52 protein-coding genes (1 of these 52 cut by a window edge) are annotated in these 55,689 nt (G+C 73.3%); 25 read left to right on the top strand and 27 right to left on the bottom strand.

The features are described 5' to 3' along the window. A protein-coding gene (gene lnt, locus P3T41_RS27275) for an apolipoprotein N-acyltransferase (protein WP_280693167.1) crosses the window boundary here: on the bottom strand, positions 1 to 642 show its 5' portion. It extends 912 nt beyond the left edge of the window; 642 of the gene's 1,554 nt are visible here — the first part of the coding sequence; its start codon is at positions 640 to 642; its stop codon lies beyond the left edge, outside the window. A gap of 193 nt (positions 643 to 835) precedes the next feature. Between lnt and P3T41_RS27280 the strand changes: the two genes are divergently transcribed. Both P3T41_RS27280 and P3T41_RS27285 read left to right on the top strand, forming a co-directional pair. After that, the gene (locus P3T41_RS27280; protein WP_280693168.1) at positions 836 to 1,363 is read left to right on the top strand and encodes a histidine kinase; all 528 of its coding nucleotides are present in this window, start codon (positions 836 to 838) and stop codon (positions 1,361 to 1,363) included. Beyond that, entirely contained in the window at positions 1,360 to 2,853 is a 1,494-nt protein-coding gene (locus tag P3T41_RS27285; protein ID WP_280693169.1) for a N,N-dimethylformamidase beta subunit family domain-containing protein, read from the top strand. The genes P3T41_RS27280 and P3T41_RS27285 overlap by 4 nt, the downstream gene beginning before the upstream one ends. Positions 2,854 to 2,860: 7 nt before the next feature. Here the strand turns inward: P3T41_RS27285 and P3T41_RS27290 are convergent, their stop codons facing one another. Both P3T41_RS27290 and P3T41_RS27295 read right to left on the bottom strand, forming a co-directional pair. After that, the gene (locus tag P3T41_RS27290; protein ID WP_280693170.1) at positions 2,861 to 3,754 is read right to left on the bottom strand and encodes a PfkB family carbohydrate kinase; all 894 of its coding nucleotides are present in this window, start codon (positions 3,752 to 3,754) and stop codon (positions 2,861 to 2,863) included. Further along, entirely contained in the window at positions 3,751 to 4,680 is a 930-nt protein-coding gene (locus P3T41_RS27295) for a pseudouridine-5'-phosphate glycosidase (RefSeq protein ID WP_280693171.1), read from the bottom strand. Before P3T41_RS27295 ends, P3T41_RS27290 begins: the two co-directional genes overlap by 4 nt. A 335-nt stretch (positions 4,681 to 5,015) precedes the next feature. On the opposite strand from P3T41_RS27295, the gene P3T41_RS27300 reads away from it, so the two are divergent. Continuing rightward, positions 5,016 to 5,246, top strand: coding sequence for a hypothetical protein (locus P3T41_RS27300; RefSeq protein ID WP_280693172.1), 231 nt, complete (start codon positions 5,016 to 5,018; stop codon positions 5,244 to 5,246). Positions 5,247 to 5,251: 5 nt separating this feature from the next. Here the strand turns inward: P3T41_RS27300 and P3T41_RS27305 are convergent, their stop codons facing one another. Together P3T41_RS27305 and P3T41_RS27310 are read right to left on the bottom strand one after the other, a co-directional pair. Beyond that, positions 5,252 to 7,045 (bottom strand): SpoIIE family protein phosphatase, encoded by a 1,794-nt coding sequence (locus P3T41_RS27305; protein WP_280693173.1) that lies wholly within the window; start codon positions 7,043 to 7,045, stop codon positions 5,252 to 5,254. Between the two features lie 115 nt (positions 7,046 to 7,160). Further along, complete coding sequence (locus tag P3T41_RS27310; protein WP_280693174.1) at positions 7,161 to 9,827, bottom strand: TIM-barrel domain-containing protein; 2,667 nt, start codon at positions 9,825 to 9,827, stop codon at positions 7,161 to 7,163. Between the two features lie 294 nt (positions 9,828 to 10,121). Here P3T41_RS27310 and P3T41_RS27315 point away from each other — a divergent pair, with 294 nt between their 5' ends. Further along, positions 10,122 to 10,493 (top strand): SHOCT domain-containing protein, encoded by a 372-nt coding sequence (locus P3T41_RS27315; protein ID WP_280693175.1) that lies wholly within the window; start codon positions 10,122 to 10,124, stop codon positions 10,491 to 10,493. 8 nt (positions 10,494 to 10,501) lie between these two features. On the opposite strand, the gene P3T41_RS27320 is transcribed toward P3T41_RS27315, so the two are convergent. The 11 genes from P3T41_RS27320 to P3T41_RS27370 form a co-directional block, all read right to left on the bottom strand. After that, entirely contained in the window at positions 10,502 to 11,854 is a 1,353-nt protein-coding gene (locus P3T41_RS27320; protein ID WP_280693176.1) for a recombinase family protein, read from the bottom strand. A gap of 367 nt (positions 11,855 to 12,221) precedes the next feature. Then, complete coding sequence (locus tag P3T41_RS27325) at positions 12,222 to 12,734, bottom strand: hypothetical protein (protein ID WP_280693177.1); 513 nt, start codon at positions 12,732 to 12,734, stop codon at positions 12,222 to 12,224. 287 nt (positions 12,735 to 13,021) lie between these two features. Further along, positions 13,022 to 14,197: an alanine racemase gene (locus P3T41_RS27330; protein WP_280693247.1), complete on the bottom strand. Its 1,176-nt coding sequence runs from the start codon at positions 14,195 to 14,197 to the stop codon at positions 13,022 to 13,024. A 5-nt stretch (positions 14,198 to 14,202) separates the two neighbouring features. Further along, entirely contained in the window at positions 14,203 to 15,990 is a 1,788-nt protein-coding gene (locus tag P3T41_RS27335) for an IucA/IucC family protein (protein ID WP_280693178.1), read from the bottom strand. After that, the gene (locus P3T41_RS27340; RefSeq protein WP_280693179.1) at positions 15,990 to 17,198 is read right to left on the bottom strand and encodes an MFS transporter; all 1,209 of its coding nucleotides are present in this window, start codon (positions 17,196 to 17,198) and stop codon (positions 15,990 to 15,992) included. The genes P3T41_RS27335 and P3T41_RS27340 overlap by 1 nt, the downstream gene beginning before the upstream one ends. Beyond that, positions 17,195 to 18,898, bottom strand: a complete 1,704-nt coding sequence (locus P3T41_RS27345; RefSeq protein ID WP_280693180.1) for an IucA/IucC family protein — start codon at positions 18,896 to 18,898, stop codon at positions 17,195 to 17,197. The genes P3T41_RS27340 and P3T41_RS27345 overlap by 4 nt, the downstream gene beginning before the upstream one ends. After that, the gene (locus tag P3T41_RS27350; RefSeq protein ID WP_280693181.1) at positions 18,895 to 20,103 is read right to left on the bottom strand and encodes an ATP-grasp domain-containing protein; all 1,209 of its coding nucleotides are present in this window, start codon (positions 20,101 to 20,103) and stop codon (positions 18,895 to 18,897) included. The genes P3T41_RS27345 and P3T41_RS27350 overlap by 4 nt, the downstream gene beginning before the upstream one ends. Positions 20,104 to 20,162: 59 nt before the next feature. Continuing rightward, complete coding sequence (locus P3T41_RS27355; RefSeq protein WP_280693182.1) at positions 20,163 to 21,170, bottom strand: iron-siderophore ABC transporter substrate-binding protein; 1,008 nt, start codon at positions 21,168 to 21,170, stop codon at positions 20,163 to 20,165. Between the two features lie 39 nt (positions 21,171 to 21,209). Further along, the gene (locus tag P3T41_RS27360; protein WP_280693183.1) at positions 21,210 to 22,031 is read right to left on the bottom strand and encodes an ABC transporter ATP-binding protein; all 822 of its coding nucleotides are present in this window, start codon (positions 22,029 to 22,031) and stop codon (positions 21,210 to 21,212) included. Then, entirely contained in the window at positions 22,028 to 23,053 is a 1,026-nt protein-coding gene (locus P3T41_RS27365; RefSeq protein WP_280693184.1) for an iron ABC transporter permease, read from the bottom strand. Before P3T41_RS27365 ends, P3T41_RS27360 begins: the two co-directional genes overlap by 4 nt. Then, entirely contained in the window at positions 23,050 to 24,039 is a 990-nt protein-coding gene (locus tag P3T41_RS27370) for an iron chelate uptake ABC transporter family permease subunit (protein WP_280693248.1), read from the bottom strand. Before P3T41_RS27370 ends, P3T41_RS27365 begins: the two co-directional genes overlap by 4 nt. Before the next feature lie 194 nt (positions 24,040 to 24,233). On the opposite strand from P3T41_RS27370, the gene P3T41_RS27375 reads away from it, so the two are divergent. Further along, the gene (locus tag P3T41_RS27375; protein WP_280693185.1) at positions 24,234 to 24,986 is read left to right on the top strand and encodes a (2Fe-2S)-binding protein; all 753 of its coding nucleotides are present in this window, start codon (positions 24,234 to 24,236) and stop codon (positions 24,984 to 24,986) included. On the opposite strand, the gene P3T41_RS27380 is transcribed toward P3T41_RS27375, so the two are convergent. Continuing rightward, entirely contained in the window at positions 24,983 to 25,771 is a 789-nt protein-coding gene (locus tag P3T41_RS27380; protein ID WP_280693186.1) for a helical backbone metal receptor, read from the bottom strand. The genes P3T41_RS27375 and P3T41_RS27380 overlap by 4 nt on opposite strands. Before the next feature lie 216 nt (positions 25,772 to 25,987). On the opposite strand from P3T41_RS27380, the gene P3T41_RS27385 reads away from it, so the two are divergent. Further along, on the top strand, positions 25,988 to 27,088 hold the full coding sequence (locus P3T41_RS27385) for a Ku protein (protein WP_280693187.1): 1,101 nt from the start codon (positions 25,988 to 25,990) through the stop codon (positions 27,086 to 27,088). A gap of 33 nt (positions 27,089 to 27,121) precedes the next feature. Here P3T41_RS27385 and ligD read toward each other — a convergent pair whose 3' ends face one another. After that, a complete protein-coding gene (gene ligD / locus P3T41_RS27390; RefSeq protein WP_280693188.1) occupies positions 27,122 to 28,018 on the bottom strand; it encodes a non-homologous end-joining DNA ligase in 897 nt (298 codons plus the stop codon). Between the two features lie 73 nt (positions 28,019 to 28,091). Between ligD and P3T41_RS27395 the strand changes: the two genes are divergently transcribed. Further along, on the top strand, positions 28,092 to 29,150 hold the full coding sequence (locus P3T41_RS27395) for a PHP domain-containing protein (RefSeq protein ID WP_280693189.1): 1,059 nt from the start codon (positions 28,092 to 28,094) through the stop codon (positions 29,148 to 29,150). 84 nt (positions 29,151 to 29,234) lie between these two features. Here the strand turns inward: P3T41_RS27395 and P3T41_RS27400 are convergent, their stop codons facing one another. Beyond that, a complete protein-coding gene (locus P3T41_RS27400; RefSeq protein ID WP_280693190.1) occupies positions 29,235 to 30,203 on the bottom strand; it encodes a hypothetical protein in 969 nt (322 codons plus the stop codon). A 455-nt stretch (positions 30,204 to 30,658) separates the two neighbouring features. Here P3T41_RS27400 and P3T41_RS27405 point away from each other — a divergent pair, with 455 nt between their 5' ends. Then, positions 30,659 to 31,912 carry a saccharopine dehydrogenase NADP-binding domain-containing protein gene (locus P3T41_RS27405; protein WP_280693191.1) on the top strand — a complete coding sequence of 418 codons (1,254 nt, stop codon included), beginning with the start codon at positions 30,659 to 30,661 and terminating at the stop codon, positions 31,910 to 31,912. A 137-nt stretch (positions 31,913 to 32,049) separates the two neighbouring features. After that, entirely contained in the window at positions 32,050 to 32,460 is a 411-nt protein-coding gene (locus P3T41_RS27410; RefSeq protein ID WP_280693192.1) for a DUF4259 domain-containing protein, read from the top strand. A gap of 9 nt (positions 32,461 to 32,469) precedes the next feature. Here P3T41_RS27410 and P3T41_RS27415 read toward each other — a convergent pair whose 3' ends face one another. Then, positions 32,470 to 33,063, bottom strand: a complete 594-nt coding sequence (locus P3T41_RS27415) for a maleylpyruvate isomerase N-terminal domain-containing protein (protein WP_280693193.1) — start codon at positions 33,061 to 33,063, stop codon at positions 32,470 to 32,472. A 94-nt stretch (positions 33,064 to 33,157) separates the two neighbouring features. Beyond that, a complete protein-coding gene (locus P3T41_RS27420) occupies positions 33,158 to 33,802 on the bottom strand; it encodes a TetR/AcrR family transcriptional regulator (protein ID WP_280693194.1) in 645 nt (214 codons plus the stop codon). 105 nt (positions 33,803 to 33,907) lie between these two features. Between P3T41_RS27420 and P3T41_RS27425 the strand changes: the two genes are divergently transcribed. After that, the gene (locus P3T41_RS27425) at positions 33,908 to 35,029 is read left to right on the top strand and encodes a Gfo/Idh/MocA family oxidoreductase (RefSeq protein ID WP_280693195.1); all 1,122 of its coding nucleotides are present in this window, start codon (positions 33,908 to 33,910) and stop codon (positions 35,027 to 35,029) included. A gap of 182 nt (positions 35,030 to 35,211) precedes the next feature. Then, entirely contained in the window at positions 35,212 to 35,469 is a 258-nt protein-coding gene (locus P3T41_RS27430; protein ID WP_280693196.1) for a hypothetical protein, read from the top strand. 7 nt (positions 35,470 to 35,476) lie between these two features. Here P3T41_RS27430 and P3T41_RS27435 read toward each other — a convergent pair whose 3' ends face one another. Next, complete coding sequence (locus P3T41_RS27435) at positions 35,477 to 35,917, bottom strand: metalloregulator ArsR/SmtB family transcription factor (protein WP_280693197.1); 441 nt, start codon at positions 35,915 to 35,917, stop codon at positions 35,477 to 35,479. Between the two features lie 189 nt (positions 35,918 to 36,106). On the opposite strand from P3T41_RS27435, the gene P3T41_RS27440 reads away from it, so the two are divergent. Next, entirely contained in the window at positions 36,107 to 36,460 is a 354-nt protein-coding gene (locus tag P3T41_RS27440) for a (2Fe-2S) ferredoxin domain-containing protein (protein ID WP_280693249.1), read from the top strand. Between the two features lie 154 nt (positions 36,461 to 36,614). Next, the gene (locus tag P3T41_RS27445) at positions 36,615 to 37,421 is read left to right on the top strand and encodes a DUF4389 domain-containing protein (RefSeq protein WP_280693198.1); all 807 of its coding nucleotides are present in this window, start codon (positions 36,615 to 36,617) and stop codon (positions 37,419 to 37,421) included. Positions 37,422 to 37,433: 12 nt separating this feature from the next. On the opposite strand, the gene P3T41_RS27450 is transcribed toward P3T41_RS27445, so the two are convergent. Beyond that, positions 37,434 to 38,189, bottom strand: coding sequence for an FCD domain-containing protein (locus P3T41_RS27450; RefSeq protein ID WP_280693199.1), 756 nt, complete (start codon positions 38,187 to 38,189; stop codon positions 37,434 to 37,436). Positions 38,190 to 38,362: 173 nt separating this feature from the next. On the opposite strand from P3T41_RS27450, the gene P3T41_RS27455 reads away from it, so the two are divergent. From P3T41_RS27455 to P3T41_RS27490, 8 genes are all read left to right on the top strand, one after another. Beyond that, positions 38,363 to 39,955, top strand: coding sequence for an amino acid permease (locus P3T41_RS27455; RefSeq protein WP_280693200.1), 1,593 nt, complete (start codon positions 38,363 to 38,365; stop codon positions 39,953 to 39,955). Further along, positions 39,952 to 41,310, top strand: coding sequence for a glutamine synthetase family protein (locus P3T41_RS27460; RefSeq protein ID WP_280693201.1), 1,359 nt, complete (start codon positions 39,952 to 39,954; stop codon positions 41,308 to 41,310). The genes P3T41_RS27455 and P3T41_RS27460 overlap by 4 nt, the downstream gene beginning before the upstream one ends. Beyond that, entirely contained in the window at positions 41,307 to 42,023 is a 717-nt protein-coding gene (locus tag P3T41_RS27465) for a gamma-glutamyl-gamma-aminobutyrate hydrolase family protein (protein ID WP_280693202.1), read from the top strand. Before P3T41_RS27460 ends, P3T41_RS27465 begins: the two co-directional genes overlap by 4 nt. After that, positions 42,020 to 43,396 (top strand): aldehyde dehydrogenase family protein, encoded by a 1,377-nt coding sequence (locus P3T41_RS27470; protein WP_280693203.1) that lies wholly within the window; start codon positions 42,020 to 42,022, stop codon positions 43,394 to 43,396. Before P3T41_RS27465 ends, P3T41_RS27470 begins: the two co-directional genes overlap by 4 nt. 5 nt (positions 43,397 to 43,401) lie before the next feature. Continuing rightward, positions 43,402 to 44,169, top strand: a complete 768-nt coding sequence (locus P3T41_RS27475; protein ID WP_280693204.1) for a 3-oxoacyl-ACP reductase — start codon at positions 43,402 to 43,404, stop codon at positions 44,167 to 44,169. Between the two features lie 136 nt (positions 44,170 to 44,305). After that, on the top strand, positions 44,306 to 45,724 hold the full coding sequence (locus tag P3T41_RS27480; RefSeq protein WP_280693205.1) for an aldehyde dehydrogenase family protein: 1,419 nt from the start codon (positions 44,306 to 44,308) through the stop codon (positions 45,722 to 45,724). Between the two features lie 48 nt (positions 45,725 to 45,772). Beyond that, the gene (locus P3T41_RS27485) at positions 45,773 to 46,852 is read left to right on the top strand and encodes a Zn-dependent alcohol dehydrogenase (RefSeq protein ID WP_280693206.1); all 1,080 of its coding nucleotides are present in this window, start codon (positions 45,773 to 45,775) and stop codon (positions 46,850 to 46,852) included. Positions 46,853 to 46,958: 106 nt separating this feature from the next. Further along, entirely contained in the window at positions 46,959 to 48,905 is a 1,947-nt protein-coding gene (locus P3T41_RS27490) for a serine/threonine-protein kinase (protein WP_280693207.1), read from the top strand. A gap of 40 nt (positions 48,906 to 48,945) precedes the next feature. Here P3T41_RS27490 and P3T41_RS27495 read toward each other — a convergent pair whose 3' ends face one another. After that, positions 48,946 to 49,536 carry a flavodoxin family protein gene (locus P3T41_RS27495; protein WP_280693208.1) on the bottom strand — a complete coding sequence of 197 codons (591 nt, stop codon included), beginning with the start codon at positions 49,534 to 49,536 and terminating at the stop codon, positions 48,946 to 48,948. Between the two features lie 114 nt (positions 49,537 to 49,650). On the opposite strand from P3T41_RS27495, the gene P3T41_RS27500 reads away from it, so the two are divergent. The 4 genes from P3T41_RS27500 to P3T41_RS27515 all read left to right on the top strand — a co-directional run bounded on the left by P3T41_RS27500 (position 49,651) and on the right by P3T41_RS27515 (position 54,131). Then, positions 49,651 to 50,061, top strand: a complete 411-nt coding sequence (locus P3T41_RS27500) for a helix-turn-helix domain-containing protein (protein WP_280693209.1) — start codon at positions 49,651 to 49,653, stop codon at positions 50,059 to 50,061. A 92-nt stretch (positions 50,062 to 50,153) separates the two neighbouring features. Beyond that, positions 50,154 to 52,175 carry an NADPH-dependent 2,4-dienoyl-CoA reductase gene (locus tag P3T41_RS27505; protein ID WP_280693210.1) on the top strand — a complete coding sequence of 674 codons (2,022 nt, stop codon included), beginning with the start codon at positions 50,154 to 50,156 and terminating at the stop codon, positions 52,173 to 52,175. 260 nt (positions 52,176 to 52,435) lie between these two features. Continuing rightward, on the top strand, positions 52,436 to 52,975 hold the full coding sequence (locus P3T41_RS27510) for a helix-turn-helix transcriptional regulator (protein WP_280693211.1): 540 nt from the start codon (positions 52,436 to 52,438) through the stop codon (positions 52,973 to 52,975). 118 nt (positions 52,976 to 53,093) lie between these two features. Continuing rightward, positions 53,094 to 54,131 carry a LacI family DNA-binding transcriptional regulator gene (locus P3T41_RS27515; protein ID WP_280693212.1) on the top strand — a complete coding sequence of 346 codons (1,038 nt, stop codon included), beginning with the start codon at positions 53,094 to 53,096 and terminating at the stop codon, positions 54,129 to 54,131. 31 nt (positions 54,132 to 54,162) lie between these two features. On the opposite strand, the gene P3T41_RS27520 is transcribed toward P3T41_RS27515, so the two are convergent. From P3T41_RS27520 to P3T41_RS27530, 3 genes are all read right to left on the bottom strand, one after another. After that, on the bottom strand, positions 54,163 to 54,729 hold the full coding sequence (locus P3T41_RS27520) for a DUF3515 family protein (RefSeq protein WP_280693213.1): 567 nt from the start codon (positions 54,727 to 54,729) through the stop codon (positions 54,163 to 54,165). 83 nt (positions 54,730 to 54,812) lie between these two features. Then, on the bottom strand, positions 54,813 to 55,367 hold the full coding sequence (locus tag P3T41_RS27525) for a YceI family protein (RefSeq protein ID WP_280693214.1): 555 nt from the start codon (positions 55,365 to 55,367) through the stop codon (positions 54,813 to 54,815). A 112-nt stretch (positions 55,368 to 55,479) separates the two neighbouring features. Further along, complete coding sequence (locus P3T41_RS27530) at positions 55,480 to 55,668, bottom strand: hypothetical protein (protein ID WP_280693215.1); 189 nt, start codon at positions 55,666 to 55,668, stop codon at positions 55,480 to 55,482. Positions 55,669 to 55,689 lie beyond the last annotated feature (21 nt).

Raw genomic sequence — 55,689 nt, forward strand, 5'->3', positions numbered from 1 at the left:
CGGACGCGGGGCGGCGGTGAGCGCGAAGGCGGCGGGGCCGGCGAGCAGCAGGGCGACGGCGGTCAGCGCGCCGAGTGCCCGGACGGCGCCGCGCGCGGCGAGCAGCGCGATCAGCACGGCGGTGTTGACCGCGACCAGTACGGCGCTGAGCAGCCAGACGCCGCCGATCGAGGCCAGCGCCAGCACCGCGGGGTGCTGCCACTGGGTGGCGCCGAGCAGCGCCCACGGGCCGCCGAGGGCTTGCCAGGAGCGGGCGAACTCGGCGACCACCCAGACCGACGGCAGCACGACCAGCGCCGCCAGCGCCCGACGCGCCGTCAGCGGGGGCCGCAGCAGCGCCCAGGCCGCCAGGCCGAGGCCGGTCTGCAGCGCGCCGAAGACGATCGCGATCAGCGGCAGCGCCGGACCCACCGAGGGCAGCAGCCAGTACATCGCGGCCAGCACGTACCCGGTGCCGAACCACCAGCCGCGCACGGCGGCTTCACGCGCCCGCGGGGCGGCGCGGAACAGCAGCAGCGCCGGGATCAGGCCGACCCAGGCCAGCGGCGCCAGGTTGAGCGCGGGGAAGGCGAGCACCGGCAGCATGCCGGCCACCAGCGAGCCGTAGCGGGCGGGAACGGTGAGCGCGGCGCGTAGCGACATGGGCCGATTGTCCGCTTCCGCACTGGTCAGCACCATGACACCGGCCCCTTCGGTCGCGCGTGTCGCAGCGTCGGCGGGGTGTGCCGAGCCACCCGGACGGACGTGGTTGCTGACGCCGGGTCAGCTACCGTGCCCGATAGCCTGCACCGTACCGCCCTGGAGCTGTCCCGGAGTGGCCCTGGAGAGGAAAACGATGTCGGACGACACTCACACGATGCTCTTCGTCACCTTCGACGATCCGGCCGCCGCGCACGCCGCCTTCACGGAGGCGAAGGAACTGCCGGGGGCGCGGCAGGCGGCGGTGCTGCGGCGCTCGGCCCAGGGGGTGCTGGACACGCCCGAGAGCTGGGTGCGCGGCGCCGGGGCGCCGACCGTGGCCAGCGGGATCGTCGGCGGCCTGCTCGGGCTGTTCGGCGGCCCGATCGGTGTGCTGCTCGGCTGGACGGCCGGCACGGTGGTGGGCGGGGCCGCCGAGTGGCGACACTTCGAGGAGGGGGCCGAGGGCCTGCTGGTGTACAGCAAGGACCTGGCCGAGGGGTGCGCGATGCTGATCGTGGAACTGCACGAGCGCCATCACGAGCCGGCCGACGAGCTGGCCGCCCGGCACGGCGGCAGCCTGTTGCGCCGCCCCGCCGAGGAGGTGGCCGCCGAGGTCAGGGCCGCCGAGCGGGCGGCCGACGAGGCCACCCGCGCGCAGCGGGGTGAGCGCGGCGAGGAGTGAGCGGCGCCGGTCGATCCGGGCTGCCGCGCGGTGTCCGCCTGCTGGCGGTCCCGGCGGTCCTGGTGGTCTGCGCCGGGCCCGCGCTCGGTGGCTGCTCGGGCGGGACGGGACACGGGTCGCCCGACGCCGGCAGCACGGGCTCCTGGAGCGTGCGCGGCGAGAACGCGCTGCCCGGCACGGCGGACTGGGCCATCACCCGGCCGGGAGCCCCCGACGAGATCCAGGGCTATGCCGACCACGTGGGCGTCCGCCCCGGGACGGCGGTGCGGCTGCTGGTCTCCACGCGGGCGAGCTCGTTCACCGTGCGCGCGTACCGCTTCGGCTGGTACGGCGGCGCGCGGGCGCGGCTGGTGTGGACCTCGGCGCCGGCGGTGGGCGAGCGCCAGGCGGCCGCCGTGGTGGACGGGCGCGGCACCGCCGTCGCGCCCTGGCGGCCGAGCCTGACCGTGCCCACCGACGGCTGGCCGCCGGGGTCCTACCTGCTGCGCCTGGACGCGGCCTCCGACGGGCAGCGCTGGGTGCCGCTGACCGTCGAGTCCCCCGCGACGGCCGGCCGGGTGGTGCTGCTCCAGCCGGTGACCTCCTACCAGGCCTACAACACCTGGGGCGGCGCCAACCTCTACACCGGCCCGGACGGCACCGCGGCGACCAGGGCCCGAGCGGTCGCCTACGACCGGCCGTACCAGGACGAGGACGGCGCGGCGGACTTCTTCACGCTGGAGCAGCCGCTGGTGGTGTACGCGGAGCAGCTCGGGCTGCCGCTGGCCTACCGCACCGGACTCGACCTGGAGCAGGACCCGGGCGCGCTGGCCGGCGCCGCCGCGGTGGTGAGCGAGGGACATGACGAGTACTGGTCGCCCGCCATGCGCGCCACCCTCACCGCGGCCCGCGATCACGGGGCCAACCTGGCCTTCCTCGGCGCCAACGCGATCTATCGCCGGATCCGCTTCGAGTCCTCCGCGCTGGGCGCCGACCGGGTCGAGGTCAACTACAAGGTGCCGCAGGAGGATCCGCTCTACGGCAAGGACGACGCCCAGGTCACCGGGAACTGGCCGGATCCGCCGGACGCCGACCCGCAGAACGCGCTGACCGGGCAGGGCTACGCCTGCTACTCGAGCACCAACGGGCCGCTGGTGGTGGCGGATCCGGGGCACTGGATCTGGGCCGGCAGCGGGGTGCTCGCCGGGCAGCGGCTGGCCGGGCTGGTGGGCCCCGAGTCGGACCACGTCGACCCGGTGAACCCGGCGCCCGCGCCGCTGACGGTACTGGCGCACTCGCCGGTGGCCTGCGCCTTCGGGCCGGCGACCACGGCCGACGCCACCTACTACACCGCGCCGAGCCGGGCTGGGGTCTTCGACGCGGGGACGGAGAACTGGGTCTGCGCGCTGCGCGATGACAGCTGCCCCGGGGTGCCGGACCAGGTGCGGCAGGTGGTCCGTACGGCCACCGCCACGCTGCTGGCGAAGTTCGCCCAAGGAGCTGCTGGTTGACGGTACGTCAGATCGGCCGCCCGCCTATCACGCTGACCGCGTCGGCCCCCGCGCGGCAGCCGGCGGCGGTGGCCGCGGCGAGGTCGGCGCCGCGCAGTCGGGCGGCCAGGAAGGCGCCGGTGAAGGCGTCGCCCGCACCCGTGCTGTCCACTGCCGAGGTCGGCACGCCGGGGACGTGGGCCAGCACCGCGCCGGCCTCGGCGGCGAGCGCCCCGGCCGGGCCCAGGGTCACGACGACCTGCCCGAAGGCGGCGCTGAGCCGCTCGGCGGCCTCGGCCGGGTCGGTGGCGCCGCTCAGCAGGCGGGCCTCGGCCAGGTTGGGCAGCAGCAGGTCGGCGCCCTCGATCGCGGCCAGGAAGGCGTCGACGCCGAGCTGTTCGATGAAGCCGGTGGAGGACGGATCGACGCTCACCGGCACCTGCGCGGCCCGGGCGGCGGCGATCGCGAGCCCGGCCAGCGCCCGGCCCGGCGCGCAGAAGAGCAGATAGCCGGAGAGGTGCAGCCGGCCCGCGCCCACGAGCAGCGCCGGGTCCCAGTCCGCGGGGCCCAGGTGGTGGGCGGCGCCGCTGTCGGTCACGAAGCTGCGCTCGGCCGCCGCGTCCACCAGCGCGATCACCGTCGCGGTGGCGGCCTGTCGATCGACCGTCAGGGCGGGTCGCACGCCGGCGGCGAGCAGCTCGGCCCGGTGCCAGTCGGCGAAGTCGGCCCCGACCCTGGCGAGCAGCCGCGTCTCGGCTCCCGAACGGGCGGCCCAGGCAGCGGTGTTGGCGGCCGAGCCGCCGGGGCGCAGGGTGATCCGCGCGGCGGTGTCGGTGTGCGGGGCGAGCGGGGCGCCGAGCAGGGCCACGATGTCGGTGGCGATGTCGCCGATCACCAGCAGCGCGCCGGGCGCGCCGGTCACTGCTGCGTCCCCGCCCAGTGCGCGGCGATCTCGGCGGCGAGGCGGACGTTGCCGCGCACCGCGGCCAGGTTGGCCTCCAGCGAGGCGCCCTTGGTGTGCTCGGCCAGGTGGGCCAGCAGGAACGGCGTCGCCGCCTGTCCGGTGGCGCCCGCCAGTTCGGCCGCCGCCAGCCCCTCGGCGAGCACCCGGTCGTGCAGCAGTGGATCCAGCTGCTCCTCGGCGGGTACCGGATTGGCCACCACCAGGGCGGCCTCCAGGGCGCCGAGTTGATCCTGACGGAGCATCAACTGCGCGACCTCGCCTGCCTGCTGGACCGTCCAGTCGACCGGGCGGCCGGAACTGCTCAGGTAGAAGCCGGGGAACTCGGCGGTGCGGTAGCCGAGTACGGTGATGCCCAGGGTCTCCAGCCGCTCCAGGGTGGCGGGTACGTCCAGGATCGACTTCACCCCGGCGCAGACCACGGTGATCCGGGTCCGGGAGAGCAGGGTGAGGTCGGCCGACTCGTCCAGGGTGCTGGCCCAGCCGCGGTGCACGCCGCCGAGGCCGCCGGTGGCGAAGACCCGGATCCCGGCCCGGGCGGCCAGGAAGGCCGTGCCGGAGACGGTGGTCGCCCCGCTCGCGCCGGTCGCCAGCGCCGGGGCCAGGTCGCGGAAACCGAGCTTGCGCAGCGCCGGGTCCTCGGCGACCCGGGCCAGCTGCGCCTCGTCGAGGCCGACCCGGGCCGTGCCGTCCAGCACCGCGACGGTCGCCGGGACGGCGCCGCCGGCCCGGACCAGCTCCTCCAACTCCCGTGCCACGGCCAGGTTGCGCGGTCGGGGCAGGCCGTGGGCGATGATCGTGGACTCCAGGGCGACCACGGGACGGCGGTGGGCGATGGCGTCGCGCACCTCGTCGGACAGGCGCAGGGCAAGCGTCGGCTCGGTCATCCCGTAATCCTGGCTCGCGCGGGGGCCTTCAAACCTGGTGGCGGTGAACGCGCGGCGGTGGGCAGACGGCGGCCCCGGCGGGCCCCGGCTCGGCTCGTGGGTGTCAGTCGTCGCTGAAACACTCCGAGCCCGAGCGGGCCCGGCCGGGGGCCTGGCCAGAGCCTGGATCAGGGTCACTCGGACGGCCGGCGTGACGTCCGCGTCGGCGGTGTGGCTCTCTCCGGTATTCCGGTGTACAGCCAGTGTGCGCCTAATTTCCCGCTGGTCAAGAGCCTGCCGTGGGCAATCGGTCCGCTCGCTGGGCGTGCGCCTGGGGGGAGGAGCAGCCTGGTGGTATGAACGCGAACGAGAGCCATGAACCGCTGATCGAGATCGCCGCGATGAGCAGCGACAGCCGGTACCGCCTGGTGCGCTTCAAGGGGCACCTGTGGGAGCCGGTCGATCAGCAGGAGTTCCGTGCGGAGGCGACCCGCCTCTTCCCGCAGATCGACCTGGCGGACCCCGAACAGGTCGAGTGGCAGGACCACCCCTGGGAGTGGCCGACCTGGCACCCCGGTGAGGCCTGAGGCACTCAGACCGACCGGCCTCGGTCCGGGTCGGCCAGCCGGGTGGCGAGGATGGCGACGTCGTCCTCGCCGTGCCCGGCGGTCAGGCCGGTCAGGGCGGTGTCGATCAGGTGCTCCAGCGGGGCGTCCGGATCGAAGCGCAGCGCCGTCAGCGCGTCGAGGGACTGCTCGATATCGCGATCGCGGCGCTCGATCAGCCCGTCGGTGTAGAGCAGCAGGGTCGAGCCCGGGTCGAACGGCAGGGTGATCGCCGTGTGGCCGCCGGTGCCGGCGCCCAGCGGTGGGCCGACCGGCAGGCGCAGCAGCCGGCCGTGCTGGTGCGGCCGGTCGAGCTGGAGCGGTGGCAGGTGCCCGGCGGTCGCGAAGGTGCAGCTGCGCGAGGCCGGGTCGAGCAGGGCCAGCGCGCAGGTCGCCACCCGCTCCTGCTCCAGCGCCTCGACGATCCGCTCGGCCTCCCGCAGGATCCCGGCCGGTGACCGCCGCTGCAGCGCCAACGCCCGCACCAGCGAGCGGTACTCGCTCATGGTGGCGGCCGCGTCCAGCCCGTGCCCCATGACGTCGCCCACCACCAGCAGGGTCCGCCCGCCGGGCAGCGCCACCGTGTCGTACCAGTCGCCGCCCACCTCGGCGCTGGTACCGGCCGGCAGGTAGCGGCCCGCGCACTCGACGTCCGGGTGCGGGGTCATCGGCTCGGCCAGCAGGGCCCGTTGCAGCGCCAGCGCGGACTCGTGCTCGTGCGAGTAGCGCTGCGCGTTGCTGATGCCCGAGCCGGCCCGACTGGCCAGTTCGACCATCAGCGCGACCTCGTCCGGGCTGAACGCGGGCGACTGCCCGCCCCGGGCCAGGATCACCACGCCGATCACCGTGCCACCCGCGGTCAGCGGCACGAAAGCACCCGAGTGCAGGCCCAGGCGCCGGTAGCGGATGACCCGTTCGGCGTTGGTCGCGCTGGCCCGCAGCTCCTCGTCGGTCGCGAAGTTGAGCACCACCGGCACCTGCTCGGCCACGCAGCGGGCGGCCGCCGAGCCGGGCTGCGGGTGGATCAGCGCGCCGGTGCCGCCGACCGCAGCGCTGGTGGCGACCAGCTCGGCGGAGGTGCTCAGCGCGACCCGACGCATCGTCAGACCGCCGCCGGGGTGGTCGTTTCCGTGCCGGTCCGGCTCCACGATGTCGACCAGGGCGGCGTCGGCCAGGCGCGGCACCAGCAGCCGGGTCAGCTCCTTGGAGGCCTGCGCCACGTCCAGCGTGGTGCCGATCCGGGTGGCCGCCTCGTCCAGCAGCGCGAGCCGGGTGCGGGCCCGGTCCAGGGCCTGGCGGATCCGGCGGTCCTCGGTGATCTCCAGCACCATCGCCAGCGCACCCACCGGTTCGCCGGTCGGTGACTCCAGGCGGTGGTAGGCGTTGTGCCACCAGCGCGGCTCGGTCGGCGGACCGGAGGCCGTGGTGCCCTCGACGGTGTGCACCCGCGCCTTGCCGTCGGCCAGCACGGCGACCAGCTCGGCCTCGGCGGCGCTCACGTCGATCCCCGGCACCACCTCGCCGATCGCCCGGCCGAGGTGGCCGGCCACCGGGATCCCGTTGATCTCGGCGAGGGCCTGGTTGACGTACCGGTAGCGCAGGTCCAGGTCGAGGACGGCGATGCCCACCGTGGCGCGGTCGAGGATCTGGCGCACCAGGTGGTAGTCGGCGAGCAGCGCGTCGAGCGCGGGTTGCTCGCCGAGCGCGGCGTCCAGCGCGGCCAGCAGCTCGCGGGCCTGGGTGTCGTCCAGGAAGGAGAACGCGCCAACGGGGTCGGCCATGAAAGCCTCCTGCCTGGCCGGGGGCAGCCCTCGATCTGATCATCGCATCGATGCCGAGCTGCCGCCGGGTGCCACGAGGACCGTGGCACCCGGCGGCCTGCGACTCAGCGGGGGCTCAGCGGGACAGACCGCCCGCGCCGGCCAGCAGCAGCGAGAAGCCGCTGCCGGTGGACTCCTGCGGCGTGCTGACGTGCACCACGCCGGCCGCCGCGTCGTACCACCAGCTGCCGCCGGGCCCCGCCGGCGCGCTCGCCGAGGTGGCGCGGGGCAGTGGGCGGCCGCCGATCAGCACCGCTCCGGGCTCGGCGCCCACGTGCACGGTGAAGTCGTACGCGCGGGCCGCCGGCTTGCCGGTGTAGTCGCCGACGCTCGGGCCGACCGTCACCTCGGTCAGGCCGTGGCCCTGGCCGAGCGCCCGGACGCTGACCTGCTGGGTGGCGTGGGCGCCCTGCTGGTAGGCGCGAGTGGTGCCGTCGTCCTCGTAGAGGGTGAAGTCCGACTGGCCCTGGGCGTAGATGTCGTAGTCCAGGCGGGTGGTGTCCCGGGTCTGCCAGGAGAGCGTGCCCTGCGGCCACATCGGCACGACGGCGCCGGCCTTGACGAAGAGCGGCAGGGTGTCCAGCGGTGCCTGGTAGCCGTTGACGGTGGTCGGGCCCTGGTAGGTCTTGCCGGTCCAGTAGTCGACCCAGGTGCCCTTGGGCAGGTAGATGCCGTTGCGGGTCTGCGAGCCGTCGTAGACCGGTGCGATCAGGAAGTCGTCGCCGGAGAGGAACTCGTACTTCGCGGCGTCCCCCCAGGTGTTGGGGTCGTTCGGGTAGTCCAGGACCAGCGGGCGGACCGGGCCGACGCCGCTGCTGTGGGCCTGGGCGGCGAGCGTGTAGAGGTAGGGCAGCAGGCGCTCCTTGAGCTGCAGGTAGCGGTTGTTGATCGAGGTGTACGGCTGGCCGAACCGCCAGGGCTGCTTGTCGGTGGCCGCCCAGCCGTCCATGGTCATGATGGTCGGGATGAAGGTCTTCCACTCCAGGTCGCGGGTCTCGACCTGCGGATCGCTGCCGAAGATGCCGCCGACGTCGCCGGTGTCGTAGGCGATGCCGGACATGGTGGCGCCCGCGTAGGTCGGGATCTGCCAGCGCAGGTAGTCGGTGGTGCCGGTCTGGTCGCCGCTCCACACCACGCCGCAGCGCTGCACGCCGGCCCAGGAGACCGGCAGCCAGACGAAGCCGCGCGCGTCGCTGTTCTGTTCGATGCCGTCCTTGGCCTGCTGGCAGCCGTCCAGCGCGAACTGGTAGCCGGGGCCGACCCAGCCGACGTCCAGCTTGCGCACCCGCACGCCCGCCTTGACCTCCTCACCCTGGTTGGGTAGGCCGGTGGAGGTCCACAGGCCGAGTTGCATCTGGTGGGCGCGCAGGCCGTCGCCGGTCTGCTGGAGGTTCTCGTAGCCGCAGCCGTAGCCGTCGTTGACCAGCATCCAGCCGAGCGGGGTCTGGTTCTGGGTGTAGCCGTCGGCGACCTTGAGCGCGTCCAGGGTGTGCCGCTCACCGCGATTGGCGTTGTGCAGGTAGCAGTCCGAGTCGCCCGGCTCCAGGCCGTAGACCGGGGGCATGAAGGGCTTGCCGACCAGGTCGGTGTACTGCCCGATGATCTTCTTCAGGTCGGGGCCGTAGAAGTAGTAGCCGTCGAACCGGCGCTCCTGGGCCGAGGTGGTGACCGGGTCGCCGAAGTCGTAGACGCCGGGGGCGAAGGTGTCGCGGAAGACGCCGTAGCCGCTGCTGGAGAGGTAGAACGGCTGGGAGTTGTTGTAACCGCCGTCGTTCCAGTTGTAGTTGTTGGCCACGTTCACCCGCTGACCGCGGTGCGAGAAGCTGCCGTTCTGCTCGCCGCCGCCGTAGAACTGCTCCTGGGGGCCGCGTGCCAGGGTCTGCTGCATGGCGTCCCCGGTCCAGGTCAGGCCGCGGGTCTCCTGCCAGACGACGGTGCGGTTGTCGGACTGGTAGAGCGCGAAGCGCAGCGGGTTCTTGTAGGCGCGCAGCACCACGTCCTTGGAGGCCAACGCCCAGTAGTCGCCGGCGTCCCAGCTGCGGGTGCCGGCGATGGCCGACGGCGGGTCGGGGACCATCTCCTTGCCCGGCGGGTCGGTGAAGGTGCCGTCCGGGGCCAGCTGGAGGCGGAACACGTCGTCGGCGGTGAAGTCGACCCGGGCCTTGGCGGTGCCGGCCTGGATCAGGTAGCCGTTGCCGTCGTGGCTGAGCGCGGTGGCGGCGCCGACCGTGGTGGGCTGCGGGATGTTCGCGGTCCCGGTGTAGCCGGACGCGGCCACCGAGTACGGCACCACCAGCACGTGGTAGAGGCCCGAGGCGTTCGGGATGATGGCCGCGTTGGGCGCGGTGGAGTTGGTGCTCTCGGCGACCTCGTGGCCCGCGCTGTCGTAGATGTAGAGGTCGAACTCGTCGTTCGCGCCTGGCCAGTTGATCGAGACCGGGACGCCGCCGTCGGGGTTGCCCTGCCAGTAGCTCGCCGGGACGTCGACGGTGATGTCGAAGTGGTCGCAGGTTCGGTTCTGCGGATCCTGGGCCTGGGGCGGGCAGTGTGACGGGTCGGGGACCGAGGCGTTGGTGTAGCTCTGGCCCTGCCAACTGAGGGTGCGGCTGCCGGTCAGGGCGAGGGTGCCGCCCGGTGGCGCGGCCGCGTGGGCGGCGACCTGGCCGCCGAGCAAGGCGCAGAGCACGGCGAGTACGGCGGTCAGAACGAAGGTGCGGGGCTGGGAGGTTCGGCGCGTTCGCATGCGGCCGTCCAGGGGTGGGGAGTGGCGGGTGGAGTGGCAGGCTGGGACTCTGTGGCGCGGCCATGACAGGAGAGGGGCTCGCGGTCCTGGGTGGGCCGGTGACCGGGGCCGACAGTAGCAGTGCGTTTCTGCGCGCTCAATGGAGTAGTGCGCACGAATGCGCACGAGCTTTATAGGGCGCACTCATAATCGCGGCGCACACTGGAGGAAACCCGACAAGTCGGGCTGTGGGGCTGACGGTTTCGACAGCGAGGCATCGAGGTCTCGTGGTCGAGGTCGGAGAGGTGGTGTGGGATGTTCTTCCACCGCTATCACCACGGAGGTGGCGTCGGCGGCTGGCACGCCGGGTTCTGGCTCTTCTCGATCGGCGGGTTCCTGCTGCTCGCGCTGCTGGTGGTGCTGATCGTGATGCTGATCCGGTATGCGGGGAGTCGCCACCACGCGTCCGCGCCCGGGGGAGCGATGAGCGGTCCGGTGAGCGGCGGCTGGCACGCCCGGCCGGGCGGCGAGGCCGAGCGCATCCTCGGGGAGCGGTATGCGCGCGGCGAGATCGACGAGGAGGAGTACCAGCGGCGGTTGTGGATGCTGCGTGATCCCGGCGGCGGGCCGGGCGACGGGTCCGGTGGCGGGCCGGGTGGCCCGGGGGGTGCGCCGCCAGCGGGCTGACCTGGTGGTCAGCGCGGCAGGATCTCGATCCGGGACGGGTCGAAGACGCTGCGGCTGGTGGAGGAGGCGGCGATCCGGATGCCGGCGAAGAAGTGCCGGAAGACCGCCGCCTTGCGGGCCGGCGAGAGCCGGGGCCAGCCGAACCTGGCCGCCGGGCCGGTCGGCACACCGTGCAGCGCGGGGTGGTGGACGGCGGGTTGGTGCGGGGTGGGTTGGTGCGCGGCGGGTTGGGGCCTGTCGTCGCCGGGAGGCTCCGGCCGGCTCGGGAGCAGCGCTTCGAGCAGCGCGATCGCCCGCTCGGCGACGTGGGCCTCCAGCGACTCGGCGCCGATGTGCCGGGTGCAGTGCTCCGCCTCCAGGCTGCTGTTCGAGGTGCAGGCGTAGGTCGGGTAGCTGCCCACCATCGAGCCGACCATGTGGCGCTCGCACCGGGTGCAGCGCACCAGCGAGGTCAACGGGTACTCGCGCCGCGGCTTGCGGGTCGCGGCCTGCTCGCGGACCCGGTCGGTGCGCAGCCGCTGCGCCGCCTCCCAGTCGGCGACGCTCACGCACGGGGGCCAGCCGGCGGTCAGGTAGTCGCCGTCCGCCGCCCGCACCACCGTGCCGGCCAGCAGCCGCAGCGCCGCGTACCGCGGGGCCTCGATCAGCCGGCCGACCCCGCTGACGGTCCACCTGTTCCCGTACGCGGTCGGGATCCGGCGCTGGTTCAGGTCGAGCGCGAGGGCGCGTAGTGACTCGCCGCCGAGGAACCGGGCGAACAACTCGCGGACCACCTGCGCCTCGTCCTCGACGAGTCCGGTCATGCCGGGGGTGTAGCCGAACCGGCGCAGCCCGCCGCCATGGCTCCGCCCCGCCTCGGCGGCGGCGCGGTGCGCGTCGCGGGCGCGCTCGGAGGTCCGGCGGGCGGCGCGGCAGGCGCGTTCGGCGGGGCGCAGCAGCGCGTCCCGGACTGCGGGGTCGTCGAGGTCGTGCGGGTGCCCGTGCAGCCGGACCCCGTGGCGGGGCGCGAGGGTGAGCAACTCGGCGAGTGCGCACGGATGTTCCTCCAGGCGCTCGGCCCGGTCCAGGAAGAGGTGGTGGAACTCCTCGGCCCGGATCGCGTCGAGCAGCGCGGCCCACCCGGGCAGCGTGCGGGCGGGCATCGGAGCGGCGGGCGGGCGGGAGTCGGCGAAGACGTGTCGGGCGGCCACGATGAGGCCGAGCGCGGCGGCCCGCTCGCGGGCCAGTGCCTCCTGGAGGTCGAGGTCCAGCCGGGCGTCGGCGTCCTTGCCGACGTCCTTGCTCGTGTCCTTGCCGGGTGAGGGCCAGCAGTAGACCGCGGCACGGCGATCGGGCTCGCCGGTGGGGGAGGCAACGGGCACGGTCGGTCCTCGGGTCTGGGCATGGCGGCATCCGCGAACGGTGTCCGGCCGGACCGGCCGTCGCGGCGCGCGCAGAGGAGCCCGAGGCGGTCAGGCAAGGACGACCTAAGGAAGGCTAGCCTAGCCTAATTCTCGCGGGAAAGGGGAGCCCTGACGAGTGATCTGGTACTCGTCGGATTGACGGTGGGGTGACGGCGAGTGAGGTGTCGGGACGTCAGGTCTGCGGGTGGGCGCGGCGGTGCGCGGCGACGCGCCTGCGGGTCTGGTCGCCGTGGTCAGCGGCGCGGCGCTCGCTCGCGGAGCCCGGGGCACGCGTTGACCCTCCCGTCGGGGGGCGACGGGAGGGTCGGATCGGTGCGGTGGGTGCTCAGACGGGCATCGGGGTCCGGGCGGGGCGCAGGCGCAGGGCGCGGATGCGGATGGTCAGCAGGCGGGAGACGGCCTCGCCCAGGGCCATCAGGACGAAGGCGGCGACCCAGGCCTGCTGGCTGGTGATGTGCTGGTTGCGGCTGAAGCCGGCCACCTGCTGACCGAAGCCGGTGTGTTCGCTGGCCAGCACGAAGGCGATCCGGGCGCCGATACCGCCCACCCAGAGTGCGGCCGCGAGCAGGCCGGCCTTCGCGAAGGCGCCCTCGCGGGTGCTCCACACCCGGGTGGTCAGGCCGGCCAGGGTGCCGAGCAGCACGCCGAGGGCGGCCAGGCCGATCTCCAGGGCGAGGTCGCCGCCGGCGGTGGGGACCGACTTCAGGTAGATCACGGCGGTGGCGCCGATCAGCACGACCGGCAGGACCAGGCTCACGAGGTCGAGCTTGCCGCCGCGCATCTGCCGCAGGACGAGGAGGACCAGGGCGATCTGCACGCAGTACTCGGTGGTGTTCATGGTGGTAAGCCTCGCGCGGAGCGGGCGGGTGCGCCTCGGCCCCCGGGTGGGTCAGGGGTTGGAGCCCGCTCTCCACCCCCGGGTGGAGAGCGGGCTCCAACCCCTGACCCACCCGGGCCGGCACTAGGGCCTGTACGGCGGATCTTTCCGGGCCCGCGACGCCGGGCATCCCGGCTGGACGCACGCCCGAATCGCCCAAGTACGTCCAGTACGAGGACGACTCGGGCGCACGCCCAGCCGGGCGCCCAACGCCGCGGGCTCATCCGAAAAGATCCGCCGTACAGGCCCTAGCGCAGCAGGTGGAAGTCCGGCTGGGGGTGCATCAGGAAGCCGTGGTGCGAGATGTTCCAGGCGTACGCCCCGGCCAGGCCGAACACCACCCGGTCGCCGGCCCGCAGCACCGGCACGGCGGCCCGGTGCGCTAGCACGTCCTTGGGGGTGCAGAGCTGCCCGGCGAGCGTGACCCGGCCGCTCTCGGCCGCCGGGCGCGGCCACGGGTGCGGCCAGTGCTCGACGGGCAGCACCGCGAACGGCTGGTCGTGCCCGCGGGCGGCGGGTGTGCGCAGGTGGTGGGTGCCGCCGCGGAGCACCGCGAACTCCTCGCCGTGGCTGCGCTTGACCTCCAGCACCTCACTCGCGTACCAGCCGCAGTACGCGGTCAGCGCGCGGCCCGGTTCGATCCGCAGCCGCAGTCCGGGGTGGCGTCGCAGCAGCCGGGCCAGCCCCGCGCCGTAGCCGGGCCAGTCGAAGCGGGCGGTGGGGTCGGCGTAGTCCACGGCCATGCCGCCGCCCAGGTTGACCTCCTCGATCGGCACCGGCAGCCCGGCCGCCCACTCCACCAGCTGCTCGGCGACCGCGAGTTGGTCGGCCGCGTGCAGGCCGCTGGCCAGGTGCGCGTGGATGCCGCGCAGTCGCAGCCGTCGGGCGAGGCGGGGATCGGCCAACAGCCGCAGCGCGTGGTCCAGTTGCTCGGGGTCCAGGCCGAACGGGGTGGGCCGGCCGCCCATCGCCAGCGGCACGCCGTCCAGCGCGCCCGCGCGAACCGGCAGGTTGACCCGCAGCAGCAGGTCGACCGGTTCGGTGGCCAGCGCGGCGAGCCGGTGGAGTTCGGCCACGCTCTCCACGTGCCAGCGGTGCACGCCGGCGGCCAGTGCGGCGGCCAGCTCGGCGGGGGCCTTGCCCGGTCCGCCGAAGGCCAGCCGGGCGCCCGGCACGGCGGCTCGCAGATGGGTCAACTCGCCGCCGGAGGACACCTCGTAGCCGTCCACGGTGTCACGCAGTGCGGTCAGCACGGCGGGGTCGGGGTTGGCCTTGGCGGCGTAGTACAGCTCCACCCGCTCGGGCAGTGCGGCCCGGATCGCCGCCGCGTGGGCGCGCAGCGCGGGCAGGTCGTAGAGGTAGGCGGGCAGCGCCTCGGCGGGCCGGGCGGCCACCTCGGCGCGGACGGCGGACGGCAGCTCCATGGTGGTCAACGCAGGCCTCCCGCCGACTCGATGGGCGCCTGCGCGGCCTGGGCGAGCACGTCGGCGGCCAGTGGCGAGGGCAGCCGGACGTACCCGGCCTCGCGGTCCGCCTTGCGCTCCCAGCGGGTCAGCAGGTTCGCCTTGGCCGGCAGTGGCACCCCGGCCAGCAGCGCCCGCAGCCGGGGCGGACAGCCGTGCCGCTCGGCGTAGTCCGTCAGCACGCCGCGCACCCGGTCCCACAACCTCGGTTCCAGCGAGGGATCCTGGTCGGCGATCACCGCCAGCAGCTCCGCGACGTGGTTGACCAGCAGGCAGTACACCACCCGGTCCCAGCCGCGCCGCTCGTCGTAGCTCATCGGGCCGGCGACCTGCGGCGGCAGCTCGGCCAGCAGGGCGGCGTTGCGCTCGGGCAGCAGCTTGGTGCCCTCCAGGTCGCGGAAGAGCACCTGGGCCGGGTAGCCCACCTCGTCCACCGCGATCAGCACGTTCTGCAGGTGCGGTTCCAGGACGACACCGTGGTCGAAGTAGGCGGCCAGCACCGGCGGCAGCAGCAGCCGCAGATAGCGGGTCCACCAGTCCAGCAGCTCCGCCGCGCCCGGCTCCGTCCCGCCGAGCAGCAGGCCGAGTTGGGCCGAGCTGGTCGGGTACTCGTCGGCCACGGCACCCGCCAGCAGCGGCGTCAGGCCCGGGTGCAGCCGGGTGGCGAGGTCCTCGCGGACGATCAGGCCGAAGCCTTCGAAGAGTTCGGTGTCGGGGGTGCCGTCGGGACCGGGCAGTGCGAGGGTGCGGAAGGCCGGTTCGCGCAGCATCGCGGCGTCCGGGAAGCGTTCGGCGAGGTCGTCGAACGTGCCGTCGAGCAGCCGGGTCAGCTCGACCGCGCCGGTCAGCTCATAGGCGGCGTTCTTGCGCAGGCAGTTGGTGATCCGCACGTTCAGGCTGAACTTGAGGAAGGCGCCGGCGCCGTGCAGCGTGCGGACCGAGGCGGTCGCGGCGAACTCGGGCCCGCCGACGCCGAGATCGAGCACGTCGCCGCTGGCCAGCGCGGCCCGCAGCAGCGGGTGTCCGCTCAGCAACTGGTACTGCCAGGGGTGCGCGGGCAGCAGCCGGTAGCCGGCCGGGACCACACCGTGCTGCGCGCTGGGTTGTCCGTCCTGCCGCCCGTCGTGGCGCTGGTCGAGGAGGCCGTCGAGCAGCGCGGTCGCGGCCGGATCGACGCTCTGCTCGGCGAGCAGGTGATCCCGGACGGCGAGGTAGCGCAGCGGGAAGCTCGCGCGGGCCTCAGGCGCGTAGGCCGCCCAGGTCGCGCGGTCGGCGCCGCGGGCCGAGCGGGACTTCGGCGCGGGGTGGAAGCGGTGGCCGAAGAGCAGCGCCTGCTCGGACTCCAGGTACCGGTCGCCGCCCGGCGCCGGGCGGTCGCTCAGGGCCGCCGCCACACCCTGGTGGCTGGAGGCGAGTTGGGCGAGGAACTCGTCGTTGCGCACCCCGGTGCGGAGCGTCAGTTCGGCTTGCACCAGCTCGGCCAGTTCCCGCCAGTCCAGTGCTGACCATCCGTCAGCTTCCTTGCGCTGCACGGGCCCGGTGAAGCGGTGCGCCCCGAGCAGCGAGGTGCGGCGCAGCGCGACCTGCAGCAGCGCACCGCACCGGGGCAGCCGCAAGAGCAGTCGCCCCTCGGTGACCGCGGTCTGGCGCTCGGGGCCGGAGACCTCGCGCAGCAGGCAGTTGACCAGGGTGTGCGCCACCACGTGGTCGGCGGTGGGGAGCGCGGTGCGGACGGGGGAGAGGGTGACGGACATCAGCGGCTCCGAACTGAGTGGTGGAGGAGGGGAAAAGCGGCGGCGACGAGCGCGGCGGCGGTGCCGACCAGCACCGGCGAGCCCACGCCGAAGGCCGAGTTGACCAGCATGGCGACCACGCCCGCGGCCACCGCACCACCCTTGGAGACCAGCTCCAGGATACCGAACATCCGGCCGGGCGCCCGGCCCCGGGCGGCGTCGGCGGCCAGCACCGACAGGCAGACCAGGCCGAGGGTGAGCCCGCCGCCGAGCACCACCCGGGCCAGCGCGAAGGCCGGCAGCGAGTGCGCGGGACCGTGTCCGGCCAGACCCGCCGCGACCAGCGCGAAACCGAGCGCGAGGCCGGTCCTGGGCCGGTGCAGGAAGGCGGTGTGCACCCGGGAGGCGAGCAGCAGGTAGCACAGGTGCGGCAGGGCGAACAGCAGGCCGGCCACGGTCGCGTCGATCCCCGGTATCCGCTGGTCGACCAGTGCGATCAGATAGGGGAAGGAGACGATGGTGGCGAAGACGAACGCGAACTCGTAGGCGTAGAGCGCCCGCAGGCCGCGGTCCGGCCCCGGGCTCGGCCTGGCCGGTGCGGCCGAGGACCGGGGCTCGGGCTCGGCCGCCCGGGTGGGCTCGGGCAGCCGGGCCAGTAGCGCGGCCGCCGCCAGTGGCAGCAGCGCCATCACCAGGTACTGCCGGTGCGGGGAGAGCCACGGCGAGAGCGCTCCCACCAGGATCGGCGCGGCCACCAGCGCCGCCCGCGCGCTGCCCTGCATCAGAGTCAGGGCTCGGGACAGCCCGGGCCCCTCCAGGGCGGCGGCGAGGTAGCCGTTGGTGGCGGCGAAGGTGCCGCCGAGGAAGCCCTGCAGCACCAGGGCGAGCGTGAAGGCGGGCAGGCTGTCGGCCAGTCCGGCCAGCAGGAACGAGACGCTGAGCCCCAGTTGGGCCCGCAGCAGCAGGCGCTTGCGGCCGAACCGGTCGGCCAGGCGCCCCCAGAGCGGGGCGCCCAGCGCACTGAACACGGTCGGCACGATGTAGAGCAGGCCGGCCCAGTGACCGTGGGGATCGCCCAGGCCCGGCAGGATCGAGGTCAGGTACGGCGGCAGGCCGAGGGCGGCGAAGGAGGCCACGAAGTAGCACCCGGCCACCGCGTGCACCTGGCGCCGGGCCAGGCCGCCGGCCGCCTCCGGGTGCCGGGTGGGCGGAGCCGACGCGGTCTTCACGCGCCCGCCAGGTAGTTCGGCCCGGTGGTGTAGTGCTTGTTGACGTCCGCCGCGCCCGAGCGCTCCTTGCTGAGCAGGGTGCCGGCGCTGACCATCGCCTTGACGGGCAGCCGGTCGGCGTCCAGCAGCGCCGCCCGCAGCGGGTCGCCCGGTGCACCGAGTCGGTCCAGCGCCTCGGTGAGCCGCTTGCGCAGCAGCCCCAGGGTGTCGGCGAGCGGCGCCCGGCCGTGCTCGGCCAGCGCGAACGCCAGTGAGGCGGTGCAGAGGTGGCCGGTGATGGTGCTGAACAGGTCGGTGAGCGCGCGGTCGTCGGGGGTCGACACCCGGGGGTCGTCGAAGGCGTCCAGGGTCGTCTGACTGATCGTCAGTTCGGCGCGGGAGCGGTTGATCCGGGGGCCGTCGTTGTCCTTGAGGAGCAGCCGCAGGCGGGTCGCTCCGGTGGTGCGGTCGAACACCAGCGAGAGGTTCTGCTGGTGCGACTCCAGGGCGACGCCGTGGCCGAACAGTGTGACCTGCCAGTCGAGCAGCAGGGTGAGCAGGGCGTCGTACAGGGCGAACGGGTCGCCGCCGTAGAAGTGCTCCGCCAGCGCGTCCAGCACCAGGCGCCCGTCCGGCGCGGTGGCCGGCAGCGCGGCCAGCGGTACGGTGACCGTCCCCGGGCCGGCCAGGGCGTCGGGCAGTCGCCGGAGCAGTACGGCGAGCAACTCGTGCCCGGCGTGTGCGTAGCACTGCTCGTCGGCGAGCAGCACGGTGCCGGTGAACCGGGGCTCCTGGGCGCGGACTTCGGCGAGCAGCCGCTGCCCGGCCGCGCCGTCCACCAGGGTGCCCGGCTTGATCGTGCGCCGGTTGCGCAGGCCCAGGGTCGCGGTGGCGAGCGGAAGTTTGAGGTGCCGGCACGGGTCCGCCGCGACCGCGACGGTGCGCATCGAGAGGGTCGGGACCACCTCCAGGTACGGGCGCGCGGCGAGCACCGCGCGGTCCGTCAGGCCGGTGGCGCGCAGCGCGTCGGCGAGCGGCTCGCCGACGGAGAGCGGGTGGACGGGCAGCGTGAGGTGACCGGTCGTCAATTCCGGATGGCCGAGCGCGGCCGGCGTCGGCCACCAGGCGGGCAGCGGGGCCTCACCGCGGACGGTCAGCGCGTCGGCGGGCACGATCAACCAGCGCAGCAGGAAGGCCGGGTGGCACTCGGGTGCGTACCGGTGCAGGTCCGCCGGTTCGAGGCCGGCCCGGCCGCGCGCGGTCGGGTAGACCGGGTGGTCCAGGTAGGCCGCCAGGGTGTCGAAGGCCAGGCTCGCCCGCGGGCCGGTCCAGCCGGCGGGGTCGGCGCCGAAGGCCTGGGCCAGCGCGGCCAGCACGGTCGGCTGCTCGGCCTCGTGCAGGCGCATGGTGGCCAGGGTCTGGCGGCACTCCTCGGCGAAGGCCGTGAAACCGTCGCGGTCCGCCGCCGCGGCGTGCTCGCGCAGCACGGCGAGGATCGCGGCGAGGTCGCCGGCAGGCCGCCCGTCCACCTCCAGCAGGGGTTCGCGCGCGGCGAGTTCGCACTGGAAGCCGTCCGGCCGGACCGGCAGCGCGAGCCGGTCGCGGACCAACCAGTCGCCGTCCGGGCGCCGTTCGCACCGAGATCGGGTCCGCAGCCCGAGCACGTCCTCGCGCAGCAGGGCGCTGAGCACCCGCAAGGTCAGCTGATCGGCGGCGCTCACGCGGTGACCTCCCAGCGGTTGGCGGCGATGAAGTCGGCGACCGCCCGGTCCACGGCCCGCTGGTCGGGGCCGATCGCCCAGACCACCCCCAGGTAGTCGCGGTTGGTCCGGTAGTGCTCGTGCCGCTCGCCGACGGCGCGCAGCGGGCGGTAGCTGAGCCGGACGCCGTCCGCCTCGGCGTCGTACGGCCCCGGCGCGGCGGTCAGGGTCCCAGCCCGGTCGGCGCAGACCGCCTCGTTGCGCGCCCGCAGGTCCGCGCGGGCGCCGAGGTCGGCGGGCAGCGGTTCGCCGAGGTGGGCCCGCAGCACGTGTTCGAAGTACGGGATCCGCAGGATCTGGGCCAGCATCAGGTCGCACTGGTCGCCGATCGCCCGGTAGTTGACCTCGATGATCCGGGCCCGGCCGTCCGGCTGGACCACGAACTCGGTGTGGCAGGCGCCCAGGCCCACCCCCAGCGCGTCGAGTTGCGCGAGGACCTGGTCCAGCACCGGGCGCGGGTGGGCGGGGACGAACTCCAGCACCTCCTCGATGAAGTGCGGCGGCGGGGAGAGCCGGGTCCGGAACCCGCCGAGCACCGCGCGCCGCCGCCCGTCACCCAGGGTCTCCAGGGTGTGCAGCTCGCCGGTCAGGAACTCCTCGACCAGCAGGGTGGCGTCGGGCCGACGGCGCCGGATCTCCCCGCAGCGGGCGGCGAGTTCGGCGGCGTCGGCGACCAGCACCACGTCCTCGCTGGCCACGCCCTCGCGGGGCTTGAGCACGCAGGGGAAGGGCGGCAGCTCCAGGTCCGCCGGCTGCTGACTCGGCGTCAACTCGATGCCGTGGACCAGGTCGAGGCCGGCGCCGGCCAGGTGGCGGCGCAGCTCCGCCTTGTTCTTGGCACGCAGGGTGGCCTGCCAGTCCTTGGCCGGCAGACCGAAGTAGGCGGCGGCGAGGGCGGCCTGGGTCTGCAGGTGGTCGCTGTTGCTGAACACGGCGACGGGCGGCTGCCGTCCGGAGATCAGGCCGATGACCTCGCGGAAGTCGGCCACCTCGCAGGCCAGCACCAGCAGATCCGGCGGCAGGTCGGTGCGGTGCCGGTAGGCCCGCTGGTGGGCCTCGGCCTGGTCGGTCAGCACGGTGACGGGCAGGCCGAGGCGGGCGGCGGCCGGCAGGAAGCCCTGGGTGACCGAGTCGGTGGGGTTGTGGGCGAGCAGGTAGAGCCGCAAGACGGGGGCCTCTGTTTCGTGGTGATGGGGTGTACCGGTCCGATGAGCGGGCCCAGGCCCTACTTGACCGGCGTGACCCCGGTGGCCTTGGCGATGTCGTTCAGCATCTGGTCGGCCGCCTGCACCCCGATGCCCGACATCCAGGTCTCGTCCGGCACGGTGAAGACCTTGTTCGCCTTCACCGCCTTGAGGTTCTGCCAGAGCGGGGTGGACTGCACCTGGCTCTGCTGGGTCTTGTTCGGGTCGTCGGCGGTGGTCACGAAGACCAGGTCGGCGTCGGCCTTGTCGAGCTGCTCGGGGCTGACATCCATCATCGAGGCGTCGACGTCCTGCGAGGCGGGGCGGTTCAGGCCGACGTCCGTCAGTACCGTGCCGCTGAACGAGGCCTTCTGGTAGAGCCGGGTCGGGCCGGCGATGAAGCGGACCACCGAGGCCGTCGGCATGGTGCCGCCGTTCGTCTCCTTGATCTCGCCGCCCAACTTCGCCGCCCTCGCCTGGTAGTCGGCCAGCGCCTGCTGCGCCTGGGCCTCCTTGCCGAGCGCCTTGGCGTAGAGCGCGATGTTCTCCTTCCAGGTCACGCCGGTGGTCTCGGCGAAGACGGTGGGGGCGATCGCGCTGAGCTTGTCGTAGATCTTCTCGTGGCGGACCTTGGAGGAGAGGATCAGGTCCGGCTTGAGCGAGGCGATCAACTCCAGGTTGGGCTCGGCCATCGGGCCGACGTCCTTGGCGCCCTGGATCTCGCCCTTGAGGTAGGTCGGGAACCCGCCCTCGGTCTTCAGGTGCGGGGAGACCGCGCCCACGGGGGTGATGCCGAGCAGCGTGACGTCGTCCAACTCCCCGCTGTCCAGCACCACCACGCGCTTGGGCGCGCTCTTGATCTCCGTGCTGCCCATCGCGTGCTTGACGGTGATCGGGAAGCTCGCGGTCGCGTCGCCGGCGCCGCTCGCGGCGGGTGCGGCGGCCGACTTGTCACCGTCGGCGGTCGCGCTGCCGCCGCAGCCGGCCAGCAGGGTGGTGCCGAGTGCGACGGCGAGGACGGCGACGGGGAGGCGGTGGCGGGTTCGCATGAGCAGAACTTCTTTCTCAGGAGGTGGTATGACGATCAATCAGGAGTGGACCCGGGCACGCGGGATGACCAGCGGCGTCCCGGTCTCGGGGTCGGGGATCACCCGGCAGGGCACTTCGAAGACCCGCTCGACCAGGGCCGCGTCCAGCACCTCGGCCGGTGGGCCCGCGGCCGCCAGCTGGCCCGCGTGCAGCACCACCAGATGGTCGGCGTAGCGGGCGGCCTGGCCCAGGTCGTGCAGCACCATGACCACGGTGCGGCCGAGTTCGCGGTGCAGCCGGGCGACCAGGTCGAGCACGTCGAGCTGGTGGCGCAGGTCCAGGAAGGTGGTCGGCTCGTCGAGCAGCAGCAGCTCGGTGTCCTGCGCCAGGGTGAGGGCGATCCAGGCGCGTTGGCGCTGCCCGCCGGAGAGCTGGTCGACCGGCTGGTCGCGCAGCTCGGCGGTGCCGGTGCGGTCCAGCGCCGCCTCCACCGCGGCCTGGTCGGCGGCCGACCAGGGGCTGAGCAGCCGCTGGTGCGGATAGCGGCCGAGCCGGACCAGCGCCTCGACGGTGATCGCCTCCGGGGTGACCGGCTGCTGCGGCAGCAGGCCGAGCCGCCTGGCCAGTGCCCGGGCGGGCATCCGGTTCAGGTCGGCGCCGTCCAGGGTGACGGTGCCGGCCGCCGGGTCGAGCAGCCGGGCCAGGCCGCGCAGCAGGGTGGACTTGCCGCAGGCGTTCGGGCCGACCAGCGCGGTCACCGCGCCGCCGGGCAGCGCCAGGTCCAGGCCGTCGACGATCAGCCGGTCGCCGTAGCGCAGCCGCAGGCCGTGTGCGGCCAGCTGGTTGGCGTGTTCCGTCGCCTTCGGGGCGAGCAGGTTCATCGGGTGCTCCGGTTCATCACGCGGTCCTGACGGATCATCAGAACCAGTAGCCAGGGGGCGCCGAGGGTCGCGGTCATCACGCCGACCGGCAGGCCCGGCACGGGCAGTAGGTGCAGCACGGTCAGGTCGGCGGCCAGTAGCAGGACGGCGCCGAGCAGCGCGCAGAGCGCCAGCGTCGCGGGGGTGGGCGGCCCGGCCAGGAACCGCACCAGGTGCGGCACGGCCAGCGCCACGAACCCGACCGGCCCGGTCAGCGCGGCCGCCAGCGAGGCCAGCGTGATGGCGAGCAGCAGCAGTCTCAGCCGGTCCCGGTCGGGGCGCAGGCCGAGTCCGCCCGCCGAGTCGTCGCCCAGGTCCAGCACCGCCACCCGGCGGTCCGCCAGCAGGACGGCGGTCAGCGCGCCGGCGATCGCGCCGCCGCCGACCCAGACCTCGGTCCAGGTTCGCCCGTAGAGCGAGCCGGTGGTCCACTGCAGCGCGGTGGCGGCGAGTTCGGCCGGGAAGCGGACGATCATCAGGTTCACCGCCGCCGCCAGCCCGGCCTGCACGGCTAGCCCGACGAGCACCAGCCGTCCGACCGCTGCCCGGGAGCGCCAGGCGAACGCCCCGAGCAGTCCGGCCGAGACCAGTCCGCCGCCCAACGCGGCCAGCGGCACCAGCAGTTGGGAGGCGCCGAGGGAGAGCAGCAGCACCGCGCCGAAGGACGCGCCGCCGGTCACCCCGACCACGTCGGGCGAGGCCAGCGGGTTGCGGAACAGCCGCTGCAATAGCGCGCCCGAGACGGCGAGACCGGCGCCGGCCACCAGCGCGGCGAGCACCCGAGGTGCGCGGAACTGCTGGACCACCAGCACGTCGCCCCCGTCGCCGAGCCCGACCAGCGCGCGCAGCGCGGTGAGCGGCGGGATCGACACCTCACCCGTGCTCAGAGCGACGGCGGTGAGCACGAGCAGGGCGGCGAGCGCGAGCAGGCAGAGCAGCAGGGTGTGGCGCCGTCGGGCGAGCCTGGCGGGTGAGACGTTCATCGGGTGGTCCTCCGGGCGAGCACGGCGAGCAGTGGCGCGCCGAGGAACGCGGTGACGATGCCGACCTCCAGCTCGGCGGGCCGGATCACCAGCCGGCCCAGCACGTCGGCGGCCAGCAGCAGGATCGGGCCGCCGATCAGGCAGCCGGGCAGCAGCACCCGGTGGTCGTTGCCGAGCAGTTGCCGGCACAGGTGCGGCGCGGCCAGGCCGACGAAGGCGATCGGCCCGGCCACCGCCACCGCACCGGCGGCCAGCAGCACCACGGCCAGCCCGGCGGTCGCCCGGATCCGCGCCACCGGCACGCCCAGCGCCTGCGCGGCTTCGTCGCCGAGCGCCAGCGCGTTGAGCGCGGGTGTGACGGCGATCGCCAGGACCAGGCCGAGTAGCAGCAACGGCAGGACCGGGGTGAGGACTTCGAGCCCCCGCCCGTCCAGCGAGCCGACCAGCCAGAACCGCGCCTCGTCCAGCGTGCGGCGGCTGGCGAGCATCAACGCGGAGGTCCAGGAGGTGAGCACGGTGGCCAGCACCGTGCCGCCCAGCGCCAGCCTGGTCGGGTCGAGATCGCCGCTCCGCCGGGCCATCGCGTGCGCGGCGCAGGCCGCCAGCGCCGCCCCGGCCACCGCGAACCAGACGTACTCGACGGGCCGGGTCAGCCGCAGCACGTAGATCGCGGTGACCACGGCGAAGCTCGCGCCGGCGTTGACTCCCAGGGTGGTCGGGGAGGCCAGCGGGTTGCGCGTGGCGCCCTGGGCGATCGCCCCGGCCGCGCCGAGTGCCGCACCGACCACCAGCCCGAGCACGGTGCGCGGCACCCGAAGGCCCGTCACCACCTGGACGTCCGGGTCGGCGTGCCGGCCGGCGCCGGACAGCGCGTCGAAGACGGTCGACAGCGGGACGGAGCGGGAGCCCAGCGCGAGGCTCAGCGCCAGGCAGAGCAGCAGGACGCAGAGGCCGAGGCAGAGCAGCAAGGTCTGCCGGGCCGCCAGGGGACGCTGCGCCGGGGCGGTTGAGGCCGCCGGATCGATTCTCAGCACGAGATCGATATTAGGTTAGGCAAACCTAAGTTCGTCAAGTCTCGGATGCCGGTTTCGCGAAGAATGGTCCGCTTGCATACAGCGAGCCGTATAAGGTGAGCCTTACCTTACTCACGAGGTACTGAATCTGACAGGGAGTTGCCGCGATGCCCGAGGCGCCACCGCTGCCGGACACCTATCGCCGACTGAGCGAGCACTGCCCCGCGCTGCGCGTCCGGCTGCTGGTGGACGGTGAGTTGATCGACCGTCAGCAGTGGATCGCGGCAACGGACTTCGCTGGCCGGATGCCCGAACTGATCGAGGGAGAGGTCCGGCGGATCCACGCCGAGCACGGCCGCCGGATGCCGCCCCACGTGGCGGCGGCGCGGCTGCTGCACCACTACCTCTGGTCGGCCTGCCTGCTCGTCGGCGGGCCCTGGTATCTGACCGGGGTGGTGCCGGAGCTGCTGCCGGACCGGGTGTGGCTCGACGCGCGGACCGGCGAGCTGGCGTTCCGCCCCGGCGGCGAGCACGAGGACGCGTCACCCGCCGGACTGCGGGCCGTCGTCGCCGCGCACGCGGCGCCCGTGCTGGCGGCCTTCCAGCCGGTCGCCAGGCGAGGCTCGCACGCGCTGTGGGGGATGGTGACGGACGATCTGGTCTCCGGCCTCTGGTACCTGGGCCGGATGCTCGGCCGTGAGCAGGACGCGGTGGCGCGGGCAGAACAACTGCTGCCGGGCGGCACCGCGCCGCTGCCGGGCGGCGCACACTTCCGCCGTCTGGTGGGCGCTACCGGACGCGAGCACCTGACCCGGACGCGGCTCGGCTGCTGCCTCTACTACGCGCTGCGTCCGGACGAGGCCTGCCTGACCTGCCCGCGCACCTGCGACGCGGAACGGCTGCGCCGCCTGGAGGGCTAAGGCGTGTGCAGCCGGGCGGCGCGCAGCTGGTCGGCGAGCAGCACTGGTGCCTCGACCAAGGACGGTCCGTACCAGGTGAGGTGACGACCACTCAGCAGCGCCGCCGGGATGCCGGGGAACGCCTCCGGGCCGTCCGTCGCCCCGAACCGGTACGGCTCGTCCGGCAGCACCACCAACTCGGCTCCGCTGGACAGCAGTTCGGATAGCGCGATGGCCGGGTACCGGTCGGCGTGGTCGGCGTGGAGCTGGCGGATGCCCAGCCGGCGCAGCAGGTCGCCGGCGAAGGTGTCCCGGCCGAGCACCATCCACGGCCGCCGCCAGATCGGAACCACCGCGCTGCGCAACCGAGTCGGGGCCGGCAGCTGCTGCCAGGCGGCCCGCGCCTCGGCCAGCCAGGCGGGCGCGGTCAGTCCGCAGGCCTCGGTCAGCAGGCGGTCGAGCGAGCTGAACGCGGCGTCGAGCGTGCGGATCTCGGTCACGTACACCGCGATCCCCGCCGCGCGCAGGGCGTCCAGATCGGGCAGCCGGTTCTCCTCCTCGTTGGCGATCACCAGATCGGGGGCGAGCGCGCGGATCGCGTCGAGATCCGGGTTCTTGGTGCCCCCGATCCGGGTCGCGGCCAGCCCGGCCGGGTGGCTGCACCAGTCGGTCGCGCCGACCAGCAGTCCCGGGGAGCTCACCGCGACCGCCTCGGTGAGCGAGGGAACCAGCGAGACGACCCGCCGCACCGACGACCCGAGGCGCACCGGCCGACCCTGGTCGTCGTACACCGTGCGGGGCGTCATCGCTTCGTCCCGGGAACGGTGGTGAAGACGCGGTCGCTCGTGGCGTCCGGCGGTGCCTCGGTCACGCTCGTCCCCTCCGTCCCAGCCGTCTGCTCCGGCCCAGCGATCGTACGATGCCCGATCACCGGCTCAGCACACCCATGGCCGGCACGCCGCCGCGCGGCACCCCGTACCGGCGGGTGAAATACTTGAAAACTCGGCGAGGAGGTGGTGGCGATGGCCAGACCCATCTGGACAGGCACGCTGAGCTTCGGACTGGTCGCTGTACCGGTGGGCCTGTACTCGGCCACCGAGGACCACTCCGTGCACTTCCGGCAGCTCCAGCGCGGCACCTCCGACCGGGTGCGCAACCAGCGGGTCAACGAGCGTACCGGCGAGGAGGTCGAGTACCGCGACGTGGTCAAGGGCTTCGAGCTGGCCGAGGGCGAGTACGTGGTGCTGGACCCGGTCGAGCTGGAGCAGATCTCGCCCGGCCGGTCCAAGTCGATCGAGATCAGCGGCTTCGTGGACCTGGCCGAGGTCGACCCGATCTACTTCGACAAGACCTACTACCTGGGCCCGCGCGGCAAGGAGTACGGCAAGGTCTACGGGCTGCTGCACCGGGCGCTCGCGGACACCAACCGGGCGGGGCTGGCCACCTTCGTGATGCGCGGCAAGCAGTACCTGGCGGCCGTGCGGGTGGAGGGCGAGGTGCTGGTGCTGCAGACCATGCACTACGCCGAGGAGGTGCGCGACCCGCACCGGGAGATCGACAACCTGCCGCAGGCGCCCGCCGAGCCGTCGGAGAAGGAGCTGGCGGCGGCCCGCCAGCTGATCGAGATGCTCAGCGCGCAGTGGAAGCCGGAGGAGTACCGCGACACCTACACCGAGCAGGTGCGCGAGCTGGTCGAGGCGAAGCTGGCCGGCGAGGAGGTGGTCAGTGCCGCGCCCGCACCGGAGACGACGAACGTGGTGGACCTGATGGCGGTGCTGGAACGCAGCCTGCAGCAGGCCGGCGGCGACGGCGAGGGCTCGGCGAACCAGGCGCGGGCGGCGAAACCCGCAGCCAAACCGTCAGCGAAACCCGCAGCGAAACCCACAGCGAAGCCGTCGGCGAAATCGTCGGCGAAATCGGTGGAGCGACCGCAGGCCGAGCAGCCCGCCGAGCCCGCCGAGCCCGCCGACCTGGCCGAGCTGAGCAAGGCCGAGCTGTACCGGCTGGCCACCGAGCAGGGCGTCACGGGGCGCTCGTCGATGACGCGCGACCAGCTGCTCGCGGCGCTGCATGGCTCGCAGGCCGAGCCGGCCAAGAAGCACCGGCTGCGCGCGGTCTCCTGATCGGCCGCCGCTGCCGCGTCCCCCGAGCGCCCCTCACCCCGGCAGCGCGACCGCCTGCGCCGGATCGGTCACTCCCGCGTGCAGGTCGCCGGCGGCCCGCACCCGCTCGGCGACCGCGTCGGCGGTGAAGACCAGCTGCTCGGCCCGGCGGCAGCCCGCCACCTCGGGCCACTCCAGCGGGGTCGAGACGGTCGGCTCCGGACGGGCCCGCAGCGAGTACGCCGCCACCGTGGTCTTCGCGCTGTTGTTTTGCGACCAGTCCACGAAGACCCGCCCGGGCCGCAACTGCTTGGCCATCTGGTCCACCACCAGGTCCGGCAGGGCCTGGCGCAGCCGCCGGGCCAGCTCGCGAGCGTACGCCGACACCCGTTCGGCCGGCGTGTCGAGCAGCGGCACGGTCAGATGCAGTCCTTTGCTGCCGGTGGTCTTGGGCCAGCAGCGCAGACCGTCGGCCGTCAGCAGTTCGCGCGCGGCCAGGGCCACGACGCAGCACTCGACCACCCCGGCGCCGTCCCCGGGGTCCAGATCGATGATCAGCCGGTCATGCGTCGCTGGGTCCCCGCGCCACTGCGGGACGTGGAACTCCAGACACCCCAGGTTCGCGGCCCAGAGCAGCGTCGGCAGATCGTCCACCACGGTCTGCCGCATGGTCTCCTGACGGTGCGTCACATCGAGCGTGGTCACCCAGCCGGGCGCGCCCGGTGGCACCCGCTTGGCCCAGAACCGCTGGCCCTCGACCCCTTCGGGCAGCCGCAGGAAGCTGGCGGGCCGCCCGGCCAGGTGCGGCAGCATCGCGGGCGCGACGAGCGTGTAGTACCGCAGCAGCGCGGCCTTGGCGAAGCCGGTGCGGGGGTAGAGCACCCGGTCCAGGTGGGTCAGTCGCAGGCGGCGGCCGGCCACCTCGGTGACGGTGGCGGTGGGGTCGGGCATGCCTGAGATGGTGGCAGTCCGGGCTCGGCGAGTCGCGGGCGGCGCGCGGGTGGGGCCGGTCGATGATGGGCGGGTGACGGACCCGACGGACCCGACGGACCCGACGTTGCTGACGGACCCGATCGCGGCGCTGGAGCGGATCGCCTTCCTGCTGGAGCGCGAGCAGGCCTCCCCGTACCGGGTCCAGGCCTTCCGCAAGGCGGCCGCGACGCTGCGCGCACACCATGGCGAGTTGCCGCGCACCACGGCAGGACTGGCTGCGCTTCCCGGTCTCGGCCCGGTCACCGCGGCCGTGGTCGCCGAGGTCCGGGCCGGCCGCACGCCCGACTACCTCGCCGAGCTCGAACAGCGCGCCCGCACCCCGCTGGCCGAGCTGGACGGGCCGGGCGCCGCGCTGCGCACCGCCCTGCGCGGGGACTGCCACCTGCACTCCGACTGGTCGGACGGCGGCAGCCCGATCGAGCTGATGGCCCGCACCGCCCGCGACCTCGGCCACGACTGGGCGGTGCTCACCGACCACTCGCCGCGGCTGACCGTGGCGCGCGGCCTGAGCGCCGAACGGTTGCGCGAACAGCTGGACGTGGTGGCCGAGTTGAACCGGCGGCTGGCGCCGTTCCGGCTGCTGACCGGGATCGAGTGCGACATCCTGGACGACGGTTCGCTCGACCAGGAGGACGGGCTGCTGGCCGAGTTGGACGTGGTGGTCGCCTCCGTCCACTCCAAGCTGCGGATGGCGGCGGGCCCGATGACCCAGCGCCTGCTGGCGGCCGTCGCCAATCCGCTGGTCGATGTGCTGGGCCACTGCACCGGTCGGCTGGTCGGCGGAAAGCAGCGCCCCGAGTCCGAGTTCGACGCGGCGCGGGTGTTCGCGGCCTGCGTCGAGCACCGGACCGCGGTGGAGATCAACTGCCGCCCCGAGCGCCTGGATCCGCCCGGCCGCCTGCTGCGGCAGGCCGAACAGGCGGGCTGCCTCTTCGCGTTGGACACGGACGCCCACGCACCCGGCCAACTCACCTGGCAGGAGTACGGGTGCGCCCGCGCCGCCGCGGCCGGGGTGCCGCCGGAGCGGGTGATCACCACCTGGACGGTGGACCAGTTGCTGGCCTGGACCCGTACGGGACAGCGACCGTAGCCGGCGCGTGCCAGTCACGGGAGGGGCCGGTAGCGGGCCCTCCCGTGACTGGTCAGCGAACTGACTCGGGGTCAGGTGGAAACGTCAGCCGGAGATCGCGCAGCCGCCGGCCGCGTTGCTCCAGGTCGGCTGCATGGCGAACGAGCCGGTCGGCAGCGAGACCGCAGCGAGGTTCTGCCAGGCGCACAGGTCGCCGTTCTCCTCACCGTCCGAGGCGACCCAGCCGCTGGAGGGCTGCGGGTCGGTCATCGACTCGGCGTACTCGTGGCCCTCGACGATGCTGAACCCGTCGAGCTGGCTGGAGACCGAGCTGGCGCCGCAGCCCGAGCCCGCGTCGAGCACGTACGGCATGTTGGTGTAGGAGACGCTGCCGTTGTAGTCGTGCCAGGCGCAGAAGCCGGAGTTGGGGAAGCCGTCGGGTGAGGTGCCGCTCGGGCTCATCACCACGATCTGCACGTCGGGGCCGGAGGCACCGAAGTGCTGGGCGCCGACATTGGCCTCGGCGGCGATGTCGGCCTGCTGGGCCGCGGCCGGCGCGGCGCCCGAGTCGTCGACCCAGGTGCCACCGAGGACGGCGCCGTTGAAGGACGGGCCGGCACCGCTGTTGTCGGTGTACTGGGAGGTGACGGTGGACCAGGTGTCCTGCGAGGTGCCCAGGCCGCTGAACAGATTGGTCTCGTACTGCTGGACGCCGTTGCCGTCACTGTCCCACTGGTTACCCCAGAACACCAGGTAGACGGTCACCTGGTGCTGGACCGGACCGCCGTTGTAGATGAGGTTGCTGGCGGCGGGCGCGGGGTGCGCCGCCCGGGTGGCCTTGGCGCCGGCGCCACGCATCGGGACCACGCCGTGTCGCCCGTGCGTCTGAACGCTCATCACCTGGCCGTGGGTGCGCACCAGGTGCACGCTCGGGTCGGCCACGGCGGGTGCGGCGCTGCTGCTGGTGGCGCTGCCGACCAGGCCGCCGATGGCGAGCGCGGAAACCGCGGCGAGGTGCCGCAGTCGCCGGGACCGGCTGGTGGTGGGGGTACGGTGTTCGCGCGAGTCGCGCATCCCTGGCTCCTTTTGGTGCGGTGGGGGACAAAAGGGGCAGCACATCCGGTCGTCGGCCGGCCGAGATCGTCGGGTCGGGAGGGACCGGTGCAGGTGCTGGGCGTGCACCGGTGCGCGTCGCGTCGCAGTGGCGGGCGGCCGCGCACGAGCGGTGGTCCGGGCGGGTCCGGTGTACCGAAGGCCGACGCTTGGGGGGTGTCGGGAGGCTGCTTCCGGAAGGCCGTTTGACCGATGCTCATCAAAGCAAATCGGTTGACCGTCAGCAAGGCTATGAGAAGCGACAGTTGGCAGATTTGGCGAACAGTTGACCGGGGCGGGCCGGTATGCGGCCTTCCTGGGAGGGAATGCGCGCAATGCGGAGTGATGGGGACGATCGGTGTCGGTCCGTGTCGTTGACACCCCGCCGATCCGGTCCCTAGCGTGGGCGCCCCGTCTACCGGCCAGTAGGGATCAGCATGGACAGCGACTCGCCCGCCCCGGGCACCGGCACTGCCGCCGACACCGGGCGCCCCTACGACCTGGTCCTCTTCGGCGCCACCGGTTTCACCGGGCGGCTGACCGCCGAGTACCTCGCGCGCGTCGTGCCCGAAGGCTGCCGCTGGGCGCTGGCCGGCCGCAGCCTCGACAGGCTGACCGAGGTGCGGCGCTCGCTGGCCGCCGGTCGCCCCGAACTCGCCGACCTGCCGCTGCTGGTCGCCGACGCCGCCGACCGGACGGCGCTGCGTGAGGTGGCCGGTGCGGCCCGGGTGGTGATCTCCACCGTCGGCCCCTACCTGCGCTACGGCGAGCCGCTGGTGGCCGCCTGCGCCGAGGCCGGCACCGACTACGTCGACCTGACCGGCGAGCCCGAGTTCGTGGACCGGATGTACGTCCGCTACCACGAGCAGGCCAAGGCCAGCGGCGCCCGGTTGGTGCATTCCTGCGGCTTCGACTCGATTCCGCACGACCTCGGCGTGCTCTTCACCCTGGGCCGGCTGCCGGCCGGCACCAAGGACGCGCCGGTCGCGGTACGCGGCTTCGTGCGGGCCGGCGGCACCTTCTCGGGCGGTACCTTCGCCTCGGCGCTGACCGCGTTCTCCCGCCCGCGCGCCACCGCCCAGGCCGCCCGCGAGCGGCGGGCCGTGGAGGAGCGCCCGGCGGGGCGGCGGATCCGCACCTCGCCGGACCGGCCGCGCTGGTCCGACGACGCACGGGCCTGGGCCTGGCCGCTGCCCACCATCGACGCGCAGGTCGTGGGCCGCTCGGCCGCCGCGCTGCCCGTCTACGGGCCCGACTTCCGCTACGGCCACTACGCCGCCGTCAAGCGCCTGCCGGTCGCGCTCGGCGGCAGCGTGGGCATCGCGCTGCTGGTGGCGGCGGCCCAACTGCCGGCGCTGCGCCGGTGGCTGTCCGCGCTGCGCAAGCCGGGCGAGGGCCCGAGCGCGGCGGAGCGGGCGAAGTCCTGGTTCACCGTCAGGTTCGTCGCCGAGAGCGCCGGGGCGCGGATCTGGACCGAGATCAGCGGCGGTGATCCCGGCTACACCGAGACGGCGAAGATGCTGGCCGAGTCCGCGCTCAGCCTCGCCTTCGACGACCTGCCGGCGACGGCGGGGCAGGTGACGCCGGCCGCCGCCATGGGGGAGGCGCTGATCGAGCGGCTGCGCGCGGCGGGGATCCGGTTCACGGTCCTGGTCAAGCCGCCGGCCGACGCGCCGGGCCGGGTGAGGTGACTCCGGGGCGGATCGGGCGAGACGCTCCTGGGCCGCGGTGACCGGTATCCGGTCGGCGTGCTCCGCGATCGATTGTCAGTGGTAGGTGCCACGCTGGTGGCAGCCATTCGAACAATCGCTCGGTTAGGAGCGCAGCCATGGGCACCTGGGACATCGGCCCCTTCGACAACGACACCGCAGCGGACTTCTCCGGTCGGCTCGACGCGGCCGCGCTCGCCGAGCGGCCCGGCCTGCTGCGGGCGGTGCTGGAGCTGGCGATCGCCGCCGACCGCTACCTGGAGAGCGACGAGGCCGAGGAGGCGGTGGCCGCCGCGGCCCTGGTCGCCGCTCAGCGCCGTGGCGGCGAGCCGATCGATCCGGCCTATGCGCCGAGGGCCCCGATCCAGGTGCTCGGGCCGGAGTTCGACGGGCTCGCGCTCCAGGCGCTGGACCGGGTGACCGGGCCGGGGAGCGAACTCGCCGAGCTCTGGGGGGATTCCGGCGAGGAGTCCCGCTGGCGAGAACGGCTGGCCCGGCTGCGCGCGGTGCTCGACGGGGTCGCCCGCTGACGCCGGCGGCTACCTTGCCGCCGCCTTCCAGACCCAGCTGGTGAGCGGCTCCCGGTCACCGAGCTGGCCGCGCCCGGTGGACCAGAGCAGCACCTCGACCGGGTCCCCGGGCGGCGCGGCGGGGAAGAGCCGGGTGAGCACCTTGGCGCACAGGTCCGCCGGCGGCCGCCAGTCGATCCGCAGACCCTGGGCGATGTCATGGGTGTGCAGCAGGATCTCGGCCACGCCCATCGCGGCGAAGCCGGTCGGGTCGGTCGGCCCCCAGTGCCACGCCCGATCCGCCGGGTCCGCAGCGTCCAGCGCGCTGCTCAGCATCCCACCGCAGGCGCGCACCACCGCCAGCAGCTCGCGCGGAGAGGCCCCAGGGTGCACCTCCAGGTCGAACGGCAGATAGGAGTCGGTCGGCCGGGCCGTCAACTGCCCGGCATACGCCACCAGATCATGCGAGATGTGCGCCGCGGTCGCCGCGCAACTCCACTCCAGCGTGCCGGCCGGCACCTGCCAGTCCGCGTCCACCCGCGGTGCGAGCGCGCGGACCGACTCCGCCACGGCGAGGTCGACGTCGCGGCCGGTCGGCCCGGGCTGTCCGGTGATCTTCTCCATCGGCCGATCCTCGCAGCGGTGGCCGACCGAGGGCAACGCCATATCGGCTGCCCAGCCCCGTCGCACCGGCTGGACGGCAGACTCTGACGGTGGATCAGTTCGGCACGCAGTCCGGGGCCGCGATGGATGCGGCGGGCGCGGTGCTGCGCAGCCCGTCGAGCAGGACCCGCAGGGTGCGGTGGCGCTGGTCGTCGGTTGCCCGCAGGCCCAGGGTGTGGTCGGCGGCGGTGATCGAGGCGAGCAGGAACGCGACGTCCTGCCAGGTGAGGTCGGTGCGCAGCACGCCGGCCGACTGGGCGCGTTCCACCAGGAAGCGGAACCGCTCGCGCAGGACGGCCAGCGTGTCGTCCAAGGCCTCGCCGAAGACGCCGCCGAGCGCTTCGCAGATGCCGCAGCTCTCGGTCCGCAGCCCCACGTAGCCGGCCGCGAAGTCGCACAGCCCCTGCCAGGGGTCGGGCTCGGCGAGGGCGCGGTCGGCGAGGGCGATGATCTCGCCCAGCACCTCCTCGAGCACGGCCAGTAGCAACGCCTCGCGCGACGGGATCCGCCGGTAGAAGGTGCCGACCCCGACACCGGCTCGGGCGGCGATCTCATGGGCGGAGGCCGTCACGCCGAGTTCGGCGATGGCCGTCCGGGCGGCCGCCACCAGTCGCTCCACGTTGCGCCGTGCGTCGGCCCGGGGTTGACGGCCCGTCGGGTCGGCGGTCAGGCGGTCGACGGCGTGGGTCGGGCTGCTCATGGCCCGATCCTAGCAATAACTGGACCAACCCTGTCCGGTTGGCTAGAGTCCAGCCAGGCAACTGAAGCGGACAAGTCTTGTCCGTTTTACGGGAGGAGTCTGCACATGACGGCGCGACAGAAGATCCGGGTCGGCATCATCGGCGTGAACCCGCGACAGGGTTGGGCGATGCGCGCGCACATCCCCGCGCTGCGTGCGCTGCCCGACTACGAGATCACCGCGGTGGGCACCAGCCGGATCGAGAGCGCCCGCGTGGCCGCGGACCACTTCGGCGTCCCGCACGCCTTCGCCGATCCGCGCGAGCTCGCCGAGCACCCCGAGGTCGACCTGGTGGTCGTCACCGTCAAGGTGCCCGCGCACCTGGAGCTGGTGGAGGCGGCCCTGGCGGCCGGCAAGCACGTTCTCTGCGAGTGGCCGCTGACCCGCACCACGGCGCAGGCCGAACGCCTCACCGCCGCGGCCGCTGTCGCAGGTGTCCACCACGCGGTCGGCCTGCAGGCCCGCTACGCGCCCGCGCTCGGCTACGCGCGGGAGCTGATCGCCGACGGCTACCTCGGTGAGATCGGCTCGGCCACCCTCTACGAGGCGCGCGCCAAGGGGGCCGGCGAGACGATGCCCGCGTGGATGGCCTACACCCTGGACCGGGCGAACGGCGCTGGGACGCTCGAGGTGGCGGGCGGCCACACGCTGGACGCGGTCCAGCACCTGCTCGGCGGCATCGAGCGGCTCTCCGCGACGCTCGCCGTGCGGCGCGGCTCCTACCGGATCGCCGAGACCGGAGAGCCGGTCGAGGTCAACAGCCCCGACCAGCTGCTGCTGAACGCGACGCTGGCCGGCGGCGCGGTGCTCTCCGCGCACATCCACGATGGGAAGGGCGTCGAGCCGCGGACGCGACTGGAGATCTCCGGCAGCAAGGGCGACCTCGCGCTGGTCTCCGCCGGGCCGGGTGCCCCGATGGGCATCCAGGTCGGCGAGCTGCGCCTGCTCGGGGCTCGCGGCGTGGGTGGCTCGTTGGCCGAACTGCCGATCCCGGCGAAGTACTTCACGGTGGATCCGGCATCGGTGGGCGACCAGGGCCACCATGTCGCCCAGCAGTACGCCCAGTTCGCCGCCGACCTGCGCAGCGGCGAGCGCACGGTGCCGGACTTCGCGGCGGGCCTGCGCTTGCACCGCCTGCTCGACGCGGTGCGGCGCTCGGACGCCACGGGGACTCGGCAGGTGGTGTAGGCCCGCGCGCCGGGCTACGGTCGGTCGCGGGCCATCGCCGCGAGTCGCGGGGGCCGTGTTGAAGGTGGCACGGACCGCGCCATGCCCTGCCCCGCCGCGGGCACTGCCGTGGACGGTCGCACGTTGACCAGAGCGGGCCGCCCGATGAGGCGGGAGTGTCGAGCAGGACGGGTGGTGGGTCGATGAGCAGCGCGGACATACCGTCCGAGCCGGCCGACGGACCCGGGAGCGAGTCGGGGGCGACGGACGACTGGGACGCGGTGCGGCTGGACGAGGCGTTCGTGCGCTCGGCGCCGGTGGTCGAGCCCTCCGGCCGGGCGCGGATGCTGGCCGCGCGGTGGCAGCGGGAGCCACCGGAGCCGCAGCCGTGGCGGTCCGACCGGCCGCCGGCCGGCTGGTTCTGGAGCCGGGTGCGCAAGGGGCGCTGGCGCCGCCGTTGACCGCGGGTCACTCGTGCGGAGCGGCGCTGAGCTCGGCCTCCGCGTCGATCCGGACGTCCGCGTCGAGCTGGCCGTCCGCGTCGGCCTGGGCCGTGGCGTCGGTGAGGCCCAGGCGCAGGTGCTCGACGTGGTAGACGGCCTGGTCGAGCAGCGCGGCGACGTGGTCGTCGTGGAGCGCGTAGACGATCGAGCGGCCGTGGCGCCGCCCGACCACCAGGCCGAGGTTGCGCAGCAGGCGTAGCTGGTGCGAGCAGGCCGACTGCTCCAGCCCCACCTCGTTGGCGAGTTCGGTGGCCGCGCAGGAGCCTTCGCGCAGCCGGGCGAGGATCAGCAGTCGGGACGGGGTGGCCAGCGCCTGGAGGGTGGCCGCGACCTTGGCGGCGTTGGCCGCGTCCAGGCGGGCGCGCGGGATGGTGCTCTCGGCGGGGGTGACGGCTCCATGACCCATGGCGTCCATCATACTGATGGGTACATGAACATCTGTTCATGTAATCCTGGGCGTGGCGAGTGGGGAGACGGTGCCGACGTGAGCAAGCGGCGTGTTGATCGTGGTGACCGGGGCACCAAGGGCACCAAGGCCAGTGGGGACCGGACGGCAGCGGGCGTCGGTGCGGGAAGCAGGGGCGCGGCGCGCTGCCTGGTGAGCGTCTGCCGGGGCTGCTGCTGCGGCACGCCGAAGGTGCCCGGGATCGACCACGCCGCCCAGTTCACCGGCCTGCGCGCCAGCCTGGCCGGGGTCGCCGAGGTGCGACCGGTCGGCTGCCTGGATGCCTGCGACCGCGCGAACGTGATCGTCATACAGCCCTCACCGCAGGGTCGCCGGGCCGGTGGGCGCCCGGTCTGGCTGGGCTTCGTCAACGACGAGGACGCGGCCCGCGACATCACCGCCTGGGTGGCGGCGGGCGGGCCCGGCCTGGTCGACCCGCCCGAGATTCTCGACCTCTACTCCTTCAGCCCCTCGCGGCGGATCAGGGAGTCACTGGAGAGTTAGGGAGTCGCTGCAGGGCTGACGGGCGGTCAGCTGCCCGCGTGACGCGGCCGGTCCGGCGCGGTGCCTCGTCCGGCCCTGTGGGGATGCCGCGGGGCGCGGCTGCTGCGAGCGTCGTGAGGAGAAGTCGGGTACCAGCGACCAGAAGGAGTGCGCCATGGCGCAGACGCCGGGCCAGGGCGGGTGGAGCGCGCCGGTGACGGCCGGGCCGCCGGAGTTCCTGCCGATCCTGGACCTCCCCGAGTCGGGGCCGCAGCGTCGGCTGACCGTCCTCTTCCGGTGGCTCCTGCTGGTGCCGCAGGCGATCGTGCTCTGGGTGCTCTCGGTGGTCGCCTTCTTCGCGGCGGTGATCGGCTGGTTCGCCGCCCTCTTCACCGCGCACCTGCCCGAGTCGATCGCCCGCTTCCTGATCGACTACGTGGGCTACGACACCCGGGTGACGGCCAGCGCGACCCTGCTGATCGACCGCTATCCGCCCTTCAGGCTGCGCCAGCCGCCCGACTTCCCGGTTCAGGTGGAGCTGCGGCCCGGTCGACTGAACCGGGCGGCGGTCTTCTTCCGGCTCATCCTGATGATCCCGGCGGCGGTGATCAACAGCCTGCTCGGCACCGGCTGGCTGGTGCTCTGCTTCTTCTTCTGGCTCTGGGTGCTGGTCACGGGTCGGCTGCCGCGCCCGGTCTTCGAGGCGACGGCGGCCTTCGTGCGGTACCGGATGCGGTTCGACGCGTACGTGCTGATGCTGACCTCCGCCTACCCCAAGGGGTTGTTCGGCGAGGAGCGCCCCGCGCCGGGCGCCGGTGCCCTGCCCGTGTCGGCCACCCGGCCGCTGGTGCTGAGCGGTGGCGGCAAGGGGTTCGTGGTGGCGTTCCTGGTGCTCGGGCTGGCGGGCCACGTGTCCAGCGACTGGGCGAGCACCGACCACGGCACGTCCAACGACACGACCACCACCGCCCCGGCGCGGTAGGTCGGGGTCCGGTCAGCCCAGGAACCCGCGCAGCAGCGCCGCGGTCGCCGCCAGGTGCTCCTCGGTCGAGCGCCGGGCGCCCGCGACGTCGCCGGCCAGGATCGCCCGCACCATCGCCCGGTGCTGGTCCGAGGCGTGCTCGATGTTGCGGTCCAGCACGGGTATCGCGTTCAGCAGGTCGTTGAGCCGCATCCGGCTCTCGGCCACGCCGGTGGCCAGCGACGGAGAGCCGGCCAGTTCGGCGATCGCCAGGTGGAAGCGGGAGTCCAGCTGCCGGTACTCCTCGGCGTCGGCCGCCTCCAACTCGGCCAGCCGCCGCTCCAGGTAGGCGCGCTGGTCCTCGGTCAGATCGCGCCGGGCGGCCTGCTCGGCCGCGCCGGTCTCCAGCACCATCCGGAAGGTCAACGCGTCCTCCAGCTCGCTGCCCATGTGCTGGACCGCGCGCCGCAGTTCGCCCAGATCGGGGGCCGGCAGCCGGTAGGTGACGAAGGTGCCGCCGTAGCGCCCGCGCCGGGACTCCACGCAGCCCGCCTCCTGCAGCGAGCGGATCGCCTCGCGCAGCGTCTCGCGGCTGATGCCGAGCCGGGCGGCCAGCTCGCGCTCGGCCGGCAGGCGGTCGCCGTAGCCGAAGACGCCGAGCTTCACCGCCTCCAGGATCCGCTCGACGGTCTCCTCGAAGGCGTTGCCGGTCCGGACGGGGCGGAAGATCGCGCCGCCCTGCCAGTCCATGCCCGGCTCGCCCGGATCGCCCGCGCCCGCAAGTGTCACCCCGAAATCGTACCGAGGTACGAGGTACGAGCTACCTGCATGCCCCTCTTGACGTGATGTGGGCCGAGACGGAAGCATGCGCGGTACGCCAATGGTCTAGTTCCGGGCCATTGACGGCCACAGTGTTGTGGGCGCATGTTTCGGATCCCCCACCGAACCCCCAAGGGGTGCGCATGTCCTCCGAGCAGTCACCTGTCGACCAGGTTCCCCCACCTGCGTTGCACGCGGTTTCCCCCGATGTTTCCAACGATGTCTCCGCCGACGAGCAGCGACTTCGCGAGCTGGGCTACACCCAGGAGCTGGCCCGCTCGCTCTCCGGCTTCTCCAACTTCGCCGTCTCCTTCTCCATCGTCTCGATCCTCTCCGGCTGCCTGACCCTCTACGGCTTCGGCATGGTCACCGGCGGCCCGGCGCTGATCACCTGGGGCTGGCCGCTGGTCGGCGCGATGACCCTGTGCGTGGGCCTGGCGATGGCCGAGATCTGCTCCGCCTACCCGACCGCCGGCGGGCTCTACTACTGGGCGGCCAAGCTGGCCCGGGGCAACGCGCCGGCGGCCAGCTGGTTCACCGGCTGGTGCAACTTCATGGGCCAGGTCGCGGTCACCGCGAGCGTCGACTACGGCGCGGCCACCTTCACCAACGCGCTGCTCGATCTGCGGTTCGGCTTCAGTGCCACCGCGCCCCACACGATCGAGATATTCGCGGTGATCCTGGTGCTGCACGGGCTGTTGAACAGCTTCGGCGTCCAGCTGGTCGCGATCTTCAACACGGTCAGCGTCTGGTGGCACCTGCTGGGCGTGGTGATCATCGTCGGGATGCTGGCGATCCTGCCGCAGCACCACACCTCGGTCTCCTTCGTCTTCGGACACTTCGTCAACCAGACCGGCTTCCACAGCTCCTTCTACGTGGCCATGCTCGGCCTGCTGCTCGCCCAGTACACGCTGACCGGATACGACGCCTCCGCGCACATGACGGAGGAGACCAGGGACGCCGCCCGCTCCGGGCCGCGCGGCATCGTCAACTCGATCCTGGTCTCGCTGGTGGCCGGCTGGATCCTGCTGATCGGCCTGACCTTCGCGATCCAGGACTACAACGGCGAGGTGAACAGCGGCACCGGCGAGCCGCCCGCCCAGATCTTCCTGGACGCGATCGGCCGCAACGGCGCCGAGTTCCTGCTGATCATCGTGATCGGCGCGCAGTTCTTCTGCGGAATGGCCTCGGTCACCGCCAACTCCCGGATGATCTACGCCTTCTCGCGGGACGGTGCGCTGCCCGGCTCGAAGATCTGGCACCGGATCGCCGAGCGCACCCAGACCCCGAACAACGCGATCTGGCTGGCCACCGCCGGTGCCTTCCTGCTCGGCCTGCCCGCGCTGTGGAACACCACCGCCTTCGCCGCCGTCACCTCGGTCTCGGTGATCGGCCTCTACCTGGCCTACGTGATCCCGGTCTACCTGAGACTGCGTCAGGGCGAGGGGTTCCAACGCGGCCCCTGGCACCTGGGCCGCTGGAGCCGCCCGATCGGCATCGTCGCGGTCGGCTGGACCGCGCTGATCACCGTGCTCTTCATGCTCCCCACGCTCAGCCCGATCACGGCCAAGAACTTCAACTACACCAGCGTGGCGATCGCGGTGGTGCTCGGTTTCTCGGCCGTCTGGTGGTTCGCTTCGGCGCGGCGCTGGTTCACCGGCCCGCGGATCCACGACCTGCAGGAATCGACCCCCTACGCCACGACCGACTCAACTCCTGCGGAGGAGAACGGATGAGCAGCGCACGGCTGACGCTCGATCAGCTCAGGGCCCGCGTCGCCGACGGCAGCATCGACACCGTCGTGCTGGCCATCACCGACATGCAGGGTCGGCTGCAGGGCAAGCGGCTGGACGCCGGGTACTTCCTCGACGATGTGCTGGGGCAGGCCGCCGAGGGCTGCGGCTACCTGCTGGCCGTGGACATCGAGATGAACACCGTCGACGGCTACGAGGTCTCCTCCTGGGAGAGCGGTTACGGCGACCTGGCCATGGTGCCCGATCTGGACACGCTGCGCCTGGTCCCCTGGCACCCGGGCACCGCGATGGTGCAGTGCGACCTGGCCCGGCACGACGGCACCCCGGTGACCGTCTCGCCCCGGCAGATCCTGCAGCGGCAGCTGGACCGGCTCGCCGGGTACGGCTGGCAGGCCTACGTGGGCACCGAGTTGGAGTTCATCGTGTTCCGGGACAGCTACGAGCAGGCCTGGGACAAGGACTACCGGCAGCTCACCCCGGTCAACCAGTACAACGTGGACTACTCGATCCTGGGCACCGCGCGGATCGAGCCGCTGCTGCGCCGGCTGCGCCGGGAGATGACCGGCGCCGGCCTCACGGTGGAGTCGGCCAAGGGCGAGTGCAACCTGGGCCAGCACGAGATCGCCTTCAAGTACGGCACCGCGCTGAAGACCTGCGACGACCACGTGGTCTACAAGACCGGGTCCAAGGAGATCGCCGCGCAGGAGGGCGTCAGCCTGACCTTCATGGCCAAGTACAACGAGCGCGAGGGCAACTCCTGCCACATCCACCTGAGCCTGCGCGACGCGGAGGGTGCACCGGTCATGGTGGGGGAGGGGCCGCACGGATTCTCCAAGGTGATGGAGCACTTCCTGGCCGGCCAACTCGCCTGCCTGGCCGACTTCGCGCTGCTGCTGGCCCCGACCGTCAACTCCTACAAGCGCTACGTCCCCGGCAGCTTCGCGCCCACCGCGATCGCCTGGGGCCGCGACAACCGCACCTGCGCGCTGCGGGTGGTGGGCCACGGCCCCTCGCTGCGCTTCGAGAACCGGGTCCCCGGCGGCGACGTCAACCCCTACCTCGCGGTCGCCGCGCTGATCGCGGCCGGGCTGCACGGTGTGGAGCAACAGCTCGAGCTGGAGCCGGAGTTCACCGGCAACGCGTACGCCTCGAACGCGCCCCGGGTGCCGGCCACGCTGCGCGACGCGGTCACCGCCTTCGAGACCAGCGAGGCGGCGGCGCTCGCCTTCGGCAAGGACGTGGTGCGCCACTACACCCACGCCGGCCGGGTCGAACTGACCGCCTTCGAGGCTGCGGTGACCGACTGGGAGCGCCGCCGCGGGTTCGAGCGCCTGTGACCGGGCGGCCGCTGGTGGGGATCACCAGCTACCTGGAGCGGGCCGCCTGGGGCGTCTGGGACCAACCGGCGGCGCTGATACCGCAGTTGTACGTTGACGCGGTGACCGCGGCGGGCGCCGTGCCGGTGCTGCTGCCGCCGCAGCCCGTCCACGGCGCACCGGCCGCGCTGCTGGCCCGGCTGGACGGGCTGGTGGTGGCGGGCGGGCCCGATGTCGACCCGGCCCGCTACGGCGCCGAGCCGCACGGGCGCACCGGTGCACCGCACCGGCCTCGCGACGACTGGGAGTTCGCGCTGGTGCGGGCGGCCCTGGACGCCGACCTGCCGCTGCTCGGCGTCTGCCGGGGGATGCAGGTGCTCAACGTGGCGCTCGGCGGCGACCTGGTCCAGCACCTGCCGGACCGGATCGGCGAGCAGAGCCACCAGTTGGCCCCGGCCACCTTCAACCGCAGCCTCGTGCGGGTCGAGCCGGCCAGCCGGCTGGCCGGCATCCTCGGCGAGCAGGCCGGGGTGCTCTGCTACCACCACCAGGCGGTGGACCGGATCGGCACCGGACTGCGCCCCGTGGCCTGGAGCCCGGACGGCACCGTGGAGGCCCTCGAACTGCCCGGCGCCCGCTTCGCGCTGGGCGTCCAGTGGCACCCGGAGGCCGACCCGGGCGACCCAAGGCTGTTCAGATCCTTCGTCAACGCCGTTGAGGAGAAGACCTCGTGACCCAACTCGCCGACCTCTTCGAGGTGGTCAACCCGGCCACCGAGGAGGTGATCGAGACCGTCGCCATGGCCGACCTGGCCGCCACCGACGCCGCGATCGCCCGGGCCAAGGCCGCGTTCGAGAGCTGGCGCCGGGTCAGCCCGGCCGACCGGGCCCGGCTGCTGCGCGCCTTCGCGGCTGCCGTGGACGCCGACCGCGAGCACCTGGCCCAGTTGGAGGTGGCCAACGCCGGTCACACCATCGGCAACGCCCGGTGGGAGGCCGGCAACGCGCGCGACGTGATCGAGTACTACGCCGCCGCGCCCGAGCGGTTGTTCGGACGGCAGATCCCGGTGGCCGGCGGGATCGACGTCACCTTCCAGGAACCGCTCGGCGTGGTCGGCATCATCGTGCCGTGGAACTTCCCGCTGCCGATCGCCGCCTGGGGCCTGGCCCCGGCGCTGGCGGCCGGCAACACGGTGGTGCTCAAGCCCGCCGAGCTGACCCCGCTCACCGCGCTGCGGCTGGCAGATCTCGCACTCGCCGCGGGACTTCCCGAAGGCGTGCTGCAGGTGCTGCCGGGCCCCGGCCCGGTGGTCGGCCGCCGCTTCGTCACCCATCCCGACGTGCGCAAGGTGGTCTTCACCGGCTCCACCCGGGTCGGCAAGGAGATCGCGGCCGGCTGCGCCGAGCAGGTCAAGCCGGTCACCCTGGAACTCGGCGGCAAGAGCGCCAACATCGTCTTCGCCGACGCGGACCTGGCCAAGGCTGCCGCCACCGCGCCGTACGCCGTCTTCGACAACGCGGGCCAGGATTGTTGCGCGCGCTCCAGGATCCTGGTCCAGCAGAGCGTGTTGGACGAGTTCCTCGCGCTGCTGGAGCCGGCGGTGCTCGGGGTCAAGGTCGGCGACCCGCGCGAGGAGAGCACCGAGATGGGACCGCTGATCTCGGCGGCGCAGCACGCCCGGGTGACCTCCTATCTGACTGACGAGGTGTCAATTCGCCTTCAGGGCAAGGTTCCGGACGGCAAGGGCTTCTGGTTCCCGCCGACCGTGCTGGCCCCGGTCGACCAGAGGTCGCGGGTCTTCACCGAGGAGGTCTTCGGCCCGGTGGTCGCCGTCGTCCCGTTCACCGACGAGGCCGACGCGCTGCGGATCGCCAACGCGAGCGAGTACGGCCTGGCCGGCTCGATCTGGACCCGGGACCTGGGCCGCGCGCTGCGGGTGGCCCGGGGCGTGGAGGCCGGCAACCTCTCGGTCAACTCGCACTCCTCGGTGCGCTACACCACCCCGTTCGGCGGCTACAAGCAGTCGGGCCTCGGCCGCGAGTTGGGCCCCGACGCCCTCGAGGCCTTCACCGAAACCAAGAACGTCTTCATCTCCACGGAGGAGTGACTCAGATGACCAACCGTCTCGACGGCCGAGTGGCCGTGATCACCGGTGCCGGCAGCGGAATCGGCCTGGCCAGCGCCCGCCGCCTGGCGAGCGAGGGAGCCAAGGTCGTCTGCGTCGACCTGGACGAGCTGAGCGGCAAGGCCGCCGCCGATGAGGTCGACGGCCTCTTCGTGAAAGCCGATGTGACCAAGGAGGCGCAGGTCAAGGCGATGTACGAGGCGGCCGTGGCCGAGTACGGCAGCGTGGACATCGCCTTCAACAACGCCGGCATCTCGCCGCCCGAGGACGACTCGATCCTGACCACCGGCCTGGAAGCCTGGAGGAAGGTCCAGGAGGTCAACCTGACCAGCGTCTACCTCTGCTGCAAGTACGCGATCCCGCACATGCAGCGCGCGGGCAAGGGCTCGATCATCAACACCGCCTCGTTCGTCGCGGTGATGGGCGCGGCCACCTCGCAGATCTCCTACAGCGCCTCCAAGGGCGGCGTGCTGGCGATGTCGCGCGAGCTGGGCGTGCAGTTCGCCCGCGAGGGGATCCGGGTGAACGCGCTCTGCCCGGGGCCGGTGAACACCCCGCTGCTCCAGGAGCTGTTCGCCAAGGACCCCGAGCGCGCGGCCCGCCGCCTGGTGCACATCCCGCTGGGCCGGTTCGCCGAGCCGAGCGAGATCGCCGCCGCCGTGGCCTTCCTGGCCAGCGACGACTCCTCGTTCATGACCGCGAACACCTTCCTGGTGGACGGCGGCATCTCGGGCGCGTATGTGACTCCCCAGTAGTAAGGACGCCCGCAGCGCCGCGCCGCACCCGCCCCCGGGTGCCGCGCGGCGCTGCGGCATGCTTGCGGGGTGCAGGGCACACGGCGTTAACTAGCAACGGTAGTTAAACGGCCCGGCCACGAGGAGAGGACCACCCGTGCAGCAGCATGCGGACCAGTACATCGATGGCGGCTGGCGGCCGAGCCTCGGCGGCGAGCCGCTGGCGGTGGTCAACCCCGCCACCGAGCAGGTCATCGCCACGGTCCCGGCCGGCACCCCCGCCGACGTCGAGGCCGCCGTGGCCGCCGCTCGCTCCGCCGCCCGTGCCTGGGGAGCCACCACCCGCGAGGAGCGGCTGGCCCCGCTCACCCGGCTGCGCGACGGCCTGGCCGCCCGCCAGCAGGAGATCGCCGAGACGGTCAGCGCCGAGCAGGGCAGCCCGATCGGCTTCGCCGCCGCGGTGCAGGCCGGATTGCCGCTCGCGGTCGCCTCCTCCTACCTGGAGCTGCTGGCCGGCTACGAGTTCCAGGAGCAGGTGGGCAACTCCACCGTCTTCGCCGAGCCGGCCGGCGTGGTCGCCGCCATCACCCCGTGGAACTACCCGCTGCACCAGATCGTCGCCAAGGTGGTCCCGGCGCTCGCCGCCGGCTGCACCGTGGTGCTCAAGCCCGCCGAGGACACCCCGCTGGTGGCCCGGCTGTTCGCCGAGATCGTGGCCGCGGCCGGCTTCCCGGCCGGAGTCTTCAACCTGGTCACCGGCCTGGGCACGGTGGTCGGCGCGGCCCTGGTCGCGCACCCCGAGGTGGACCTGGTCTCGTTCACCGGTTCCACGGCCGTGGGCCGGGCGATCGGCGAGGTGGCCGGGCGCGGCGTCAAGAAGGTGGCCCTGGAGCTGGGCGGCAAGTCCGCCAACGTGGTGCTGCCGGGCGCCGATCTGGCCAAGGCGGTCAACGTGAACGCCGCCAACGTCTTCGCCAACTCCGGCCAGACCTGCACCGCCTGGACCAGGCTGCTGGTCCACCAGGACCAGTACGAGGAGGCCGTCGCGCTGGCCGCGAAGGCCGCCGCCAAGTACGCGCCCGGCGACCCGTCCGCGCCGCAGACCCGGATGGGCCCGGTGGTCAGCGCCAAGCAGCGCGAGCGGGTGCGCGGTTACATCGAGAGCGGACTGGCGCAGGGCGCCCGGCTGGTGGTCGGCGGCGCCGAGGCGCCGGCCGAACTGCCCACCGGCTACTACGTCCAGCCCACCGTGCTCGCCGACGTCACGCCCGACATGACGGTCGCGCAGGAGGAGATCTTCGGCCCGGTGCTGTCGATCCTCGCCTACCGGGACGAGGAGCACGCCCTGGAGATCGCCAACGGGACCGAGTACGGCCTGGCGGGCGGCGTCTGGGCGGGGGACCAGGAGAGCGCGGTCGCCTTCGCCCGCCGGATGGACGCCGGCCAGGTGCACATCAACGGCGGGCAGTTCAACCCGCTGGCGCCGTTCGGCGGCTACAAGTCCTCCGGAGTCGGGCGCGAGTTGGGCCGGCACGGGCTGGAGGAGTTCCTGCAGACCAAGTCGCTGCAGCTCTGAGACCCCGCCGACTACCGAGAGGCTGCTTTGACTACTGAAAGGAAGGCCATGGTTCGCGCCGCCCTGCTCACCGCCGTCGACGCTCCGCTGGAGCTGACCGAGATCGAGTTGCCCGAGCCCGGGCCCGGCCAGGTCCGGGTCAAGCTGGCGGCCGCCGGCGTCTGCCACTCCGACCTGTCGCTCGCCACCGGCGTGCTGCGGGCCCCCACCCCCGTGATCCTCGGCCACGAGGGCGCGGGCACGGTGGCCGCCGTCGGCGAGGGTGTCAGCACCGTCCGGGTCGGCGACCCGGTGGTGCTCAACTGGGCTCCCGCCTGCGGCGCCTGCCACCTCTGCGGGCTCGGCGAGCCGTGGCTGTGCGAGCGCGCGGGCGCGGCCTACGGCGAGACCTACGCGGCGCTCGCGGACGGCACCGGCGTCTACCCCGGGCTCGGCGTCGCGGCCTTCGCCGAGGAGACGCTGGTCAACGAGCGCGCCCTGCTGCCGCTGCCGGACGGCGTGCCGCTCACCTCGGCCGCGTTGCTCGGCTGCGCCGTGCTCACCGGCTACGGGGCGGTGCACAACGCGGCCCGGGTCCGGGCCGGCGAGTCGGTGGTGGTCATCGGGCTGGGCGGGGTGGGCCTGGCGGTGCTGCAGGCGGCCCGGATCGCCGGCGCGGGACCGATCATCGCGGTGGACGTCAGCCCGCAGAAGGAGGAGCTGGCCCGGCGCCACGGCGCCACCGAGTTCCTCCTGGCGGACGATCAGCTCTCGCGCACCGTACGCAAGTTGACGGATGGTCATGGTGCGGACCAGGCCTTCGAATGCGTCGGCCGGGGCAGCACCATCCGGGCCGCCTGGTCCACCACCCGGCGCGGCGGGCGGACCACGGTGGTCGGCATCGGCGGCAAGGACGACCTGGTCTCCTTCTCCTCCCTGGAGCTGTTCCACTTCGCCCGGACGCTGAGCGCCTGCGTGTACGGCAACAGCGACCCGGCGAGGGACGTCCCGCTGCTCGCCGAACACGTGCGCGCCGGGCGGCTCGACCTGGAGGCGCTGATCACCGACCGGATCACGCTGGACGAGATCCCCGCCGCGTTCGAGCGGATGCGGGCAGGTCAGGGCGGTCGCTCGCTGGTGGTGTTCTGAGCTACCCGGCGGTACGACCGTCCATCTTGGACCATTGCGAAGGCTCTGGCACACTGTCGCTGTCGGCTGACGAACCGTCATAGCGATCAGGACTGGGGAACTGGGCATGTGGGGTCGGGGGACCGAGCTCGGTGGGCGTTACACGCTCACCGAGCGGCTCGGCGGCGGGGCGATGGGGGAGGTCTGGCGGGGCGAGGACGGGGTGCTCGGTCGTCAGGTCGCGGTGAAGATCCTGCTGCCCGCGTTGCTGGACGATGCGACGTTCATGGAGCGGTTCAGGCGTGAGGCCAGGCTGCTGGCCTCGATCAACCACCCGGGCATCGTCGAGGTGCACGACTACGGCGAGAGCGGCGAGGACGCGCAGGACCGGGTCGCGTACATCGTCATGGAGCTGATCACCGGCCGACCGTTGGACGTCGTCCTCGAGGAGAGCGGCCCGCTGCCGGTCGACCGGGCGCTGGGCATCGTCGCCCAGGCGCTCGACGCGCTGCACGCCGCCCATCAACGGGGCATCGTGCACCGCGACATCAAGCCGTCCAACCTGATGCTGCGGGAGGACGGCCGGGTCGCGGTGACCGACTTCGGCATCGCCAGCGCCGTCGCCGGGACGAGGATCACCTCCTCCGACGCGATCCTCGGCACCGCGCTCTACGTCGCCCCCGAGCGCGCCGAGGGGGCCGCGTCCAACCCGGCCTCCGACCTCTACTCGATCGGCGTGCTCTGCTACGAGATGCTCATCGGGAAGCCGCCGTTCACCGGGGAGACGGCGCTGGAGATCGTGCTCAAGCACGTCCGGGAGCCCGCGCCCGCGCTGCCCGACAGCTTCGGTCGGCCGGTGCGCGACCTGGTGGCCACCGCGCTCGCCAAGCTGCCCGGGGAGCGGTTCGCCAACGCCGCGGAGATGGCGGCGGTGGTGCGGGGCGCGGCGCAGGGGGCGCCGGTCGCGGAGGCGATCGCCTCCCGGGCGACACCGCTGGTCCCCGCCCGGCCCGCGGCGGCGGTCGCCCCGGTCGCGGTTGCCCCGGTCGCGGTTGCCCCGGCTGCGGTGGCGGCGGTTGCCCCGGCCGCGGTGGAGCCGGCGGCCGCCGAGAAGGAGACGCAGCCTGTCGTGTCGTCGCGGCAGCCGTGGATCCGGCGTCGCTTCGTGCTGCCCGTGCTGATCCCGTGCGGCGTCACCGTGGTCGTCGGTTCGGCCCTGCTGATCGACCAGACCCCGTTCAGCTCCAACGCGGCCACCGCGCCCTCGCGCCCGCCCGCCGCGGCCGCTGCCGGCTCACCGGCCGCCGCCGTGGGGCCGGGGGCACCCGCCGCCTCGGCGTCAGGTGCGGCGCCCTCGGGCTCCGCGTCGCCGAGTGCGTCCGCTTCGGCGCCCTCCGGCAACTCGTCGGCCCCGCCCGCCGGTTCACCTGCCGGCTCACCGGGAGCGGCGGTGCCGCCCCCGCCGGGCGGCGGCGGTACGCCCCGCAGTGGCGGCGGCAACTCCGGCGGCAGCGGCTCGGGCGCCGGCTCCAACGGTGGCTCGACCAGCGGCTCAGGCTCGGCCCCGGGTGGCGGCAACTCCGGCTCCACGAACGGCGGTTCGACGCAGCCCCCGCCGCCCACCCAGCCCGCCCCCAACCCGCCGCCCAGCTCCGTCCCGCCCAGCTCTGCCCCGCCCGCCGGCTGCGGCGCGTCGAGCGCCATCGTGAACGTCGGCGACGGTCTCAAGGTCGGCCTCGCCGACGGCAACCCCTCGGGCACCGGCGCAGTGGTCATGGGCGGGAGCACCCAGTACGGCTGGGTGCGCAGTGCCGACCAGACCTGGTCCGTCTTCCACGCCTGCAACATGAACGACAGCATTCTGGGCGTGGCGTACTACCCCGGAACCAGCGCTCAACTCATCGCCCAGCCCGGCGGCGGGATGGCGGACTGGACGATCGTCGGCGCGCCGACCGGTGTCAACATCAAGGACTACCTGGGGCAGAACTGCCTGACCGACAACGGCGCCGGCCACCAGCTCACGCTGAACGCCTGCACCCCGGGCGACGCCTCCCAGGAGTGGCGGATCCCCTGACGTTCAGGGCCCGGGCACGACCGCCCGGGCCCCGCCGGGGTCAGCCCGCCAGCGCCGCCCGGCCCGCCAGGACGACCTTGGTCTGCTCGGCCACCCGGCGACCCAGGTGCTCGGCGGTGGCGATGTCCGACTTGTGCACGCCCTCGACGCCCTGGTCGTTGTTGGACTGGGCACCGGCCCCGAGGAAGAAGCCGAGGCGGTTGAGGTCGTTCTCCGAACCGGTGCTGACGTTCCAGCCCGGCATCAGGCCCAGGTTGATCCAGGTCATGCCGTGCTGGGCCGCGAAGATGCTCAGGTACTGCAGGGTGGCGAGCTTGTCGCCGCTCTTGGAGCCGGAGTTGGTGAAGCCGGCCGCCAGCTTGTCCTGCCACGCGGAGGCGAACCAGCGCTTGGTGCTGGCCTCGGCGAAGGTGTGGAAGGCGGCGGAGGCACTGCCCAGGTAGGTGGGCGAGCCGAAGACGATCGCGTCCGAGGCGTCCAGCAGCTCCCACTGGGCTTCGGTGATCTCGTCGACCTTGATCAGGTGGACGGTGGCGCCGGACTCCAGCGCGCCGGTCCGGACGGCCTCGGCGATGACGGCGGTGTGGCCGAAACCGGAGTGGACGGCGATGGAGATGACGGGGCTGGTCACAGTGGTGCTCCCGAGTGGTTGCGGTGCGATTCGGTAAGTGCTGGTGAAAGGTAAGCACTGTCATTTGGAAAGCGCAACCCAGTCCGCAGCGCTGTACTCGCGTACACTGCCGCTATGACGACCGAAAGCGCTGCCGGGAGCCCGGGTGGGCACCACGCGGACGACCTGCCCTACAGCGTGTTCGGGCGCGCCTGCCCGTCGCGGCACGTGCTGAAGGACATCACCCACGCCTGGGGCAGCCTGACCCTCGCGGCGCTGCTGGACGGCACGATCCGCTTCAACGAGCTGCGCCGCCGGGTCGACGGGGTGAGCGAGAAGATGCTGTCCCAGACCCTCCAGGCGCTGGAGCGCGACGGGTTGGTGCACCGCAAGGCCCAGCTGACCAATCCGCCGCGGGTCGACTACTGCCTCACCGCGACCGGGCGCGAGGTCGCCGAGCAGCTGCAGGTGCTGATCGCGCTGGTCGAGGAGCGGATGCCCCAGGTGCTGGAGGCGCAGCAGCGGTACGACGAGACCCGTGGCTGAGCGGCCCTCGGATGATGTTTTGAAACTAGTTGCATAGAGCCGGTCCTCACCCCTACCGTTGAGTAACAACACTCGCGCGAGGAGAGTCCCGGATGACCGCCTACCCCCACCTGCTGCGCCCGCTCGACCTGGGCTTCACCACGCTGCCCAACCGGGTGCTGATGGGCTCGATGCACGTGGGCCTGGAGGAGGCGCCGAACGGCTTCGAGCGGATGGCCGAGTTCTACGCCACCCGGGCCCGTGGCGGGGTCGGCCTGATCGTCACCGGCGGCATCGCGCCGAACGAGGCCGGGCGGCCCTGGAGCGGCGGCGCCAAGCTCACCACCCCCGAGGAGGCGGCCGAGCACCGCGTCATCACCGAGGCCGTGCACGCCGCCGGTGGCAAGATCGCCATGCAGATCCTGCACTTCGGCCGCTACGCCTACCACGAGGACCTGGTGGCCCCGAGCGCGATCCAGGCGCCGATCAGCCCGTTCGTGCCGCACGCCCTCACCGAGGAGCAGATCGAGCAGACCATCGAGGACTTCGCCCGCGCCGCCGAACTCGCCCAGCGGGCCGGCTACGACGGCGTCGAGATCATGGGCTCCGAGGGCTACCTGATCAACGAGTTCATCGCCGCGCCCACCAACCAGCGTGACGACGCCTGGGGTGGCGACTACCGGAACCGGATGCGGTTCCCGGTGGAGATCGTCCGCCGGGTGCGCGAGCGGGTCGGCGCGGAGTTCATCCTGATCTACCGCCTCTCGATGCTCGACCTGATCCCCGGCGGCTCCACCCTGGCCGAGGTGATCGAGCTGGCCCAGGCCGTCGAGGCGGCCGGCGCCACCATCATCAACACCGGCATCGGCTGGCACGAGGCGCGCATCCCCACCATCGCCACCTCGGTGCCGCGCGGTGCCTTCGCCCGGTTCACCAAGAAGGTGATGGGCTCGGTATCGATCCCGCTGGTCACCACCAACCGGATCAACACCCCGGAGCTGGCCGAGGAGTTGCTCGCCGACGGCTACGCGGACCTGATCTCGATGGCCCGCCCGCTGCTCGCCGACCCCGACTTCGTCGCCAAGGCGGCGGCCGGCACCCCCGAGGCCGTCAACACCTGCATCGGCTGCAACCAGGCCTGCCTCGACCACACTTTCAGCATGAAGATCACCTCCTGCCTGGTGAACCCGCGGGCCTGCCACGAGACCGAGCTGGTGCTGGCCCCGACCCGGCTGCGCAAGCGCCTGGGCGTGGTCGGCGCCGGCCCCGCCGGGCTCGCCTTCGCGGTCACCGCGGCCGAGCGCGGCCACGCCGTCACGCTCTTCGACGCGGCCGAGGAGGTCGGCGGGCAGCTGAACATCGCCCGCCGGATCCCGGGCAAGGAGGAGTTCAACGAGACCCTGCGGTACTACCGCCACCAGCTGACGGAGCGTCAGGTCGAGCTGCGGCTGGGCACCTTGGTCACTGCCGAGAGCCTGGCCGCAGAGGGCTTCGACGAGGTGGTGCTGGCCACCGGCGTCACCCCGCGCACGCCCGAGATCGAGGGCAGCGACCACCCGAGCGTGCTCGACTACCTGGACGTGCTGCGTGACCAGGCGCCGGTGGGCGAGCGGGTGGCGATCGTCGGCGCCGGCGGGATCGGCTTCGATGTCGCCGAGTACCTCACCGACCCGGGCACCTCGGCCAGCCAGGACCCGGCCGCCTTCTTCGCGCAGTGGGGTGTGGACACCGAGCACGCCGGCGCCGGTGGCCTGCGCAAGCCGGAGCGCCCCGAGACCAAGCGTGCGGTGCACCTGCTGCAGCGCAAGACCAGCAAGGTCGGTGCCGGGCTGGGCAAGACCACCGGCTGGATCCACCGCACCGAGCTGAAGCACCGTGGCGTGGCCATGGTCGCCGGCGTGGACTACCAGCGGATCGACGACGCCGGCCTGCACCTGACGGTGGACGGCGAGCCGCAGCTGCTCCCGGTGGACACGGTGGTGCTCTGCGCGGGCCAGGAGCCGCGCCGTGACCTGGTCGAGGGCCTGCGCGAGCGGGGCATCGAGCCGCACCTGATCGGCGGCGCGGACGTGGCGGCCGAGCTGGACGCCAAGCGCGCCATCGACCAGGGCACCCGCCTGGCGGCCGCGCTCTGATCACCCGCAACGGGCGGGACCGGCGCCCTAGGGCCTGTACGGCGGATCTTTTCGGATGAGCCCGCGGCGTTGGGCGCCCGGCTGGGCGTGCGCCCGAGTCGTCCTCGTACTGGACGTACTTGGGCGAGTCGGGCGTGCGTCCAGCCGGGATGCCCGGCGTCGCGGGCCCGGAAAGATCCGCCGTACAGGCCCTAGGGTCTGCCGGACAGGTCCTAGGATGCCCAGCAGTACCGTCGCGCACCCAGGAGACCGGTCCCGCCATGTCGCTGCCGCACGCCATCCTCACCGCCCTGCTGGAGAAGCCTTCCTCCGGGCTGGAGTTGACGCGCCGCTTCGACAAGTCGATCGGCTTCTTCTGGTCCGCCACGCACCAGCAGATCTACCGTGAGCTGGGCAAGTTGGAGCAGGCCGGGCTGATCCGGGCGATTCCGCAGCCGCCCAGCCGGGGCCGGCGCAAGGAGTACGAGGTGCTGGCGGCCGGCCGGGCGGCGCTGGTCGACTGGGTGGCCGAGAGTCAGGACCCGAAGGCCGTCCGCGAGCCGCTGCTGCTGCGGTTGCGGGCGGCCGCCGTGGTCGGCGCGCCTGGCTTGCGGGCCGAGCTGGAGCGTCATCTCGCCCTGCACGAGCGGCAGCTGACGGACTATCTGGCGATCGAGCAGAAGGACTTCCCGGCCGAGCCGGCGGGCGAGCAGAACCGGCTGCAGCACCTGGTGCTGCGGGCGGGCATCGGGCTGGAGACCTTCTGGATCCAGTGGCTCACCGAGGCGCTGGCCGAACTGCCGGACACCGCACGGCCGTGACGGCCCGCGGCGGCGGTCAAGTGGAACCGCTCCCAAGGGCGGTGGCGCCCGGTCGGCGATCAGGACGGCCTGCCACAATGGCCCGGTTCCGCCCCGTGACCGTCGCCCGAGGTGATCGATGAGCTCCACCGCACAACGCCGCCCCGGCGCGCACCGCCCCACCCTGGAGGAGGTGGCCGTGCTGGCCGGTGTCGGCCGGGGCACCGTGTCCCGGGTGGTCAACGGCTCGCCCCGGGTCAGCGACCGGACCAGGGCCGTCGTGGAGCAGGCGGTGGCCGAACTCGGCTACGTGCCCAACCGGGCCGCCCGCACCCTGGTCACCTCGCGTGCCGACGCGATCGCCCTGGTGGTGCCCGAGACCGAGACCCGGCTCTTCTCCGAGCCGTACTTCGCCGACATCATCAGCGGTGTCTGCGCGGAACTGGCCGACTCGGAGCTGCAGTTGCTGCTCGTCCTGGTCCGCGACCAGCGCGAGCGCGACCGGCTCTCGGCGTACCTGCGGGCCCAACGGGTGGACGGTGTGCTGCTGGTCGCCGTGCACCGCGACGACCCGCTGCCCGGCACCCTGGAGGAGCTGCGGATCCCCGTGGTGCTGGCCGGGCGGCGCGCCGACCACGAGCCGCTCAGCTACGTCGCCGCCGACAACCTGGGCGGCGCCCGGGCCGCCGTACGCCACCTGCTGGCGGGCGGGCGGGAGCGGATCGCCACCATCACCGGGCCGCTGGACATGGAGGTCGCCGAGGCCCGGCTGGCCGGCTACCGCGCCGCGCTGGCCGAGGCAGGGCGGGCGGGGTCGGACGACCTGGTGGGCCTGGCCGACTTCACCGAGCAGGGCGGCCGGGCGGCGATGCGCGAACTGCTGGACCGCGTCCCCGACCTGGACGCGGTCTTCTGTGCCTCCGACGTGCTGGCCGCCGGCGCGCTGCAGGTGCTGCGCGCGGCCGGCCGCCGGGTGCCCGAGGACGTCGCGCTGGTCGGCTTCGACGACTCGATCGTGGCCCGGCACACCGATCCGCCGCTCACCAGCGTGCGCCAGCCGACGGCGGAGTTGGGCCGCACCATGGTCCGCCTGCTGCTGGACGAGATCGCCGAACCGGGCGGCCCCAGGCACCAACTGGTGCTTGGCACCGAGCTGGTGGTGCGCGACTCCGGGTGACGCCGACGCCCGCCCTGACGCTCCGTCAGGACTACTGCGAGCCCTGCTCGGTGTCCTGATCCGGGGTGAACTGCCCGCTCAGGTCGGGAACCGTGGCCAGCACGGTCGGCGAGACCACGGCGAGCGCGTCGGTCGGGTTGACGGTGGCCCGGGCCGGCGCGGCCACCTCGATGTAGGCGGCGCGCAGCGTGGTGGTGAAGCGGTAGCCGCCGTGGCCGTCCTGCTCCAGGTACCACTGCAGGTTGTCGACGTTCGGTCCGGTCGACATCTGGTTCGCCACGCTGTTCAGCGAGGTGGGCCGGGCCACCCCGCAGCGCAGCACGGTGCGGGGTGAGGTCTGCCAGACGGCGACGTACGGCGAGCCGGCCGGGTCGGCCCGCGGGTGGCCGAGCAGGGTCGGCGGCAGTGCCTTGATCAACGCGGCACAGAAGCCGGAGACCGCGGCCGCGGGCTTGGGCGCGGTGACCGGCGGCTGGTACGTGCCGTCGGTCATCAGCACCGCGCCGGTGCAGGCGAGCAGTACCAGCGGCGCCGCGAGCCAGCGGACCGGCGCGGGCAAGGCCTGCAGGGCGCGCCGAGCGCGCTGGGTATGGGACACCGGGAGATGGTAACCGGCGCTCATGAGGCCCGGGCCGTTCGGGTGCGCTCCTCGGTCCCGGTGGCTCGGCCCCGCTGATCGCCTCAGTCCTGGCGGATCGCCGAGACGTCGAACTCCAGCGTCACCTTGTCGCCGACCAGCACGCCGCCGCCCTCCAGCGAGGCGTTCCAGGTGATGCCGTAGTCCTTGCGGCTGATCGTGGTGGAGCCCTCGAAGCCCACCCGAAGGTTGCCGTACGGGTCCCGGGCGCTGCCGTCGAACTCGACCTCCAGGCCGATCGGGCGGGTCACGTCCTTGACCGTGAGGTTGCCGTTGAGCCGGTAGCGGTCGCCGCCCAGCGCCTCGATGCCGGTCGAGCTGAAGAGGATGTCGGGGAACTTCGGCGCGTCCAGGAAGTCGTTGGTGCGCAGGTGACCGTCGCGCTGCTCGTTGCCGGTGTCGATGCTGGCGGTCTTGATGGTCACGGTCACGCTCGACTTGGTGGGATCGGATCCGTCGAGGTGTGCCCGGCCCTCGAACTCCTTGAAGAAGCCGCGAACCTTGGTGACCATCGCGTGCCGGGCCGAGAAGCCGATCCTGGTGTGGGCGGGGTCCAGGACGTACTCGCCGGTCAGCTCGGTGAGCGGGGTGTTGCTCATGGTTCCTCCAGATCAGTCCGAGTCACACCGGGGCGCACCGGAGCGGCGGCCCCGGCACCACGGTAGGTGCGGACCCGCTCCGGGTGGCCACGGCGCGCGGGACCGAACGGACTCAGCGGCGGCGTCGGGTCGGCTCCGACGGCTCGTCGGGCTCCGGCTCGCCCGGGGCGGGCCCGGTGGGGTCGGGACCCGGCACCGGGGGCCTGGGCGCGGGCGGCCCCGGCACGGGCGGCAGCGGCTCCGGCGGGATCGGCGAATGCGGGGGAGCGGCGTCCGGATCGGCAGGGAACGGGATGCTCATGATCCTCACCTCGCCCCCCGC

The sequence above is a fragment of the Kitasatospora sp. GAS204B genome (assembly GCF_029892155.1).
Taxonomy (GTDB): Bacteria; Actinomycetota; Actinomycetes; order Streptomycetales; family Streptomycetaceae; genus Kitasatospora.

Bases quoted from the DNA above. Each gene is read 5' to 3' on its own strand.
- P3T41_RS27280 (WP_280693168.1), top strand. From the start codon at position 836: ATGTCGGACGACACTCACACGATGCTCTTCGTCACCTTCGACGATCCG.
- P3T41_RS27295 (WP_280693171.1), bottom strand. From the start codon at position 4,680: ATGACCGAGCCGACGCTTGCCCTGCGCCTGTCCGACGAGGTGCGCGAC.
- P3T41_RS27300 (WP_280693172.1), top strand. From the start codon at position 5,016: ATGAACGCGAACGAGAGCCATGAACCGCTGATCGAGATCGCCGCGATG.
- P3T41_RS27305 (WP_280693173.1), bottom strand. From the start codon at position 7,045: ATGGCCGACCCCGTTGGCGCGTTCTCCTTCCTGGACGACACCCAGGCC.
- P3T41_RS27310 (WP_280693174.1), bottom strand. From the start codon at position 9,827: ATGCGAACGCGCCGAACCTCCCAGCCCCGCACCTTCGTTCTGACCGCC.
- P3T41_RS27315 (WP_280693175.1), top strand. From the start codon at position 10,122: ATGTTCTTCCACCGCTATCACCACGGAGGTGGCGTCGGCGGCTGGCAC.
- P3T41_RS27325 (WP_280693177.1), bottom strand. From the start codon at position 12,734: ATGAACACCACCGAGTACTGCGTGCAGATCGCCCTGGTCCTCCTCGTC.
- P3T41_RS27330 (WP_280693247.1), bottom strand. From the start codon at position 14,197: ATGGAGCTGCCGTCCGCCGTCCGCGCCGAGGTGGCCGCCCGGCCCGCC.
- P3T41_RS27335 (WP_280693178.1), bottom strand. From the start codon at position 15,990: ATGTCCGTCACCCTCTCCCCCGTCCGCACCGCGCTCCCCACCGCCGAC.
- P3T41_RS27355 (WP_280693182.1), bottom strand. From the start codon at position 21,170: ATGCGAACCCGCCACCGCCTCCCCGTCGCCGTCCTCGCCGTCGCACTC.
- P3T41_RS27360 (WP_280693183.1), bottom strand. From the start codon at position 22,031: ATGAACCTGCTCGCCCCGAAGGCGACGGAACACGCCAACCAGCTGGCC.
- P3T41_RS27365 (WP_280693184.1), bottom strand. From the start codon at position 23,053: ATGAACGTCTCACCCGCCAGGCTCGCCCGACGGCGCCACACCCTGCTG.
- P3T41_RS27375 (WP_280693185.1), top strand. From the start codon at position 24,234: ATGCCCGAGGCGCCACCGCTGCCGGACACCTATCGCCGACTGAGCGAG.
- P3T41_RS27380 (WP_280693186.1), bottom strand. From the start codon at position 25,771: ATGACGCCCCGCACGGTGTACGACGACCAGGGTCGGCCGGTGCGCCTC.
- P3T41_RS27385 (WP_280693187.1), top strand. From the start codon at position 25,988: ATGGCCAGACCCATCTGGACAGGCACGCTGAGCTTCGGACTGGTCGCT.
- ligD (WP_280693188.1), bottom strand. From the start codon at position 28,018: ATGCCCGACCCCACCGCCACCGTCACCGAGGTGGCCGGCCGCCGCCTG.
- P3T41_RS27400 (WP_280693190.1), bottom strand. From the start codon at position 30,203: ATGCGCGACTCGCGCGAACACCGTACCCCCACCACCAGCCGGTCCCGG.
- P3T41_RS27405 (WP_280693191.1), top strand. From the start codon at position 30,659: ATGGACAGCGACTCGCCCGCCCCGGGCACCGGCACTGCCGCCGACACC.
- P3T41_RS27410 (WP_280693192.1), top strand. From the start codon at position 32,050: ATGGGCACCTGGGACATCGGCCCCTTCGACAACGACACCGCAGCGGAC.
- P3T41_RS27415 (WP_280693193.1), bottom strand. From the start codon at position 33,063: ATGGAGAAGATCACCGGACAGCCCGGGCCGACCGGCCGCGACGTCGAC.
- P3T41_RS27420 (WP_280693194.1), bottom strand. From the start codon at position 33,802: ATGAGCAGCCCGACCCACGCCGTCGACCGCCTGACCGCCGACCCGACG.
- P3T41_RS27425 (WP_280693195.1), top strand. From the start codon at position 33,908: ATGACGGCGCGACAGAAGATCCGGGTCGGCATCATCGGCGTGAACCCG.
- P3T41_RS27430 (WP_280693196.1), top strand. From the start codon at position 35,212: ATGAGCAGCGCGGACATACCGTCCGAGCCGGCCGACGGACCCGGGAGC.
- P3T41_RS27435 (WP_280693197.1), bottom strand. From the start codon at position 35,917: ATGGGTCATGGAGCCGTCACCCCCGCCGAGAGCACCATCCCGCGCGCC.
- P3T41_RS27445 (WP_280693198.1), top strand. From the start codon at position 36,615: ATGGCGCAGACGCCGGGCCAGGGCGGGTGGAGCGCGCCGGTGACGGCC.
- P3T41_RS27455 (WP_280693200.1), top strand. From the start codon at position 38,363: ATGTCCTCCGAGCAGTCACCTGTCGACCAGGTTCCCCCACCTGCGTTG.
- P3T41_RS27460 (WP_280693201.1), top strand. From the start codon at position 39,952: ATGAGCAGCGCACGGCTGACGCTCGATCAGCTCAGGGCCCGCGTCGCC.
- P3T41_RS27475 (WP_280693204.1), top strand. From the start codon at position 43,402: ATGACCAACCGTCTCGACGGCCGAGTGGCCGTGATCACCGGTGCCGGC.
- P3T41_RS27485 (WP_280693206.1), top strand. From the start codon at position 45,773: ATGGTTCGCGCCGCCCTGCTCACCGCCGTCGACGCTCCGCTGGAGCTG.
- P3T41_RS27490 (WP_280693207.1), top strand. From the start codon at position 46,959: ATGTGGGGTCGGGGGACCGAGCTCGGTGGGCGTTACACGCTCACCGAG.
- P3T41_RS27500 (WP_280693209.1), top strand. From the start codon at position 49,651: ATGACGACCGAAAGCGCTGCCGGGAGCCCGGGTGGGCACCACGCGGAC.
- P3T41_RS27505 (WP_280693210.1), top strand. From the start codon at position 50,154: ATGACCGCCTACCCCCACCTGCTGCGCCCGCTCGACCTGGGCTTCACC.
- P3T41_RS27510 (WP_280693211.1), top strand. From the start codon at position 52,436: ATGTCGCTGCCGCACGCCATCCTCACCGCCCTGCTGGAGAAGCCTTCC.
- P3T41_RS27515 (WP_280693212.1), top strand. From the start codon at position 53,094: ATGAGCTCCACCGCACAACGCCGCCCCGGCGCGCACCGCCCCACCCTG.
- P3T41_RS27525 (WP_280693214.1), bottom strand. From the start codon at position 55,367: ATGAGCAACACCCCGCTCACCGAGCTGACCGGCGAGTACGTCCTGGAC.
- P3T41_RS27530 (WP_280693215.1), bottom strand. From the start codon at position 55,668: ATGAGCATCCCGTTCCCTGCCGATCCGGACGCCGCTCCCCCGCATTCG.